This window comes from Leifsonia sp. Leaf264 (assembly GCF_001422325.1).
GTDB lineage: Bacteria > Actinomycetota > Actinomycetes > Actinomycetales > Microbacteriaceae > Orlajensenia.
In genome coordinates, this window is sequence record NZ_LMMR01000011.1 from 55,131 (window position 1) to 95,768 (window position 40,638).

At 69.3% G+C, this 40,638-nt stretch carries 39 protein-coding genes and 1 tRNA gene (1 of these 40 cut by a window edge); 20 read left to right on the forward strand and 20 right to left on the reverse strand.

Features of this window, described 5'->3' with window-relative positions; all coding sequences use genetic code 11:
- Window positions 1-553 carry the 3' portion of a glycoside hydrolase family 3 N-terminal domain-containing protein gene (locus ASF30_RS21920; RefSeq protein WP_055911755.1) on the forward strand. The gene continues 617 nt to the left of window position 1, outside the view, so the window shows 553 of its 1,170 coding nt (coding positions 618-1,170); the start codon falls outside the window, past its left edge; its stop codon occupies window positions 551-553.
- On the opposite strand, the gene ASF30_RS21925 is transcribed toward ASF30_RS21920, so the two are convergent.
- From ASF30_RS21925 to ASF30_RS21935, 3 genes are read right to left on the reverse strand one after another with little or no spacing between them, the layout of a single operon-like run.
- Window positions 518-1,198 (reverse strand): TMEM175 family protein, encoded by a 681-nt coding sequence (locus ASF30_RS21925; RefSeq protein WP_055911758.1) that lies wholly within the window; start codon window positions 1,196-1,198, stop codon window positions 518-520. The two genes, ASF30_RS21920 and ASF30_RS21925, sit on opposite strands and share 36 nt — an antisense overlap.
- Window positions 1,195-2,247, reverse strand: a complete 1,053-nt coding sequence (locus ASF30_RS21930) for an FUSC family protein (RefSeq protein WP_055911760.1) — start codon at window positions 2,245-2,247, stop codon at window positions 1,195-1,197. Before ASF30_RS21930 ends, ASF30_RS21925 begins: the two co-directional genes overlap by 4 nt.
- Before the next feature lie 9 nt (window positions 2,248-2,256).
- Window positions 2,257-3,381, reverse strand: a complete 1,125-nt coding sequence (locus ASF30_RS21935) for a winged helix DNA-binding domain-containing protein (protein ID WP_055911763.1) — start codon at window positions 3,379-3,381, stop codon at window positions 2,257-2,259.
- A gap of 120 nt (window positions 3,382-3,501) precedes the next feature.
- On the opposite strand from ASF30_RS21935, the gene ASF30_RS21940 reads away from it, so the two are divergent.
- Window positions 3,502-5,100, forward strand: a complete 1,599-nt coding sequence (locus ASF30_RS21940) for an ABC-F family ATP-binding cassette domain-containing protein (protein WP_055911767.1) — start codon at window positions 3,502-3,504, stop codon at window positions 5,098-5,100.
- 142 nt (window positions 5,101-5,242) lie between these two features.
- Here the strand turns inward: ASF30_RS21940 and ASF30_RS21945 are convergent, their stop codons facing one another.
- The 3 genes from ASF30_RS21945 to ASF30_RS21955 are packed head-to-tail and all read right to left on the reverse strand — an operon-like array spanning window position 5,243 to window position 6,617.
- Window positions 5,243-6,097: an SURF1 family cytochrome oxidase biogenesis protein gene (locus ASF30_RS21945; protein ID WP_055911770.1), complete on the reverse strand. Its 855-nt coding sequence runs from the start codon at window positions 6,095-6,097 to the stop codon at window positions 5,243-5,245.
- Entirely contained in the window at window positions 6,094-6,318 is a 225-nt protein-coding gene (locus tag ASF30_RS21950; RefSeq protein WP_055911772.1) for a hypothetical protein, read from the reverse strand. Before ASF30_RS21950 ends, ASF30_RS21945 begins: the two co-directional genes overlap by 4 nt.
- Window positions 6,315-6,617 carry a DUF3099 domain-containing protein gene (locus tag ASF30_RS21955; RefSeq protein WP_082468271.1) on the reverse strand — a complete coding sequence of 101 codons (303 nt, stop codon included), beginning with the start codon at window positions 6,615-6,617 and terminating at the stop codon, window positions 6,315-6,317. Before ASF30_RS21955 ends, ASF30_RS21950 begins: the two co-directional genes overlap by 4 nt.
- Window positions 6,618-6,729: 112 nt before the next feature.
- Here ASF30_RS21955 and ASF30_RS21960 point away from each other — a divergent pair, with 112 nt between their 5' ends.
- Window positions 6,730-7,440: a beta-ketoacyl-ACP reductase gene (locus tag ASF30_RS21960; protein ID WP_055911775.1), complete on the forward strand. Its 711-nt coding sequence runs from the start codon at window positions 6,730-6,732 to the stop codon at window positions 7,438-7,440.
- A gap of 114 nt (window positions 7,441-7,554) precedes the next feature.
- Here ASF30_RS21960 and serB read toward each other — a convergent pair whose 3' ends face one another.
- Together serB and ASF30_RS21970 are read right to left on the reverse strand one after the other, a co-directional pair.
- Window positions 7,555-8,220, reverse strand: a complete 666-nt coding sequence (gene serB, locus ASF30_RS21965; RefSeq protein WP_055911777.1) for a phosphoserine phosphatase SerB — start codon at window positions 8,218-8,220, stop codon at window positions 7,555-7,557.
- Window positions 8,217-9,461: a glucose-1-phosphate adenylyltransferase gene (locus ASF30_RS21970; RefSeq protein WP_055911780.1), complete on the reverse strand. Its 1,245-nt coding sequence runs from the start codon at window positions 9,459-9,461 to the stop codon at window positions 8,217-8,219. The genes serB and ASF30_RS21970 overlap by 4 nt, the downstream gene beginning before the upstream one ends.
- A 96-nt stretch (window positions 9,462-9,557) precedes the next feature.
- Between ASF30_RS21970 and glgA the strand changes: the two genes are divergently transcribed.
- The 3 genes from glgA to ASF30_RS21985 all read left to right on the forward strand — a co-directional run bounded on the left by glgA (window position 9,558) and on the right by ASF30_RS21985 (window position 11,961).
- Window positions 9,558-10,742 (forward strand): glycogen synthase, encoded by a 1,185-nt coding sequence (gene glgA / locus ASF30_RS21975; RefSeq protein WP_055911782.1) that lies wholly within the window; start codon window positions 9,558-9,560, stop codon window positions 10,740-10,742.
- Between the two features lie 35 nt (window positions 10,743-10,777).
- Window positions 10,778-11,560, forward strand: coding sequence for an ABC transporter ATP-binding protein (locus ASF30_RS21980; protein WP_055911784.1), 783 nt, complete (start codon window positions 10,778-10,780; stop codon window positions 11,558-11,560).
- A gap of 149 nt (window positions 11,561-11,709) precedes the next feature.
- Window positions 11,710-11,961 (forward strand): type B 50S ribosomal protein L31, encoded by a 252-nt coding sequence (locus ASF30_RS21985; RefSeq protein WP_055911786.1) that lies wholly within the window; start codon window positions 11,710-11,712, stop codon window positions 11,959-11,961.
- Between the two features lie 118 nt (window positions 11,962-12,079).
- Here ASF30_RS21985 and ASF30_RS21990 read toward each other — a convergent pair whose 3' ends face one another.
- Both ASF30_RS21990 and ASF30_RS23550 read right to left on the reverse strand, forming a co-directional pair.
- Window positions 12,080-12,325 (reverse strand): three-helix bundle dimerization domain-containing protein, encoded by a 246-nt coding sequence (locus tag ASF30_RS21990; RefSeq protein ID WP_055911787.1) that lies wholly within the window; start codon window positions 12,323-12,325, stop codon window positions 12,080-12,082.
- Window positions 12,326-12,385: 60 nt separating this feature from the next.
- On the reverse strand, window positions 12,386-13,903 hold the full coding sequence (locus tag ASF30_RS23550; protein ID WP_082468272.1) for an NAD(P)H-binding protein: 1,518 nt from the start codon (window positions 13,901-13,903) through the stop codon (window positions 12,386-12,388).
- Window positions 13,904-13,974: 71 nt separating this feature from the next.
- Here ASF30_RS23550 and ASF30_RS22000 point away from each other — a divergent pair, with 71 nt between their 5' ends.
- Both ASF30_RS22000 and ASF30_RS22005 read left to right on the forward strand, forming a co-directional pair.
- The gene (locus tag ASF30_RS22000; RefSeq protein ID WP_055911790.1) at window positions 13,975-14,919 is read left to right on the forward strand and encodes an alpha/beta fold hydrolase; all 945 of its coding nucleotides are present in this window, start codon (window positions 13,975-13,977) and stop codon (window positions 14,917-14,919) included.
- Window positions 14,916-16,022 (forward strand): glycosyltransferase family 4 protein, encoded by a 1,107-nt coding sequence (locus tag ASF30_RS22005; RefSeq protein ID WP_055911793.1) that lies wholly within the window; start codon window positions 14,916-14,918, stop codon window positions 16,020-16,022. The genes ASF30_RS22000 and ASF30_RS22005 overlap by 4 nt, the downstream gene beginning before the upstream one ends.
- A 4-nt stretch (window positions 16,023-16,026) precedes the next feature.
- On the opposite strand, the gene ASF30_RS22010 is transcribed toward ASF30_RS22005, so the two are convergent.
- Window positions 16,027-16,875, reverse strand: a complete 849-nt coding sequence (locus ASF30_RS22010) for an NAD-dependent protein deacetylase (protein ID WP_055911796.1) — start codon at window positions 16,873-16,875, stop codon at window positions 16,027-16,029.
- Between the two features lie 95 nt (window positions 16,876-16,970).
- On the opposite strand from ASF30_RS22010, the gene ASF30_RS22015 reads away from it, so the two are divergent.
- Together ASF30_RS22015 and ASF30_RS22020 are read left to right on the forward strand one after the other, a co-directional pair.
- Window positions 16,971-17,804: a TrmH family RNA methyltransferase gene (locus ASF30_RS22015; RefSeq protein ID WP_055911799.1), complete on the forward strand. Its 834-nt coding sequence runs from the start codon at window positions 16,971-16,973 to the stop codon at window positions 17,802-17,804.
- Between the two features lie 4 nt (window positions 17,805-17,808).
- On the forward strand, window positions 17,809-19,044 hold the full coding sequence (locus ASF30_RS22020) for a D-alanyl-D-alanine carboxypeptidase family protein (protein ID WP_055911802.1): 1,236 nt from the start codon (window positions 17,809-17,811) through the stop codon (window positions 19,042-19,044).
- Between the two features lie 38 nt (window positions 19,045-19,082).
- Here the strand turns inward: ASF30_RS22020 and ASF30_RS22025 are convergent, their stop codons facing one another.
- The gene (locus ASF30_RS22025; protein WP_055911805.1) at window positions 19,083-19,898 is read right to left on the reverse strand and encodes an SGNH/GDSL hydrolase family protein; all 816 of its coding nucleotides are present in this window, start codon (window positions 19,896-19,898) and stop codon (window positions 19,083-19,085) included.
- A 153-nt stretch (window positions 19,899-20,051) separates the two neighbouring features.
- Here ASF30_RS22025 and ASF30_RS22030 point away from each other — a divergent pair, with 153 nt between their 5' ends.
- Window positions 20,052-21,860, forward strand: coding sequence for a DEAD/DEAH box helicase (locus ASF30_RS22030; protein WP_055911808.1), 1,809 nt, complete (start codon window positions 20,052-20,054; stop codon window positions 21,858-21,860).
- A 319-nt stretch (window positions 21,861-22,179) separates the two neighbouring features.
- Here ASF30_RS22030 and ASF30_RS22035 read toward each other — a convergent pair whose 3' ends face one another.
- Window positions 22,180-22,548 (reverse strand): VOC family protein, encoded by a 369-nt coding sequence (locus tag ASF30_RS22035; RefSeq protein WP_055911811.1) that lies wholly within the window; start codon window positions 22,546-22,548, stop codon window positions 22,180-22,182.
- 63 nt (window positions 22,549-22,611) lie between these two features.
- On the opposite strand from ASF30_RS22035, the gene ASF30_RS22040 reads away from it, so the two are divergent.
- Both ASF30_RS22040 and ASF30_RS22045 read left to right on the forward strand, forming a co-directional pair.
- Window positions 22,612-23,073: a MarR family winged helix-turn-helix transcriptional regulator gene (locus ASF30_RS22040; RefSeq protein WP_055911814.1), complete on the forward strand. Its 462-nt coding sequence runs from the start codon at window positions 22,612-22,614 to the stop codon at window positions 23,071-23,073.
- Between the two features lie 86 nt (window positions 23,074-23,159).
- On the forward strand, window positions 23,160-23,600 hold the full coding sequence (locus ASF30_RS22045; RefSeq protein WP_055911817.1) for a GNAT family N-acetyltransferase: 441 nt from the start codon (window positions 23,160-23,162) through the stop codon (window positions 23,598-23,600).
- Window positions 23,601-23,657: 57 nt separating this feature from the next.
- Here the strand turns inward: ASF30_RS22045 and ASF30_RS22050 are convergent, their stop codons facing one another.
- Together ASF30_RS22050 and ASF30_RS22055 are read right to left on the reverse strand one after the other, a co-directional pair.
- Window positions 23,658-24,260: a dihydrofolate reductase family protein gene (locus ASF30_RS22050; protein ID WP_055911820.1), complete on the reverse strand. Its 603-nt coding sequence runs from the start codon at window positions 24,258-24,260 to the stop codon at window positions 23,658-23,660.
- Between the two features lie 110 nt (window positions 24,261-24,370).
- On the reverse strand, window positions 24,371-24,697 hold the full coding sequence (locus ASF30_RS22055; protein ID WP_055911823.1) for a DUF732 domain-containing protein: 327 nt from the start codon (window positions 24,695-24,697) through the stop codon (window positions 24,371-24,373).
- A 296-nt stretch (window positions 24,698-24,993) separates the two neighbouring features.
- On the opposite strand from ASF30_RS22055, the gene ASF30_RS22060 reads away from it, so the two are divergent.
- On the forward strand, window positions 24,994-25,473 hold the full coding sequence (locus tag ASF30_RS22060) for an Lrp/AsnC family transcriptional regulator (protein WP_055911826.1): 480 nt from the start codon (window positions 24,994-24,996) through the stop codon (window positions 25,471-25,473).
- Complete coding sequence (locus ASF30_RS22065; RefSeq protein WP_055911829.1) at window positions 25,470-26,576, forward strand: VIT1/CCC1 transporter family protein; 1,107 nt, start codon at window positions 25,470-25,472, stop codon at window positions 26,574-26,576. Before ASF30_RS22060 ends, ASF30_RS22065 begins: the two co-directional genes overlap by 4 nt.
- 131 nt (window positions 26,577-26,707) lie before the next feature.
- Here ASF30_RS22065 and ASF30_RS22070 read toward each other — a convergent pair whose 3' ends face one another.
- From ASF30_RS22070 to ASF30_RS22085, 4 genes are read right to left on the reverse strand one after another with little or no spacing between them, the layout of a single operon-like run.
- Window positions 26,708-27,556 (reverse strand): DUF3097 domain-containing protein, encoded by an 849-nt coding sequence (locus ASF30_RS22070; protein WP_055911832.1) that lies wholly within the window; start codon window positions 27,554-27,556, stop codon window positions 26,708-26,710.
- Between the two features lie 9 nt (window positions 27,557-27,565).
- Window positions 27,566-30,970 (reverse strand): error-prone DNA polymerase, encoded by a 3,405-nt coding sequence (locus ASF30_RS22075; RefSeq protein WP_055911834.1) that lies wholly within the window; start codon window positions 30,968-30,970, stop codon window positions 27,566-27,568.
- A 13-nt stretch (window positions 30,971-30,983) separates the two neighbouring features.
- A complete protein-coding gene (locus tag ASF30_RS22080) occupies window positions 30,984-32,582 on the reverse strand; it encodes a DNA polymerase Y family protein (protein ID WP_055911837.1) in 1,599 nt (532 codons plus the stop codon).
- Window positions 32,582-33,331, reverse strand: coding sequence for a hypothetical protein (locus tag ASF30_RS22085; RefSeq protein WP_157497577.1), 750 nt, complete (start codon window positions 33,329-33,331; stop codon window positions 32,582-32,584). Before ASF30_RS22085 ends, ASF30_RS22080 begins: the two co-directional genes overlap by 1 nt.
- Window positions 33,332-33,589: 258 nt before the next feature.
- On the opposite strand from ASF30_RS22085, the gene ASF30_RS22090 reads away from it, so the two are divergent.
- From ASF30_RS22090 to ASF30_RS22100, 3 genes are all read left to right on the forward strand, one after another.
- Complete coding sequence (locus ASF30_RS22090) at window positions 33,590-35,266, forward strand: peroxidase family protein (RefSeq protein ID WP_055911893.1); 1,677 nt, start codon at window positions 33,590-33,592, stop codon at window positions 35,264-35,266.
- A gap of 87 nt (window positions 35,267-35,353) precedes the next feature.
- Window positions 35,354-37,144, forward strand: a complete 1,791-nt coding sequence (locus ASF30_RS22095) for a glycoside hydrolase family 15 protein (protein WP_055911842.1) — start codon at window positions 35,354-35,356, stop codon at window positions 37,142-37,144.
- 65 nt (window positions 37,145-37,209) lie between these two features.
- Entirely contained in the window at window positions 37,210-37,926 is a 717-nt protein-coding gene (locus tag ASF30_RS22100) for an SOS response-associated peptidase (RefSeq protein WP_055911845.1), read from the forward strand.
- Between the two features lie 140 nt (window positions 37,927-38,066).
- Here the strand turns inward: ASF30_RS22100 and ASF30_RS22105 are convergent.
- Window positions 38,067-38,151 (reverse strand) — tRNA-Leu (locus ASF30_RS22105).
- A 111-nt stretch (window positions 38,152-38,262) separates the two neighbouring features.
- Here ASF30_RS22105 and ASF30_RS22110 point away from each other — a divergent pair.
- Together ASF30_RS22110 and ASF30_RS22115 are read left to right on the forward strand one after the other, a co-directional pair.
- Window positions 38,263-39,609 carry a M20/M25/M40 family metallo-hydrolase gene (locus ASF30_RS22110; protein WP_055911848.1) on the forward strand — a complete coding sequence of 449 codons (1,347 nt, stop codon included), beginning with the start codon at window positions 38,263-38,265 and terminating at the stop codon, window positions 39,607-39,609.
- A gap of 16 nt (window positions 39,610-39,625) precedes the next feature.
- The gene (locus tag ASF30_RS22115) at window positions 39,626-40,480 is read left to right on the forward strand and encodes an undecaprenyl-diphosphate phosphatase (RefSeq protein WP_055911851.1); all 855 of its coding nucleotides are present in this window, start codon (window positions 39,626-39,628) and stop codon (window positions 40,478-40,480) included.
- Window positions 40,481-40,638: the final 158 nt, after the last annotated feature.

Genomic DNA, 40,638 nt, shown 5'->3' on the forward strand with positions numbered 1-40,638 from the left:
CGCCGCGGCCGTGGCCGGCGAGCACGGCCGGGTGCTCAGCACGCTCAAGCACTTCCCAGGTCACGGTGCCGCGCCCGGCGACTCGCACACCTCCATCCCGACGACGGCCGAGACCCTCGTCGACTGGCGGGCGACGGATGCAGCGCCCTTCGCCGCGGGCATCGCCGCCGGAGCCGAGCTGGTGATGTTCGGCCACCTCGCCTACACGGCGGTCGATGACGCTCCAGCCTCCCTGTCGCCGGCGTGGCACGGGATCCTGCGCGACCAGCTCGGCTTCGACGGCATCTCGATCACCGATGACATGGGCATGCTCGAAGACTCCGGGGTGCCGGCCTATGCCGACAGCAGCGAGAACGCCGTGCAGGCCATTGCGGCCGGCAACACGATGCTGCTGTACGTGCCGTCGCCGGACCCGTCGGGTGCCGGGTTCGACCCTGATGCGGTGGTGGCCGACGTCGCCGCGGCCGTGCGCGCTGGCCGCATTCCGGCCGCGACGGTCGATCGAGCGGCGCTCGCGCTACTCCGGGCGAGGATCGGTCTCGCCGCCGACTGACGGCGAGGATGCGTCGTCGGCCTGCGGATCCGGCGCACCACCGATCAGGCGCGACAGAACGGGGTCGAAGGCGTAGGCGATGAACGCCCAGGAGCCAATGAGCGGTGCGGCGAGCACCACGAGGGCGCCGAGGATGACGGCGCTGAGCGCGTTGCGGCGGCTGCGCGCAGTCTCGTCGGGGGTCAGCCCATCGACCAGGCCGGCGCCGGGACGGGTGGCCCGAATCCAGAGCAGGTAGCCGAACAGGACGACCCAGAAGAAGTTGAGCGGGAGCAGGCTCTGTCCGAGGGTGAGATCGCCGAACCGGCTGTCGAGGCTGGTCGTGAACGGTATGAGAACGACGCCGAACAGGCGCACGGTGTTCAGCACCAGCATCGAGCCGTCCACCTTGATGATGTACTCGAATTGGCGCACGTGGATGCTCCACAACAGGCACAGCAGGAAGAAGCTGATGGCGAAGCTCAGGATGGCGGGCCACATGTCGACGAGCCCCTGCCAGAGTTCGGCATCCGTCGTCGCCCGTGAGAGGTCGTTCACCGTCAGGTCGAGCACGAGGAGGGTGGCCGCGATGGCGAACACCCCGTCGGTGAAGGCCTCGAGGCGTCGAGTGGAGACTGTGGCCGCGGCGGGGCGTGAGCGTTTCATTCGGTACCGACGATCTCTTCGTGCACCCGGCGCAGGTCTTCCATGAGGGAGCCGATGAGCACCCAGTGCTCGGCATGCGGTGTGAGGATGCGCAGGGGCGCTGTGAGCAGGGGCAGGCCCTCGGTCATCGTCTCGGGCTCGGGCCGGGTGTCATCGACAGGGTGCACGAGCAGCCGCAGGTCGTGGGCCGCCCGTTCGAGCTCGTCGACGATGGGTTCGACTGTCGGCTCGGTCGGCAGGGTGGCGTCGTAGTGGTCGTGCACGGCGCGTGTCATGTTCAGCGAGCGAGTAACGAGCGGCCCCATGCGCGTGAACAGGGCCTCTTCGGCGTCGAGCTTCGCCCGATAGCGCTGCTGGCGTGGGTTGAACGCGAGCGACTCGTCGGCGGCGGTCAACGCCTCCTGCGCCTTGGCCTGAATCGGACGCAGGAGGCGGGCCGTGATCAGGATCTCCTGCAGCTGGGCGTCGGTCTTGGCGGTGCGCAGCGCGTCGGCGAGGCGGTCGAAGGTGGCGGCGATCTCGACGCCGAGAGCCGTCACGGCGTTCTGAGCCGGCGCCAGCAGAACCGGCGGTACGACGAGGATGTTGACGATGACGCCGATGGCCGCGCCGATGAGGGTCTCGATGATGCGGGCAAGAGCGTAGTCGGGAGTCGTCGAGCCGATCGTCAGCACCAGCATCACGCTGATCGGGATCTGGTTGGCCGAACCCGGAGTGAGGCGCAGCGCCCAGCCCACGAAGATCGCCAGCACTATGGCGGCGAGCACCACGAAGCTGTGCTGGCCGAAGACGATCCCGATGCCGAAGGCGATGATCACGCCGGCGATCACGCCGAAGCTGCGCTCGACGGCGCGGCCGACGGACTGGTTGACGCTCGGCTGCACGACGAGGAGGGCTGCGATGGCCGCGAAGACGGGCAGGGTGCCCGGCAGCACCAGCTCGGCGATGAACCAGGCGAGCACCGTGGCGACAGCGGACTTCGTCACCTGGAGCAACGGGATGCGCGCGCTCGATCGGAGTCGGGACGTGAAGCGTGCGGGGCCGGTCACTCTCTCAGGCTACTGCGACCGAACGTGCGACTGGCCGAGGAAGGCGGCGTACGCGGCCGTGGAACGCTCGATGGCCTTCATCCGGCTCGCCGACGGCGGGCGCCCGTCGAAGGGCCGCACCTCGACACCGACACCCGCCCGGCTGGAGCGGCGACGCCAGGTGCCGATCACCCGTCCGGCCGCGACCACGGTCGGCTGGAAGACGCCGTTCCGGCCCGGGACGACGGCGTCCTCGTTCGCGGGATCGATGATCGGGCCGCGGTCGGTGTAGCCGAGGTAGTACTCGTCGAAGCCCGGGAGGAGGTGAACCGATGCCGTGAACGCCCGCCTGCCGGCATCGGCTGTGGTCGCAGTAGCGGCCGTGGTCTCGGCATCGGCCGTCGACCAGAGGCCGGCGTCGGCGTCGAACGGCACGACCCGGCCGTCGGTCCGTGCGATCTCGAGGCCGCGCCGCGAGTCCGTGAGAGTCAGCTTGCTCCAGCCGGCGAAATCCCGCACCGTCGCCGGACCGCGGCCCCGCAGGTAGCGCGTGACGAACTCGGCGAGTGCCTCGTCTCGCTCGAGGGTGCGAGACTCGCGGATCCAGCGCTCGGTGGGCACCAGCCTCTGCACGCCGTCGCGGACCGGCCCCCAGGCCCAGTACCCGGTCTGCGCGAGGTGGGCGATGAGGTGGTAGCCGCGTTGTCCCGTCGGATCGATGCCGTTCTCGACCAGCAGGGTCATGAACTCGTCGCGGGCGAGGTCGTCGGCGCTCGCAAGGGCGTCGTCGCAGATCGCCTGGACGCGATCCAGCATGGCCTCATCGATGCCGAGCTGGGCCCGGCGCGTCGTCGCCTGCGCGAGCATGCGCGGCCCCGTGAGCGCGAGCATCCAGCCGAGGTCGACCGCCGGCACCGTGAACAGAGTGCCGCGCATGGTCCAGGCGCGCACGAGCTCGCCGCGGTCGAAGGCGTCGAGCACGGCGGCATCCGTCACTCCGGAACGGATGCCGATGGCCCAGCGGGCCGCGGCGAAGTCCTGCGCCTGGATGGCCAGCATGCGCTCGAGAACGTGCAGGGGCGTGTCGGTGCCACCGATGCCGTGAGCGCCGAGCCTCAGTCTGAGCAGCTCGCGTTGCTGGGAATCCGCCGCCATAGTGCCTCAGTATCGCGCAACCCACCGACGGCGGAACAGGCGGCCGGCCGGCAGCGTTTAGACTGAGTGGCTGCGCCTCTCGCGCGACTTCCCCACTTTCTGCTACCGAAGGGTTCCCCCGTGCTCGCCGTACACGACCTCGAGATCCGCGTGGGGGCGCGCGTGCTGATGCAGGACGTGAACTTCCGGGTCTCCGACGGAGACAAGATCGGTCTGGTGGGTCGCAATGGAGCGGGCAAGACGACACTGACGAAGACTCTCGCCGGGGAGACCCTTCCCACCGGCGGTCGCATCGACCGCAGTGGCGAGATCGGCTACCTGCCGCAGGACCCGCGCTCGGGCGACCCCGAGGAGCTCGCGCGCACGCGCATCCTGAACGCCCGCGGCCTCGGCTCGCTGGTGCAGGGCATGCACGAGGCGACCCTGGCCATGGCCAGCGACGATCCGGCGGTCAGTGAGGCCGGCATGAAGAAGTACGGCACCCTGACCGACCAGTTCCAGGCCCTCGGCGGCTATGCGGCCGAGGCGGAGGCCGCGTCGATCGCGTCGAACCTCAACCTGCCCGATCGCATCCTCGAGCAGCCGCTGAAGACGCTCTCGGGTGGTCAGCGTCGCCGCATCGAGCTGGCCCGCATCCTGTTCTCGGATGCCGGCACCATGATCCTCGACGAGCCGACGAACCACCTCGACGCCGACTCCATCGTGTGGCTGCGCGACTTCCTGAAGAACTACAAGGGCGGCTTCATCGTGATCACCCACGATGTCGAGCTCGTGGGGGAGACCGTGAACCGCGTCTTCTACCTCGACGCCAACCGCACCGTCATCGACATCTACAACATGGGCTGGAAGCACTACCAGCGCCAGCGTGCCGCCGACGAGGAGCGCCGCAAGAAGGAGCGCTCCAACGCCGAGAAGAAGGCCGGCGTGCTGCAGATGCAGGCGGCCAAGTTCGGCGCCAAGGCGTCGAAGGCGGCAGCGGCCCACCAGATGGTCGCCCGCGCCGAGAAGCTGCTCTCGGGACTCGAGGAGGTGCGTGCGGTCGACCGCGTCGCCAAGCTGCGCTTCCCGACGCCCGCCCCCTGCGGTCGCACGCCCCTGCAGGCCTCCGACCTGTCGAAGAGCTACGGTTCGCTCGAGATCTTCACGGCGGTCGACCTCGCGATCGACCGCGGCTCCAAGGTGGTCATCATCGGCCTGAACGGTGCCGGGAAGACGACCCTGCTGCGCATCCTCGGCGGAGTCGACCAGCCGGACACCGGCCAGGTCGAGCCCGGCCACGGACTGCGCGTCGGCTACTTCGCCCAGGAGCACGAGACCATCGACGTGAAGGCCACTGTTCTCCAGAACATGGTGTCGTCGTCGCCGAGCCTGACCGAGACCGAGGCCCGCAAGGTGCTCGGCTCGTTCCTGTTCACCGGCGATGACTCCCACAAGCTCGCCGGCGTGCTCTCGGGCGGCGAGAAGACCCGTCTCGCCCTCGCGATGATCGTCGTCTCCGGCGCCAACGTGCTGCTGCTGGACGAGCCCACGAACAACCTCGACCCCGCCAGCCGCGCCGAGATCCTCGACGCCCTCGCGCACTTCGAGGGTGCCGTCGTGCTGGTCTCGCACGACCCCGGAGCCGTCGAGGCGCTCAACCCCGAGCGCGTGCTCATCCTGCCCGACGGCGTCGAGGACCACTGGAACGCCGAGTACGCCGACCTGATCGCGCTGGCGTAAGGACCGTTCGGTCACTCCCGCTCGCGGAGCTCCGCGCAGCGGAGGGACCGGGCGTCTGCTCTCCTCGGCTTCGCAGCAGCAGCACCAGCAGCCGCCGCAGCCGCCGCAGCCGCTGCGCGTCTGTGGCTCTGCCAGCGGCGGGTCAGCGACCCGGCGTGTGCTGCGCGTCGAGGATCTCGTCCTCGATCGCGCCGTCGGTCTTGGCCTTCTTCGCTCGACGACGCTCGCGCTCGAGGGCGCGCTCGCGTTCCTCGGGGTCGTCGGCGTTCAGCATCCGGTACTCGTTGCGCACGGCCCAGCCGAAGCCGATGAAGCCCAGGAGGGCGAAGACGAACCACTGGAACGCGTACGACAGGTGCGGACCCTCGTCGAGGGCCGGCTTCTCGGCGGCGGCGGGACGGGTGGCCGTAGCCGGCGTCTCCGAGTCCATGAGGCCGTACGCGCCCGTGTACGTCGACTCTCCGACGATCTCGGCCATGTCGTTGAGTTCGATGGTGGCGACCTCGTTTCCGGATGCGCTGCGACCGGCGATGTGCGGCTCACCGGCCTTCAGCCGCGCCACGACGGTCACCTCGCCCGACGGTGCTTCGGGGATCTCATCGGGGGCATCCTGACGCGATCCCGTCGGCAGCCAGCCGCGGTCGACGATGAAGACCGTTCCGTCCGCAAGCTGCAGCGGGGTCAGCACCTCGAAGCCCGGACTCTGGTCGCGCGGTCGGTTGCGGGCGAGCCGCTGGTCATCCGTGAGGTAGACCCCGGTCATCGTGACGGGCAGGTACTTCTGCGAGTCCTCGAAGGAGTCGAGCTGCGGGAGGGCGTCGGCGAGCGGAACCGGGTCGGCGTTCCAGTTGGTCTCGATGCGGTCGATCTCGGCCAGCGCCTCACCGCGGCGGGCGATCTGCCAGAAGCCCAGCGAGACGCAGACGAGCGCGAAGACGATGATGAGGGCGAGGTAACCGATCCATCGTCTGCTGAAGGCGAAGGACCATCCGGTCACGCGTCGGCTCCGATCTCGATGGCGCTGACGGCGACGGGGAAGTCTCGTGCAGCGAGGAACTCGCGCAGGTAGTCGACGTGCTCGTCGCAGGCGAGCCACGTCTTGCCGCGCTCACCGGTGTGAATGCGGGGGTTGCGCCAGTCGATGCGCCACGACGCCGTCGAGTCGCATCCGGCCCGAGAGCACGCGTGCACGTCGGGTGCACCGCCGATTCCGATCACTCGTCTTCTCCGGATCGTGGGGTGGTGTCGTCGTCACGTCGCGTGACGCGCTCGATGCTGCCCGGGCGCAGCACTGTGCGCGAGCCGGGGTTCGTCTTCACGTTCGCGATGACGACGGCGATGTAGGGGAGCACGATGGCCCCGGTGGCGAAGACCCACAGCCACGGTCCGCGGGCGAACAGCATGGCGAGCACGCAGAGCACGCGGATCGACATCGTGATCGAGTACTTGATGACTCGTGCGCGACGTTCCGCATCCGGAGAGGCCGGAAGGCTGGTGATCGAGGAGGGCTGTTTCATTCCTGGCCGAACCGCGGCGACCCGAGTGTCTCCGCTGCATCCAGCCTACGCGGGCTCGAGAGCGCTTTCGTCCTAGGCTGGGGGAGTTGTCAGCGAGAGAAGGAACCATTCCATGAGCACTCCCCGAACCGTCCTCGTCACCGGTGGAAACCGCGGCATCGGCTACGCCATCGCCGAGGAGTTCGTGCGCCAGGGCCACCGCGTGGCCGTGACGGCGCGTTCCGGCGCCGGCCCCGATGGCACTCTCACCGTGCAGGCCGACGTCACGGACTCGGCATCCGTCGATGCGGCGTTCACGACCATCGAAGCCGAGCTCGGCCCCGTCGAGATCGTCGTGGCCAATGCCGGCATCACTCGCGACACGCTCCTCATGCGCATGAGCGACGAGGACTTCGAGACCGTCATCGACACGAACCTCACCGGCTCGTTCCGCGTGGTCAAGCGCGCTTCGAAGGGCATGCTCAAGGCGCGCTACGGCCGCATCGTGTTGATCTCGAGCGTCGTCGGCCTGTACGGCGGCCCCGGCCAGGCGAACTACTCCGCCTCGAAGGCCGGTCTCGTCGGCTTCGCCCGATCGATCACGCGCGAACTCGGCGCCCGCGGCATCACGGCGAACGTCGTCGCTCCGGGCTTCATCGAGACCGACATGACCGCAGAGCTTCCCGAGGCGACCCAGGCCGACTACAAGAAGTCCATCCCGGCCGGACGCTTCGCCACCCCGAACGAGGTCGCCAAGGTCGTCGCGTGGGTCGCGAGCGACGATGCCGGCTACATCTCCGGGGCCGTGATCCCCGTTGACGGCGGCCTCGGCATGGGGCACTAGCGATCGTTCGCTGAGGCCCGTGCGCTGAGGCCCGCGCACAGCGCGCGGTCGAAGCGCGTTCGTCAGCGTCGCTTCGGCCGCGGACGCCGTCCGGGCCTCGGCGAGCAGGGCGGATCAGCCGCGCAGCCCCAGCAGCGGAAGCACCTGGGACAGGTCGGGCACGTCGACCGCGACGCTCGCCCGCTCGCGCACCAGCGGCTTGGCGTTGAAGGCCACGGAGAGTGCGGCGATGTCCATCATCGCGAGGTCGTTCGCCCCGTCGCCGATGGCCACTGTGCGGTGCATCGGCACATCGTGAGCTGATGCCCACTCCGCCAGGGCCGCCGCCTTCGCGCCGGCGTCGATGATCGGGCCGACGAGGCCGCCCGTGAGGCGTCCATCGACGACCTCCAGCCGGTTCGCGCGCCACTCGTCGATCCCGAAGGAGGCGCCGATGGGGTCGAGCAGTTCGTGGAATCCACCGGAGACCACGCCGACGACGCCACCGGCCGCATGGACCCCGGCGATGAGCTCGTGAACCCCGTCGGTCGGACGGATCCTGGCGCTCACGTCGGCGAACACGCCCTCGGGCAGCCCGGCCAGAGTCGCGACGCGCTCCCGCAGGCTCTCGGCGAAGTCGAGCTCGCCGCGCATCGCGCGCTCGGTCACCTCGGCGACGAGGGCGCGTGAGCCCGCGGCATCGGCGAGGAGCTCGATGACCTCGTCCTGGATGAGGGTGGAGTCGGCATCGAGCACGACGAGCAGGCGCGCGGCAGCGGCGCGCGGTGCGGCATCCGTCATTCCGCAGTGACCCGCGTTCCCTTGCCGACGACGGTGATGCCGGAGTCCGTCACGGCGAAGCCGCGCGCGACGTCCTTGTCGTGGTCGACCCCGATCTGGGCGCCGGCCTCGACGACCACGCCCTTGTCGAGCACGGCGCGGATGACCTGGGCGTCGGACTCGATGTGAGCCCGCTCGAAGATGATCGAGTCGACCACCTTGGCGCCCGAACCGATGGTCGACCACGGGCCGAGCACGCTGCGCTCGATGTGGGCGCCCGAGATGACGGAGCCGAGCGAGACGATCGAGTCGATCATCGTTCCGAGCGAACCGCGGGCGTCGCGCACGAACTTCGCGGGCGGCGCGTTCAGCTGCTGGGTGAAGATCGGCCAGGCCTCGTTGTAGAGGTTGAAGACCGGCAGCGCCGAGATGAGGTCCTGGTGGGCCTCGAAGAAGGAGTCGATCGTTCCCACGTCGCGCCAGTAATAGCGGTCGCGATCGGTCGATCCCGGCACGTCGTTGCGCATCAGGTCGTAGACGCCGGCCGTGCCGCGCGCCACGAAGTCGGGGATGATGTCGCCGCCCATGTCGTGGCTGGAGTTCGTGCGCTCACCGTCGCGCAGCACGGCGTCGATGAGGGCATCCGTGTTGAACACGTAGTTGCCCATGGACGCGAGGACCTCGTGAGGGGCATCCGCAAGCCCGATGGGGTCGCTCGGCTTCTCCCGGAACGCGGCGACGCGGGTGGCGTCGGTCTCGTCGACCTCGATCACGCCGAACTGGTTGGCGAGCTCGATGGGCTGACGGATGGCGGCGACGGTCGCCTCCGCACCGGAATCGATGTGCGCCTGCACCATCTGCGAGAAGTCCATGCGGTAGACGTGATCAGCGCCGACGACGACGATGATGTCGGGCTTCTCGTCGTGGATGAGGTTGAGGCTCTGCAGGATGGCGTCGGCCGAGCCGCTGAACCAGCGCTTGCCGAGGCGCTGCTGGGCGGGCACCGAGGCGATGTAGGAGTTGAGCATGCCCGACAGGCGCCAGGTCTGCGACACGTGGCGGTCGAGGCTGTGCGACTTGTACTGGGTGAGGACGACGATCTGCGTGAGCCCCGAATTGATGAGATTCGAGAGGGCGAAGTCCACGAGTCTGTAGTGCCCTCCGAAGGGAACTGCGGGCTTCGCCCGGTCCTCCGTGAGGGGCATGAGCCGCTTGCCTTCTCCGCCGGCCAGCACGATGCCGAAGATCTTCGATGACTTCATGGCTCAACAGTAGTGCGGCGCAGCAGGTCGCGGCATGCCCTTGCCGATGCGCGGCGACATCTGTATCAAGACCGGCTGATGCCCTAGCGTTGCAGCATGCGCGTCGACCTGCTCACCCGTGAATATCCGCCGGAAGTCTATGGGGGAGCGGGGGTGCACGTCGCCGAACTGGTGAGGGCGCTCCGCGGCGACACCGAGGTGCTGGTGCGCTGCTTCGGTGCTCCCCGCGATGAGGTCGGAGCGTTCGCGTACGGCGTCCCCGCAGAGCTGAGCGCGGCCAACCCGGCGATCACCACGCTGGGCACCGACCTGGCGATGGCCCAGGATGCCGCGGGCGCCAACCTGGTGCACTCGCACACCTGGTACGCGAACGCGGCCGGGCACATCGCGAAGCTGCTGCACGGCATCCCGCACGTGGTCACGGCGCACAGCCTCGAGCCGCTGCGTCCGTGGAAGGCCGAGCAGCTCGGCGGCGGCTACGCGGTCTCGAGCTGGGTCGAGCGCACGGCGTTCGAGGCTGCGGATGCCGTCATCGCCGTGAGCGGCGGCATGCGTCGCGACATCCTGCGGTCGTATCCCGCCATCGATCCCGACCGCGTGCACGTGGTCTACAACGGCATCGACCTCGAGCGCTGGAAGCCGGTTCACGACGAGGCGACAGTGCGCGCCCTCGGCATCGATCCCGACCGCCCGTCGGTCGTCTTCGTCGGACGCATCACGCGGCAGAAGGGGCTTCCCTACCTGCTCCGGGCGGCACGGATGCTTCCCCCCGAGGTGCAGCTGGTGCTGTGCGCCGGTGCCCCCGACACGCAGGCGATCATGGACGAGGTCAGCGGACTCGTGCGCGAGTTGCAGCAGGAGCGCACTGGTGTCGTCTGGATCGACAGGCTGCTGCCGCAGCCCGAGCTCTCGGCCGTGCTGACGGCCGGCACCACCTTCGTCTGCCCGTCGGTGTACGAGCCCCTCGGCATCGTCAACCTCGAGGCCATGGCCTGCGGGCTGCCCGTCGTCGGAACCGCCACCGGCGGCATCCCCGAGGTGGTCGACGACGGCGTCACCGGCCGACTGGTGCCCATCGAACAGCTCGAGGACGGCACCGGGACCCCCATCGATCCCGAGCGCTTCGTGGCCGACCTCGCCGAGGCTCTCATCGCCGTCGTCAGTGATCCCGAGGCGGCCGCCCGCATGGGCGCGGCCGGACGCGATCGCGCCGAGCGCGAGTTCGGCTGGGACCGCATCGCCGCGAGCACGCGAGAGATCTACGACAGCCTCGTCAGCTGAGCGGAACGCCCCGCTCCGACGGATAGCATGGCTGTATGCCGAACGTTGTGCAGCTGTCAGACGTCTCCGTCATCCGTGACGGAAAGCCCATCCTCGATTCGGTGACCTGGTCCATCGACGACGATCAGCGCTGGGTCATCCTCGGCCCGAACGGAGCCGGTAAGACCACGCTCCTGCAGATCATCGCCGCCATGCTGCACCCGACGAGCGGGACCGCCGAGATCCTCGAGGAGCGACTCGGCTCCGTCGACGTCTTCGAGCTGCGCCCGATGATCGGCTTCGCCTCCACGGCTATGGCCCGCAAGCTCCCGAAGAACGAGACCGTCCTCGACGTCGTCATGACGGCGGCGTACTCGGTGACCGGCCGCTGGAACGAGGAGTACGAGGAGATCGACTCCCGCCGCGCCCAGCGCGTCCTGGCCGAGTGGAAGCTCGACCACCTCGCCGATCGCACCTTCGGCACCCTCAGCGACGGCGAGCAGAAGCGCGTGCAGATCGCCCGGTCCGTGATGACGGATCCCGAGCTCCTGCTGCTCGACGAGCCGGCAGCGAGCCTCGACCTCGGCGCCCGCGAGGAACTGCTGCAGCTTCTCGGCGGGTACGCCCGCGAGGCCACGTCGCCGGCCTTCGTCATGGTCACCCATCACGTCGAGGAGATCCCCGTCGGCTTCACTCACGTGCTGCTCATCGCCGATGGCAGGGTGACGGCATCCGGGCCCCTCTCCGAGGCCCTGACCTCGGAGAACCTCACCGAGACCTTCGGCCTGCCGATCGAGGTCACCGAGACCGACGGCCGTTACGCGGCGCGAGCGGTCTGACACCCAGGCGTGGAGTCAGCCGACTGGGCGATCTCTGCTAGACTCGGTAGCTGGCCCTCGAGGCCTGAGCTTTTCGCCGCCCGCGGCGTTCCCGTGGTTTCCACGATCTCAACACAATTCCGTTCCATTCGAAACACAAGGACTCTTCAATGAAGACTGACATTCACCCCAAGTACGAAGCGGTCGTCTTCCGCGACCTCGCGTCGGGCAAGTCGTTCCTCACCCGGTCGACGGTCGGCAGCGCCAAGACCATCGAGTGGGAAGACGGCAACACGTACCCCGTCATCGACGTCGAGATCTCCTCGGAGTCGCACCCGTTCTACACGGGCAAGCAGCGCATCATGGACTCGGCCGGACGCGTCGAGAAGTTCAACCAGCGCTTCAAGAACTTCGGCAAGTAAGCTCCAGCTTCAGCCCGGACAGGAAGGCCCTCGCCATCGGCGGGGGCCTTCCTCTGTTGACGGATGCGGCAACTCGACTGTTGACGGATGCGGCAACTCGACGGAGGTGGGTCTCGGCTCAGGGCTCCAGGCCCGGCGGCACGTTGAGGGTGCCGTCCGAGGCGTTGCCGAACTCGGTGCGGATGCGGTCGCGGGCCTCGTGCTCGACGAGCACGGGCACGAAGTCGCGGATCGGATTGCCATCCAGATTGTGGTGCTCCTCGTCGACGACGTGTTCGACCACTGACGGATCGACGTCGGGGAAGCGTTCCTCGAGGCGTTCGACGACCTTCTCGACCGCTGCGTTCTCTTCGTCGGCGTCCATTGCAGCAGTCAACGCCCGCGGCCGGGCACGTGCAAGCGAACAGCAGGTGAACTACTCGCCTCAGCGCACCGGCCAGGCGCCCGAGGTCGTGAACTCCGGGTCCTTCGTGCGGCGCATGTAGCTCTGGAAGCTCTCGGCCTGCTGGTGGCACCAGTCGACCTGGCGTGCGTGGAGTTCCTCGGCCGTGATCGTCAAGGCGTGCGGGTAGCGGCGGGCGATGGCCTGCGCGACGTGACCGGCCGCGATGGCGTCTGCGCCGGCGTCGTGCGCGTTGTCGAGGACGACGCCGTAGTGCTCGGCGGCGGCCGTGAGGGTGCGCTTGCCCTTGCGGTAGGTGTCGACCGCCTTGTCGATGACGAGCGGATCGACGACGGGGCTGGGGGAGACGAGTCCGGGGATGCCGTAGCGCCGCGCCTCGCGGTCGAGCACGGAGAGGTCGTACGCCGCGTTGTAGGCGACGAGCGGGATGCCGTCGGCGAGGCGGCCGCGGATCGCCGCGACGATCTCGGCGATGGCGTCGGCAGCCACGCGTCCGTTGATGCGCGCGTACTCGGTGGTGATGCCGTGGATCTCGGCGGCTCCGTCGGGGATGATGATGCCCGGATCGACGAGCCAGTCCGTGCGCTCGACCACGACGCCGTCGGCATCGAGCACGGCCAGGGTGGCCGTGACGATGCGGGTGGTCTCGACGTCGATGCCCGTGGTCTCGAGGTCGAAGACGGCCAGCGTGGAGGCCCAGGTCGCGGTGGTTGTGGTGGTCACAGGGTCAGAGTATGCAGGGCCGCCGACATCGCCGGTGAGCCACTCCGCGAAGGTCTCGGTTCCGTTCGCGAGCTCGGGAGCGAGGTTGAGGCCGGTGCGGAAGAAGCCCAGGATCGCCCCGACCGCCGGCACCGGGATGATCGGTCCGCGGCCGCCATGGGCCGATCGCCGCAACGAGGCGATGACGCGCGACGTCAGCACCTCGGGGCCGGCGACGGTGTGCAGGCGCTCGCGCCCCGACGGGACCAGCGCCTCGTCGACCAGCCGGGCCGCGACATCGCGCACGGCGATGGGCTGGAACGTCGTGCCGGTGAGCTCGGTGGTCCAGCCGAACGGCGCGAGGCCGAACAGCTGGTCGACGAAGTCGTGGAACTGGGTGGCCCGCACGATCGAGACATCGAGCCGGGAATCGCGGTACGCGTGCTCCTGCGCCGTCTTCGCCGCGTAGTAGCCGGAGACCCCACGATCGACGGCGATGATCGAGAGAAGCACGAGGCGACGGATGCGGGAGACCCGGGCAGCGGCCGCAACGACGCGCGGTCCTCGGCGCAGCGTGTCCTGCGCCGCGCCGGTGACGCCGTCTGTCGCGTCGATGATCGCATCGGCACCGCTGAAAGCCGCGATGAGTCCGACCCCTGAGACGACGTCGGCCGTGACGTATTCCACACCGGGAATGGAGGCATCCGTCGCCACGGTCCCGCGACTCACGGCCCGGACGCGCACACCCCGGGCCCTGCCTTCCGCAACGACGGCGCGGCCCGCGCGCCCGGTTCCTCCGAGCACGACGATCAGCGGAATGTGCGGCTCGGGAATCATGAGCAGAGTCTAGGTCGGCACGCTCAGCCGTCGTCCAGCCCGCACCGGGAGCGCGGCCTAAACTGGGGGAGATGTCAGCCTCTTCGCCCTACGCCGCGCAGCTCGAGCGCATTCCCGTCGTCGAACGCACGCTCCAGGTGCTCGGATCCGAGACCCGCTACTGGGAGTACGGCGACGCTGCAGGGGATGCTGCGAGCGACGAGACCATCGTGCTGGTCCACGGTTTCCGCGGCGACCACCACGGCCTCGAGCCTGTCGTCGCCCAGCTTCCGGGACGGCACATCATCTCGCCCGACCTGCCGGGGTTCGGCTCGTCGGCTCCATTGCGCAGCGCCCACGACATCGACGGCTACGCGGCCTGGCTGGCCGCCTTCATCGCCGGACTGAACCTCACCGGACGCGTCGTCCTTCTCGGCCACTCCTTCGGCTCCATCATCTCCTCGGCTGCCCTCGCGGGCGGGCTCGCCGTCGACGACGTGATCCTGGTGAACCCGATCGCCGCCCCCGCGTTGCGCGGCCCCCGCGGCGTCATGACGCGGCTCGCCGTGTTCTACTACCAGGCGTCGGCCGCCCTGCCCGAGAAGGTCGGGTTCGCGCTGCTGCGCAACCGCGCGATCGTGCGCATCATGAGCGTGACGATGGTCAAGACCCACGATGCCGAGCTGCGTCGTTTCGTGCACGACCAGCACGACCAGTACTTCTCCGCGTTCAGCGACCGCGACGTGGTGCTCGAGGCGTTCCGCGCCTCCGTCAGCCACGATGTCAGCGAGTACGCCGCGGCCATCCCGACGCGCACGCTGCTGATCGCCGCGGACAAGGACGACATCACCTCGGTCTCCGCCCAGCACGACGTGCAGAAGTTGTTCCCGGATGCCGCCCTCCACGTCATCCCCGACGTCGGCCACCTGATCCACTACGAGACCCCCAAGGAGGCCGCCGAGCAGATCGAGGCCTTCCTGGCCGTGCCTGCAGACGCGCCCGGAGGCTCGGACTCGACGACGCCGGCTGCATCGTGAAGGTCGTCTTCGACGCCCGCTACACGCGGGTCGACCATCACGACGGCATCAGCCGTTACACGGCGAACCTCGTGGCTGAACTCGCGAAGCTGCATCCGGTGACCATGCTCATCAGCGATCATCGCCAGCTCGCGATGCTGCCCGATCTGCCGTGGCAGCTGGTCTCGTCACCGACGAGCGCGACCGAGCCCCTGGTGGCGCGCGCCGTCAACAAGCTGCGACCCGACGTGGTGTTCACGCCCATGCAGACCATGGGGTCGTGGGGGCGTCGCTACGCGCTGCTGCTCACGGTGCACGACCTCATCTACTACCGCAACCGCACGCCCCCGCGCGACCTCGCCGCACCCATCAGGTTGCTCTGGCGGCTCTACCACCTCGCCTGGTGGCCGCAGCGGATGCTGCTCAACCGTGCTGACGGCGTGGTGACGGTGTCGAACACGACGGCGGCCCTCATCGCCGAGCACGACCTCACGCGCAAGCCCGTCACCGTCGTCTCCAACGCCGCGGCGCCCCTGTCAGCGCCGGGTGCCGAAGGCGAGGACGACGCCGCGCTCACGCAGCGCGAGGCACCCGCAGTGCGCCGCCTGGTGTACATGGGCTCGTACATGCCCTACAAGAACGTCGACACCCTCGTGCGCGGCGTGGCTGCCCTGCCCGGCACCGAGCTGCACCTGATGAGCCGGGTGAGCGATGTCGAGCGCACGCGGCTGCAGAGGCTCGCCCCGTCGGCGCTGCTCGTCTTCCATGACGGCGCGACCGATGCCGAGTACGCCGAGACCCTGCGTTCGGCAACGGCCCTCGTGACGGCCTCGCGTGACGAGGGCTTCGGTATCCCGCTCGTCGAGGCCATGAGCGTCGGCACGCCCGTGGTCGTGAGCGACATCCCGATCTTCCGCGAGATCGGCGGTGACGCGGCGCTCTACTTCGACGTCGATGACGCGAAGGCCCTCGCCGCAGCCGTGAAGCGGCTCGACGACCCCGCCGAGTGGCAGCGCCTGTCGGCGCTCGGCCTCGAACGGGCGGCGACGTTCACCTGGGCGGCATCCGCTCGCACCCTGCTCGGGGTTCTCGAGGAGACGGTGGCCAGGCGCCGCCACCGCTGACGCCTCAGGCTGCGAGCTGCTCGGCGATCGACTGGAGTACCTCGGTGGTACCGGCGTCGATCTTCACGGCTGCCCGTCCGTCGCCCTTGGTGATGCCGCGGTTCACGACGATGATCGGCGTGCGCTGTCGGCGCGCCTGCTCCACCAGGCGGATGCCCGAGTTCACCACGAGAGACGATCCGGCGACCATCAGCACGTCGGATGCCGTGAGCATGGCCTGCGCCTCGCGGAACCTCTCGCGCGGCACGAACTCGCCGAAGAACACGACGTCGGGCTTGAGCATGCCGCCGCACACAGTGCACTCGGGCACGATGAACGCGTCGATCTCCGTGACGTCGGCGTCGCCGTCGGGGGCGAGTCTGGCCGCCTCGTCCTCGGTGAGCCAGGGATTCGCATCCGCCAGCCGCTGGGCGATGTCGGCGCGGGCGAAGAACTGCCCGCAGTGCAGGCAGACCACGCTGTCCATCGAGCCGTGCAGCGGCACGACCCGGGTCGATCCGGCGCGGGTGTGCAGGCCGTCGACGTTCTGGGTGACGATGCCGCTGACTGCTCCGGATGCCTCGAGCCCGGCCAGCAGTCGATGGCCGGCGTTCGGGCCGGCCTGCGCGAATCGCCGCCAGCCGAGGTGGCTGCCTGCCCAATAGCGACGGCGGTAGCGATCGTCGGCGAGGAACTGCTGGAACGTCATGGGATTGCGGACAGGGGCGCCGGCTCCGCGGTAGTCGGGGATGCCGGAGTCGGTCGAGACGCCTGCGCCGGTGAGCACCAGTGTCGAGCGCCCGCGCATCAGGTCGACTGCAGCGCTCACCCCCACGCGCTGTTCGTCGCTCAGTTCCAGTACCGTCTCGGTCACAACTCTCCTCTGCCGGTATGACGAGTCTAGGCACTTCAGTTTTCCGATTTGTTTCGGCGGGCTGCGACGATGGGGGTACCGAACGAGGGGAACCCGTGCACGTCATCCGCATCACCGACCTCGAGGCCGACGGCCTCGCCGACTACGCGCGTCTCACCGACGTCGCCCTGCGGAAGGTCACCGAGCCCGAGGGCGGTCTCTACATCGCCGAGTCGACCAAGGTCATCACCCGGGCTCTCGCCGCCGGTCACGTGCCGCGCTCGGTGCTTCTGCAGGAGAAGTGGCTGGCCGACGTCGAGCCGCTGCTGGTGGACTTCCCCGACGTTCCCGTCTTCGTGGGCGATGCGGCACTGCTCGAGAAGCTCACGGGCTACCACCTGCATCGCGGCGCCCTGGCCGCCATGCACAGGCCGGAGAACCCCTCCGTCGCCGACCTCCTGAAGGACGCGCGCCGTGTCGTCATCCTCGAGGACATCGTCGATCACACCAACGTCGGGGCCATCTTCAGGTCGTCGGCGGGGTTGGGCGTCGATGCCGTGCTCGTGACGCCACGCTGTGCCGATCCGTTGTACCGACGGAGTGTTCGGGTCAGCATGGGCACGGTGCTGCAGGTGCCGTGGGCGCGTCTTCCCGAATGGGACGAGGCGGCGACCATCCTCCATGACGCCGGCTTCGAGATCGCGGCCCTCGCCCTCGCCGACGACGCCGTCAGCCTGCCCGACTACGCGGTCGACCCGCCCGCGCGCATAGCGCTGGTCTTCGGCAGCGAGGGCGACGGACTCAGCCGCACGGCTCTCGCCGCCGCCGACACCGTGGTCACCATCCCGATGCTGCACGGTGTCGATTCCCTCAACGTCGCATCCGCCAGCGCCGTCGTCGCGTACGCCCTGCGCGTCGACCGGGAGCACAGGTCGGCCGACCTAGACTGATCCGATGCCCCTCTCCCGACGCCAGGTCTATCGACGTCGCAGAATCGTCGTGTTCAGCGCTCTCGCCATCGTTCTCGCCGCTGTCATTTACAGCACCACCACCCTGACGGCCGCGGTTCCCGCGACAGCGGCATCCGTCACCCAGCCCACGATCGCGGCCCAGCCTGCCGCCCAGCTGACGTGGCCCGACTTCGGCAGCGGTGCTGTCGGAGCCGTCGGCTTCGACGGACTGCTCGGATCGCACGGCGACCCTGACGCCGCGGTGCCCATCGCGAGCATCACCAAGGTGATCACGGCGCTCGTCGTGCTCGACGCCAAGCCCATCGCAGCCGGCGAGGAGGGTCCGACGATCACCTACACGGATGCCGATGTCGACATCTACTACGAGCAGGTGGCGGAGAACGCCTCGGTGGCCCCGGTCTCGGCGGGCCTCGAGCTGAGCGAGAAGCAATCGCTGACGGTCATGCTCCTGCCGTCGGCGGGCAACTACAGCCAGTCGCTGGCCATCTGGGCCTTCGGATCGGTGGACGCGTACCTGGATGCCGCCCAGAAGTGGGTCGCCGACCACGGCCTCACGAACACCACCGTGGCAGACACCAGCGGTCTCTCCGACGACAGCGCGAGCAGCCCGACAGATCTCATCGCCCTGGCCAAGATCGCCGTGGCCGATCCGACGGTCACCTCGATCGTGTCGCAGAAGAGCGCCGACATCCCGGGCGTCGGAGTCGTGCAGAACACCAACAAGATGCTGGGCAGTCACGGTGTCGACGGCATCAAGACCGGGACCAACGACAACTCGGGTGCCACGCTCCTGTTCTCGGCGAAGTACACCGTCGGATCGCAGACCGTGACAGTGGTCGGAGCCATGCTCGGCGGCGCCTCGATGGGCGACCACGACGTGCTCGACGCGGCCGTCGGCACCCTTCTCGACGGCGTGGCCGCCGGATTCCACGAGGTGCCGTTGACGACGGCCGGGGCGCCATCAGCCACCTACGCCTCGCCCTGGGGCGACACGGCGACGGCGGTCAGTGCGAAAGACGCCACAGCGCTCACCTGGTCCGACACCGCCGTGAGCGGCGTGGCCGAGGCGAAGACTGTGCGCAAGGCCGATGATGGCGACACCGTCGGAGCCCTCACCTTCACCGTCGGCGCCCAGACCATCGAGGTGCCCCTCGTTCTGCAGGGTTCGATCGACGATCCCGGAGCCGGCTGGCGACTGACCCACCCGGGCGAGCTGTAGCCGGAACCGAGCAGTTCCGGGGGAGCGGCGCCAGCCGATCAGCTGACGGAGTCCGGGTCCAGAACCTCGTAGGGAACAGCATCCGGACGCTTCGGCAGCACGTGGTCGCCTGACGACTGGTGGCGGATGCGGCGCAGGACCCACGGCACGAGGTACTCGCGTGCCCACTGGATGTCCTCGCCGCGCGCCTGGCGCCAGGTCGCGGCGGGGAGCGGTTCTGGCCTCATCGGCTCGAGAGAGTTCTCGACGTTGAGCGAGGACAGAACGAGACGTGCCACCTCGTGGTGGCCGAGCGGGTTGAGGTGCAGTCTGTCGGGCGCCCACATGCGGGTGTCCTGGATGGGGGTGAAGCCCCACTGGTCGGCGACGACGCAGTCGAACTTCGCGGCGATGGTGCGGATGTTCTCGTTGTAGATCGCCACCTTGCCGCGGATGCCGCGGAACACGGGGGAGAAGCCGACATCCGTCGCCGTGAAGATCACGACGGTGGCGCGGTCGCTGGTGAGGCGCTCGATGATCTTCTCGAAGGTCGCCGACACGAGGTCGGGGTCGGATCCGGGCCTGATGACGTCGTTGCCGCCGGCCGAGATCGTGATGAGGTCGGGGTGTAATGCCAGCGCCGGCTCGACCTGCTCATCGAGGATCTGCTGGATGAGCTTGCCGCGCACCGCGAGATTGCCGTACGCGAAGTCGTCCGAGCCCTGGGCGAGCACCTCGGCGACACGATCGGCCCAGCCGCGATGCCCACCGGGACGGCTGGGCTCCGGGTCGCCGATGCCCTCGGTGAAGGAGTCGCCGATGGCCACGTAGCGCGACCACGGATGCTGAGGCTCTGAATTCGTTTCTCTCGTCATGGCGTTTCCATTCTGCACACTTCGATCACCATCACGCACCTGTTGCTTCGCGTGCGCGTGATCCTGGCTGACACGCCCGGACGCCACTGCCGGTACGCCCGGAGATCCGCGGGACGGCTCCGGGTGTCGGCGGACTCGGGTAGATTTGGGCCAGTGAGTACACCGCTGCCGGAAGGCCCCATCCCGGGAACCGCAGCGGCAGAGCACCTCTCCCCGGCGTTCCCCGATCGCGCGGCGTGGGGAACAGCGACCAAGCTGCGTGCCTGGCAGGCGGAGGCCCTCGATGCCTACTTCGAGAAGCAGCCGCGCGACTTCCTCGCCGCCGCGACACCCGGGGCGGGCAAGACCACGTTCGCGCTCCGTCTCGCCGCCGAACTGCGCGGTCGCGGTGTCATCGACCGCATCACCGTCGTCGCACCGACCGAGCACCTGAAGAAGCAGTGGGCGGATGCCGCAGCGAGAGCCGGCATCCGACTCGATCCGTACTTCCGCAATGCGCACGGCAGCTACGGCCGGCACTTCCACGGCGTCGCCGTCACCTATGCGCAGGTCGCGGCTCGGGCGGCCCTGCACCGGGAACTGACGCAGTCCGGACGCACGCTGGTGATCCTCGACGAGGTGCACCACGGCGGCGACGCTCTCAGCTGGGGTGACGCCATCCGTGAGGCGTTCGAGCCGGCGACGCGTCGTCTCTCCCTCACCGGAACGCCGTTCCGTTCGGACACGGCACCGATTCCGTTCGTGGACTACGCCCCCGACGAGCACGGCATCCGCACCTCGCAGACCGACTACAACTACGGCTACGGGCGGGCCCTCGCCGACGGCGTCGTGCGCCCGGTCATGTTCATGGTCTACGCCGGGTCGATGAAGTGGCGCACCAGGGCCGGTGACGAGATGGAGGCGAGGCTCGGCGAGGGCAACACCAAGGACATCACCTCGCAGGCCTGGCGCACGGCGCTGGAACCGAAGGGCGAGTGGATCCCGGCCGTGCTCCGCGCTGCCGATCGCCGCCTCACCGAGGTTCGCCACACGATCCCGGATGCCGGGGGACTGGTCATCGCGACCGACCAGACCATGGCGCGGGCCTACGCCGCGATCCTGCAGGACATCACCGGCCAGCCGCCCACCGTGGTGCTCTCCGACGAGAAGGAGGCCAGCGACAGGATCGAGCAGTTCGCCGGGAACACCAGCCGCTGGCTCGTGGCCGTGCGCATGGTCTCCGAGGGTGTCGACGTGCCGCGTCTGGCCGTCGGCGTCTACGCGACCAGTTCGTCGACCCCGCTGTTCTTCGCCCAGGCGATCGGGCGCTTCGTTCGGGCCCGCCGTCGCGGAGAGACCGCATCCGTGTTCCTGCCGAACGTGCCGATTCTCATGGCACTCGCAGCGGCCCTCGAGCTCGAACGCGACCACGCCCTCGACCGTCGACGTGACGAGGCCGAGGGCGACATGTACAACCCCGAGGACGCGATGGTCGCTGCCGCGAACCGCGAGGAGCGCGCCTCCGAGGCCCTCACCGACGAGTTCAGCTTCGAGGCGCTGGCGGCCAGCGCCGACTTCGACCGGGTGCTGTTCGACGGTCACGAGTACGGCACCCTCGCCGAGCCCGGCAGCCTCGAGGAACTCGACTTCATCGGCATCCCCGGTCTTCTTGAGCCCGAGCAGGTGTCTGACCTGCTGCGCACCCGTCAGGCGCGACAGGCCCGCCGCGCGAACGAACGTCGCCGCAGCGCACCGGAGGACGCCGAGCCCGAGGACGTGCCGTTATACCGCACGATCAAGGAGCAGCGCACGCTGCTCTCCAGCCTCGTGGGTATGTGGTCGAAGCTCTCGGGCGAGCCGCACGCGATGATCCACACTGAACTGCGGCGGCTGTGCGGCGGTCCCGCCGTGCCGCAGGCCAGTGTCACCCAGCTGCAGGCACGTATCGAACTGCTGCGCAAGAGGCTCGGCCGCTCGCACTGACCGGTGTGCGACGAGCCCGACATCGACCTGGCCCGACGGATCACCGACCTCGGCTCCGAGCTCGGCCTCGACTCTCGGCGCTCCGTGATGACCGCTCCGGCGTGGACGGCCCTCCTGACCGGTGATGCGACGTCGCAGGGCCGCGGTTCTCCCAGGACGGGATCCGGGAGGGCACCGGGCGTGTGCCCGATCTGTGGTTCGGAGACGCCGGGGAGGCCGTCTCCTCGAACCAGCGGTTCCACCTCGAGGTGATCGCCGATCAGGACGGCAACACCGGCGTGATCTGCGTCGCCGCCTGAGGATCTGCCGCGGCCGCGGCTCAGGAGCGGTCGTGGAGCGTGATGTTGTAGCCGTCGAGGTCGGCGAACGTGAAGGTGCGACCGAACGGGCCGTCTATGGGAGCCGAGACGATGGTGTGCCCGTCGGTTGCGAGGGCATCGTGAATGGCCTGCACGTCCGTGGCGTTAAGCCAGATCGCGGCGCCGATCCCGGGCTGGGGGACCGAGGACAGATCGGTGCCCGGCACGATGTCCCGGAGGGCGAACGCGACCGGCGTCGTCTCGAAGACGACGGCATGGGGTGGTCCGGACTGGGAACGGACGAGACCGAGGTACTGCTCGTAGAACGCCCGGGAGGCGTCGAGGTCGCGTGTCTGGAGCGAGATGAAGTCGGGTCCGGTGACGGGCATGGGTGGAACTCCTTGTCGGCGTGTCAGTTTTATGACACACCACCACTATGTCAGAATACTGACATGAGTCACGTCGACGATGGAATCGAGCTCGAGACCTCCCTGGGCTACCTGCTCAAAGAGGCCTCCAGCGCATTGCGGATGGCCATGGAGGCCGTGCTGCGGCCACTCGGCATGACGGTGACGCATTACTCCTGTCTCGAACTGCTCTCTCAACGCCCGGGCCTGTCGAATTCCGAACTCGCGCGCGGAGCCTTCGTGACGCGACAGTCGATGAACGTGCTGCTGCAGACGCTGGAGCGCGAGGGTCTCGTGACCCGCCCGGCCGAGGCTCCGGTCGGGAAGGTCCTGCCCACCCGGCTCACGTCGCGGGGTCGGCAGAGTCTAGAGAAGGCATCCGTCGCCGTCCGATCCGTGGAGCTCCGGATGCTGCAGGGCATGTCGCCGCAGGAGCAGACCGCGGCGTTCGTCGTCCTCCAACACATGGTCCGGTCCCTCCGGGCCGGGGACGACAGCGGGGCGTAGGGGCCCCGGGTCGGCACCGGCGAAGCAGTCCAGTTGCTTCGGATTGGCTGTCGCGGGCAGCGCCTGACGACTGATTGCATCGATTCATGCACGATGACCTGCTCTTCTCCTCCGACCCTGTTCGCATAGACGTCGATCGCGTTCATCAGTGGCTCTCCGACGAGTCGTACTGGGCCCGCGGCCGCACGCGAGAGGCGCATGAGGTGGCGATGGCCGGATCACGGAACTACGGCGTCTTCGATGCCTCGACCGGTGCCCAGCTCGGTTACGCACGCGCGATCACGGATGGCGCGACGTTCGCCTGGATCGCAGATGTCTTCGTCGACTCTGCGGCGCGAGGCAGGGGAGTCGGCGTGCACCTCATGAAGGGGATCATGGCGGACCTCGAGCCGCTCGGATTGAAGCGCACGGCTCTCTTCACGGCCGACGCCCACGGACTCTACGAGAAGTTCGGTTTCCACCGGATCACGGATGCGGAGTCGTGGATGATGCGCTGGGGTGCGGGTTACGGGCCCACCGCGGTCTGACCTCGGTGGTCGGTGTCATCGTCGACGCCGCGCCGCAGCAGGGTCAGGCCGCAGGGCTCAGCTCACGCGGCGATAGCGGATGTGGGTCGCCAGGGACGAGTGCAGCAGCTCCACGGGCTCGAACCCGAAGTCGACGCCCTCGAAGATCCGCTCGCCGGAACCGAGCAGCACGGGGGCGACGTCCAGCGTGAGCTCATCGATGACCCCGGCGGTCAGGGCCTGCCTCACCGTGGCAGCACCGCCAGCGATGTCGATGCCGCGGTCACCGGCAGCCTCGACGGCGAGGGCGTACGCGGCGTCGAAGCCATCGGTGACGAAGTGGAACGACGTGCCGCCCTGCATCTCGATCGGCTCGTGCGGGTGATGCGTGAGAACGAAGACCGGCGCGTGGTACGGGGGCTCGTCTCCCCACCAGCCGCGCCAGTCCGGGTCCCACTCGCCGCGGTCCGGCGAGAACATGTTGCGCCCCATCACGTAGGCGCCGCGGGGCCGCATCAGCCAACCGGCTGCGATCTCGTCGGCCTCGTTCGCACGCTCGTCGCCCATATGCCACCGGTGGAGCTCGATCCCGCGCGTCCCGAGCCCCTGCGCGAGGCTCTGGTCGGGCCCGGCGACGAACCCGTCGAGCGAGATCGACATGTGGCAGGTGGTGTCCGACATCCGTGCCCCTTTCGCACGCGATCGCCTGGCGCGATCACTCGTCCGCAATCTACCCGAGGGTCATCGCGCGGTGACGGAGAACGGCGGCCCGCCAGCCGGATCCCGGGCACTCACCCCGCTGCGACGGGCAGGTCGTCCACGAAGTCGGGACAGTAGGCCGACACCGCTGCCGTCACGGCGAGCGCCGAGGTCGCGTCCGACAGGCCGCTGCCCTTCATCGCCATCAGGCTGAGCTTGTAGCCGTCGTCGGGCCCGATGTCGAACAGTGCGCAGAGACTGGAGGCCTCCTTGTCGAGCTCGGCGTGGCTCTGCCCTGCCAGTCCCGGCGTGGAGAGGGCGAACGCGTAGAACGACCCGTGGTCGGATGGCGCGTCCGGTGCGGCACTGCAGCCCGCCAACAGGAGGACGGCGGCCACGACGGGGGCGATGCGTTTCATGAACCCGACAGTAGGCCGTGGACGCGTTCCGCCGTGAGCGCGACTCTCCGCGCTCTGCGCGTTCTCCGCACTGCGCGCGGTGGAACACGCGGACGGCGCCACCAGATCGCCGCCGACGAGCATTCGGCGACCGCCGGCACTTCCGGGCGCTGCTCGCGGGTTCGATTCCCAGCGGTATCGCTTCCCTGGTTACAGCTCTGTTTCGGTCTGCTCGGAGGACTGGGATCGGCGTCGCAGATGATTCCATCACGCTTAGGGTTGATGCAGTATCTTCACCGCGCGAAAGGCAGTTCGACATGGATTCGAAGAAAACCGACCTCGATCGCATCGATCGTGGCCTGTTGCGAGCCCTGTCGGTGAACGCGCGCGCGTCGGGATCGATGCTCGCGGCCGAGGTGGGAGTGGCCGAGTCGACAGTATCGTTGCGGCTGCGGCGCCTGCAGGCCCTCGGGCACATCCGCGGCTACCACGCGAACATCGACCTCGCCACGTTGGGCGCGTCGCTGCAGGCGCTCATCGCCGTGCGGCTGGCCAAGCACGCCCGCGACGAGATCGACGCCTTCAGGGCGGCAGCGCCGCACCTGCCCGGGGTCATCAGCCTGTACCACATGGCCGGCGCCGACGACTATCTGCTGCATGTCGCCGCCCATGACGCCAACGAGCTGCGCGACTTCGTGCTGACCCACCTCACCGGCCACCCGGCCGTCGCCCACACCGAGACCAACCTCATCTTCGAGCACGCCGACGGCGACGGCTGGCAGGAGCTCCTCAAGTGACGACCCCCGACAACCCGACTGCGGCCGCATCGGAGCGCAGCAAGCGGGACCTCAGGCGCTGGCGGCAGTATCTCGCCAACGAGCGTGCCGAGGCCGCTGTCTACCGTGAACTGGCCCAGCGCCGAACCGGCGAGGAGCGCGCCATCCTGCTGGCCCTCGCCGACGCCGAGGGCCGTCACGAGGCGCACTGGGCCGATCTGCTGGGCACGGATGCCGGTAGGCCCGTCGCGGCCGACGTGCGTACGCGCCTGCTGGCCGTGCTCGCCCGCCGCTTCGGCTCGGTGTTCGTGCTCGCCCTCGCGCAGCGCGCGGAGTCGCGTTCCCCGTACGACTCCGACCCGCACGCCACCGCGGCCATGGCGGCCGACGAGCGCATCCACGGCGAGGTCGTGCGCGGTCTCGCCGCACGCGGGCGCAAGCGCCTCTCCGGCACCTTCCGCGCCGCCGTGTTCGGCGCCAACGACGGCCTCGTCAGCAACCTCGCACTCGTCCTCGGCATCGCGGCGACGGGAGTCTCGACGGGCTTCGTTCTGTTCAGCGGCATCGCGGGACTCCTCGCCGGAGCCCTGTCGATGGGCGCCGGCGAGTACGTGTCGGTCCGATCGCAACGCGAACTGCTCGAGGCCTCGACGCCGGACCCCGAGGCGCAAGGCGTGCTGCCCGACCTCGACGTCGACGCGAACGAGCTCGCCCTGGTCTACCGCGCCCGCGGGATGACCGAGGAACGCGCCATCGTGCACGCCACCCAGGTGCTCGCGGCCATCCGTGCCTCGGAGGCGGCGCCGGCGACTGGCCCGATCGGCACCCCCGACGACTACGAGTCCGTCGGCACCGGTCTGGCCGCCGCGGCGTCGAGCTTCTGCTTCTTCGCTTCCGGAGCTCTGATCCCGATCCTGCCGTTCATGTTCGGCATGCAGGGACTACCGGCCATCATCGTCTCCTCGGTGCTCGTCGGCATAGCGCTGCTGATCACCGGAGCCGTCGTCGGCTTGCTCTCCGGGGCTCCGCCCCTGAAGCGCGCGCTGCGCCAGCTCGCGATCGGCTTCGGAGCCGCCGCCGTCACCTACGTGCTCGGACTGGCGTTCGGCGGCAGCGTCGGCTGAGCGCCACTCGCCCGCGGAGCGGCAGGAGCGAAGCGACTGCCGCAAAGCGCGTTGCGTTGCGCCGGACCTCCGTCTCGACGCGCTCGCTTCGCTCACGTGCCTCTGCGAGCGGGGATGGCGACGACCATGCGCTACTGCTGCGTCGGCGCCGTCACGAAGTCGATGAGCTGCTCCACGCGCCCGAGCAGTGCCGGCTCGAGGTCGGCGTAGCTGCGCACCTGCCCGAGGATGCGCTGCCAGGCCCGCGCGATGTCGGCCTGCTCGTCGTGCGGCCAGCCGAGCGCCTGGCAGATGCCGTGCTTCCACTCGATCGACCGCGGGATCTCCGGCCAGGCCTCGAGGCCGACGCGGGCCGGTTTCACGGCAGCCCAGATGTCGATGTACGGATGCCCCACCACGAGCACGTTCCGCCCGTGCCGGCCGCGCATCACGGCCTCCGCGATGCGGCTCTCCTTGGAGCCGGCGACGAGATGGTCGACGAGAACGCCGATGCGGCGGTCCGGCGTCGGCGAGAAGTCGTTCACGATGGCGTCGAGGTCGTCGACGCCCTCGAGGTACTCGACGACGACGCCCTCCACGCGCAGGTCGGCGCCCCAGACCTTCTCGACGAGTTCGGCGTCGTGGCGCCCCTCGACGAAGATGCGGCTCGGTAGGGCGACGCGTGCCGGCGTGTTCGCGACGGCGAAGGAGCCCGATGCCGTCCGCATCCGCCCGGCCGGCTGCTTCGCCTTGGGCGCCGTCAGGACGACGGGTTCGCCGTCGAGCAGGAACCCCGGGCCGAGGGGGAACAGTCGATGCTTGCCGAAACGGTCCTCGAGGGTCACGATGCCCTTCTCGAGCCCGACGACGGCGCCGCAGAAGCCCGTGGCCGCCTCCTCGATCACGAGGTCGCGCACGGCCTCCTGCTCGGGGATGACCTTGCGTCCCGCCGCCCGCCAGTCACCGGCGAGAACATCCTGGCTGTATCGATCTGGAGTCACCGTTCGACGCTAACGGAAGTCGCGCGAGCGGCCGTGCACCGCGACGGCGAGTGGCTCGAACTTGTCGGCCACCAGGTTGATCACGCCCTCCTCGCTGCGCTCCAGGATGCCGCGCACGACCATGGCCGGGGCTTCGCGGGCTATGCGCCGGTACCGGGTCCAGACGCCGACACCGGCGATCACGTTGAGGGTGCCGGTCTCGTCCTCGAGGTTCATGAAGGTGATGCCGCCGGCCGTCGCCGGCCGCTGGCGATGCGTGACCACACCGCCCACCTCGATCCGCCGTCCCGACTCCGCCGCCCTGAGGGTGTCGATGGCGCGGGCGCCCCGGGCCGAGAGCACGTCGCGCACATGCCGGATGGGGTGGTCGTCGGGGGAGATGCCCGTCGCCCACAGGTCGTAGACCACCTGCTCGACCTCGCTCAGCATGGGCAGCAGCGGGGGCTGCACCACCACGACCGAGCCCTCGAGGAAACTGGCGCGATCCTGGGCGGCATCCCCGGCACTCCACAGCGCCTCGCGACGCTCCAGCCCGAGCCCGCTGAAGGCACCGGCGGCGGCGAGGGCCTCGAGCTGCTCGGTGTTCAGCCCGATGCGGCGCGACAGCTCGGCCATGCTGCGGTACGGCCCGTAGGTCTCCCGCTCGGCCACGATGCGCTCGGCCAACGCGAGGCCGATGCCTCCCACCTCGGCGAGCCCGAGGCGCACGGCGAAGGCTCCGTCGCGGCGGTGCGCCGCGGACTCGTCGGGGCCGCCGCGGTCGAACGTGCCGACCGGTGGCTGCGCCGCCGCGATGCAGGAGTCGCGGCCGGTCGGGCCGGCATCGGTTCCCGGAGTGAGCGGCTCCAGCACGGCGTTCGCCCCCGAGAGCAGGATGTCGGGCCGGCGCACCTCGACGCCGTGCCGCCTGGCATCGGCCGTCAGGGTCTGCGGCGAGTAGAAGCCCATGGGCTGGGCGCGCAGCAGTGCGGCGAGGAAGGCCGCCGGGTAGTGCAGCTTGAACCAGGAGCTGGCGTAGACCAGCAGCCCGAAGCTGATGGAGTGGCTCTCGGCGAAGCCGAAGTTCGCGAAGGCCTCGATCTTCGCGTAGATGACATCGGCCGTCTCCTCGTCGATCCCGTTCTCGGCCATGCCGGCGTAGAGCGTGGCCTTCAGGGTCGAGATCTTCTCGATGCCGCGCTTGGACCCCATGGCGCGCCGCAGCCTGTCGGCGTCCTCGGCCGTGCAGCCTCCGACGGCCATCGCCATCTGCATGAGCTGCTCCTGGAACAGCGGAACGCCGAGGGTGCGCTCGAGCACCGGCTTCAGCTTCGGATGCAGGTAGGTCACCTCCTCCTCGCCGGTTCGACGCCTGATGTACGGATGCACGGCACCGCCCTGCACCGGACCGGGACGGATGAGCGCGATCTCCACCACGAGGTCGTAGAAGTTGCGCGGCAGCAACCGGGGGAGCGTGCCCATCTGGGCGCGGCTCTCCACCTGGAACACCCCGATGGAGTCGGCGCGGCAGAGCATGTCGTAGACGGCCGGCTCCTCCTTGGGGATCGTGGCCAGCGTCCACTCCTCGCCGATCACGTCGCGGGCGATGTCGAAGGTGTACTGCAGGGCGGCGAGCATGCCGAGGCCGAGCAGGTCGAACTTCACCAGCCCCATCCAGGCGCAGTCGTCCTTGTCCCACTGCAGCACGGTGCGGTTCTCCTTGCGGGCGTGCTCGATGGGGCAGACCTCGCCGACAGGCCGATCGGTGAGCACCATGCCGCCCGAGTGGATGCCGAGGTGCCGCGGGAAGGTCAGCACCTGGCCGGCGAGCTCGATGACCGAGTCGGGGATGTCGTGGTCGCCGCTCGAGATCTCGGCGCCCCACCGCTCCACCTGCTTCGACCAGGCGTCCTGCTGGCCGCCGCTGAACCCCAGCGCCTTCGCCATGTCGCGCACCGCCGCCTTGGGGCGGTAGCTGATCACGTTGGCGACCTGGGCCGCGTTCAGCCGGCCGTACTTGCGGTAGACGTACTGGATCACCTCCTCGCGCCTGTCTGAATCGAAGTCGACGTCGATGTCGGGCTCCTCCTCGCGCAGGCTCGAGAGGAACCTCTCGAACGGCAGCCCGTAGAAGATCGAGTCGACCGCGGTGATGTCGAGGGTGAAGCACACGGCAGAGTTCGCGGCCGACCCCCGCCCCTGGCACAGGATGCCGAGCCGACGCGCCTCCTGCACGATGTCGTGCACGATGAGGAAGTAGCCGGGGAAGTCCTTCATCTCGATCACGTCGAGTTCCTTCTCGAGCCTGTCGCGCACGCTCGCCGGGATGCCCGGGTACTTCTCGGCGGCCCCTCGCCAGACCAGCTCGCGCAGCCAGCTCATGGGCGTGTGGCCCTCCGGCACCTCCTGCTTCGGCAGCCGCGGGCGGGCACTGCGCAACGTGAAGGCCAGCTCGTCGGCGTACTGCACGGTGCGCTCCACGGCGCCGGGGAACCTGGCGAAGCGCACGGCCATCTCGGCGCCGCTGCGCAGGTGCGCGCCATCCGCCGCGGGCAACCAGCCGTCCATCTCGTCGAGGCTGAGCCTGGCGCGCACGGCGGCGAGGGCACTCGCCAGCCGGTGCTCCGACGGGGTCGCGTAGTGCACGGCATTCGTCGCCACCACGGGCAGGCCGGCGGATGCCGCGAGTCGGGCGAGCTCGTCGTTGATGGAGCTGTCCTCGGGGTGGCCGTGGTCGAACACCTCCACCGCCACGTTCTCGTTGCCGAACAGCGCGACCAGCCTGTCGAGCTCTGCTGCAGCGGCCTCCGGACCGCTCGCGGCGAGAGCTTGGCGCACCAGGCCCTTGCGGCATCCTGTGAGCACCAGCCAGTGGCCATCGGCCTGTTCGGCCAACTGCTCGAGGTCGTACGTCGGACGACCTTTCTCGGCTCCGGCGAGCTGGGCCGTCGTGATGGCTGCGGCGAGCCTGTGGTAGCCCTCCTCGCGTCGTGCGAGCACCAGCAGATGGCTGCCCTCGGGGTCGGCGATTCCGTTCTGCGGCATGGTGAGGTCGAGCGAGAGCTCGGCTCCGAAGATGGTCTTGACCTCGGGATGGCTCTCGGCGGTCTCGGCGAGGCGCACCACGCCGTAGAGGCCGTCGTGGTCGGTGATGCCGATGCCGACGAGACCGAGCCTCTTGGCTTCCTCGAGCAACTGCTCGGGCGGGCTCGCGCCGTCGAGGAAGCTGAAGGTGGAGTGCACGTGCAGTTCGGCGTACGGCACGATCGGCCCGGTGCTCGCGGGCTCGAGCTCACGCGGCCGGTACGGCTGGCGCTTGTGCGACCACGCCGGACTGTCGCCGCCGTCGCCCGAGGCCGGCGCCCCGGGCCGACGGCTGGCCGAGAGGGTGCGCTCGAGCTCCGACCACGGGATCGGGGGATTGTTGAAGCCCATCAGCCGGCCCCCATCAGTCGTACCTCGCCTCGGCCTGCCAGCGGCCGCCGTCGAGCATCACGAGCCAGGCGTCTCCGGCCTCGTCGACGATCTGCATCCTGTGCACGCGGCGGCTGGCCGCGGCATCCCACCAGCGCTCGACGACGGGCCAGGGTCCGGCCCACGCCTCGACCCGATGCAGATCGCCTGGCCGCGCCGTCGCCGAGAACGCGTACGGAGTGCCGGTGAGCATGCCGCGCTCGTCGACGTCGACAGGGGCGCCGGCCTCGGTCAGCACGCTCACCGGATGCAGCTCGCGGAACACCGTGGCCGGTGCGAGTTCGGGCAGGCTGCCGGGCCAGGGCCGCGCGGCCGAGCGCACGCGCTCCTCGGGAGCGCGGTCGCCCCACGGCACCAGGATCTGCCGTTCGGCCAGCAGCCGGCCGCCGCCGACCACGGCCGTGACGACGCCCTCGTGGCCGAGCATGCTCTGCACCCGCGTGAGCCCGTGATGCACCCGTTCGTCGGGACCGGAGCCCCAGAGGCCCTCCTCGTGATTCCCGGTCCCGTCGACCCTCTCTGGCCGCACCCGCACGCTCGCGATCCCCGAACGCAGTCCGCTGTCGACGGCGCCGCCGCCCTGCAGTTGCCAGCGCACCCTGTCGACCACGTCCGATGCACTGAACCACCGCGGATGCATCCAGCTGCGCTCGGACAACTCACCGGACTCGGCACGCACCTCGATGCGCACGCCGGTGCAGACCAGCTTCGCCTGCGTCAGCGTGTCGATGAAGGCGTCGAGTGCCGCCCGCACGCCGAAGGTCACCTGGTCGATGCGGTCGAGGGCGGGCTCGAACTCGATGAAGGCGTCGAAGTCCCGCGGAGGGGTGCGCGCGACGACCATCCTGCCGTCGTAGCCGCCGGCGATGGCGTGCGCGTGGGCGCCGGCGGCTCCGAAACGGCGTTGCACGTCGACGGCGGGGAGCGCGGCGAAGTCGCCGAGCCTGTGCACGCCGAGGCGGCGCAGCAGCACGGCGAGCCTGTCGTCGACGAGGATGCCGACGGGGAAGTCGGCGAGGAAGGCGGCTGTGCCGCCGGCGTCGACGAGCCGCATCCGCTCGGGGCCGCTGTGACGTGCCGCCTGCTCGGCAGCGAAGGGGCCGTCCGCAACCCCCACCCTGGCGTCGACGAGGCCGACGTCGGTGAGGGTCGCCAGCAGCGCTGCGGCCGTGCGCTCCTCGCCGCCGTAGTAGCGTGCCGGACCGCGGGCCCTGATGGCCGCCGTGCCCGGGCGGATGAGCTGCACGCCCGGAGTGGCCTGCTCGAGTCTGGCCAGCACGGGCTCGAACGCCCGGGCATCGTGCAGCGGATCGTAGGGCAGCACGGTGAGACCCATGCAGCGCGCCTGCGCCTCGCGCACCTTGAGTCCGCGCATCACGCCGTCGCGGCGGGCTGCCGCCGAGCAGGCGTAGACCACCCCGTGCTCGATGAGTGCCACGGGCTCATCGGCTGCGATGCCGTCGGCGCGCATGGCTGCGACCACGGGCCAGTCCGGCAACCACACCACGATGGTGCGACCGAGGGCCGAGCCTGTTCCGGATGCGGCCGATGCCGGCGTCGATACCGCGCCCATCACGCCGTCACAGCCTGCAACAGCGGAGCAGCATCGCGGCGGAGCGGAGCCGCTTCCTGGTCGACGGTGCCGAATCGCTGGCGAGAGTCGGGCAGCCAGAGGCGCACGCTGCGCGGCCTGTCGTAGCCGAGACGCCCGACGGCGGTGACGGTGGCCTCCCGGGCGCCGAGGTGGCCGTGACCCGCGCCGATGCCGGTCCAGGAGCTGCGGCTGATGCTGAGTCGAGCCTCGGCCTGCGGCCACGGCCCGAGCACCACGAGGGCAGCGCCGCGCTGGCGCAGCCTGGCACCGAGCCTGGCCACGTCGGTGTCGCTCGCGCGAGCCGGCGGGCGCAGCACCACGACCGTGAGCACGTCCACGAGAGCCGCCGTGGCCGTGAGCCAGTGCTCCCCGGGATCCGGAACGAGCACGAGTCGCTCCAGGTCGATCCCGAACCGTGCTGCAGCCTCGGCTCCGAAGTCGGGAACGCCGACGACACCGCACCACGCCCCACTGGCAGAGGGTCCGGCCAGCAGGGCCATCGCGAGGGTCAGCGAGCCGTCGATCGAGTAGGCGGAGCCCTGCCTCAGCGCGCCGCTCGGCAGCACGGCCGCCATGGCGGCCGAGGTGGGCAGTGCCGGGCTCTCGAGCGTGGTCGCCTGCATGCCCCGGATGCGGGCCTGGAGCTCCTGCACGCGTGAGCGGGCATCCGCCGCCTGATCGATGTCAGGGGCGGAGGCGACACTGGGGGAGAGCGGAACAGCGGCCACGAGCATCCTTCTAGTTTCGAACACATCTTCGAACTAGTCAATCGGCACCCACCGACATTCCTGCCCCATCGGGCAGAACCGACAGGGATGCCCCCGACGTCCCCTCCCACCGTGCGGCGTATGGTCGCCGTCATCACGACACCGCACCACAGTGTCATCCGGCCAGCGGCCGCCCACCCGACAACCCAGCCGCGAACCTTCGCACCACGCCGTCCATCGACGAGGCATCCCGGGCTCGCCATCTTCGAAGGACCCGTCATGACAAACCTGCTGAGATCGACCGCCAACCCCGCCGGCGGGCACGGAGGCGGGGTGCGCGGCGACAACATGCCCCGCCGCTCCTCGCTCTTCGAAGGCCGTTTCGGCCGGATGTTCCGCGAGCTGCCTCCGGCAGCCTGGCCGGCGACGGCCCTCCGAGCACTCGGAGAGGCCATGACGGCCGAGCCTGAACGAGACCCGCTCGATCCGACCAAACCCTTCGCCGCGCCCGAGACCGACGACATCGTCCAGGATCCCGAGGAGAACCCCGGTCTCCCGGCCGGCTACACCTACTTCGGCCAGTTCGTCGACCACGACATCACCTTCGACCCGGCATCCGTGATGCAGAAGATCAACGACCCCGATGCCCTCGTCGACTTCCGCACCCCGCGACTCGACCTCGACTCGATGTACGGGCGTGGACCCGACGACCAGCCCTACCTGTTCGACGGCAAGAAGTTCCGCCTCGGACGCGACCTGACCGAGCTCAACGTGCCCAGCCCGCGCAAGGACCTTCCGCGCTACATCGACGTGCAGGATCCGGAGGCCCCGCATCGGGCCCTCATCGGCGACAAGCGCAACGACGAGAACGTCATCGTCGCCCAGCTGCACGCCTCGATGCTGCAGTTCCACAACAAGCTGGTCGACGAGTATCCGTCCGCCAGCTTCGCCGACGTGCAGCAGCAGGTGCGCTGGCACTACCAGTGGCTCGTGATCAACGACTTCCTGGTGCGCATCTGCGGCAAGGATCTCATCGACGACATCCTGCCCGGGCGGGGCGAGGCGCTGCCGACGCAGCAACAGAAGCCCAAGCTGGGTTTCTACCACCACAAGAACGCACCATTCATGCCGATCGAGTTCTCGGTGGCCGCCTACAGGTTCGGGCACTCGATGGTCCGCCCGATCTACAGGTTGAACACCCGTCTCGACGGCGGCGACGACGTGCGTGCGGCAACCGCCGACGAGCGTCGGCGCGGGCTCGACGGCCGCTTCTTCATCTTCGCCGGGGTGCAGCGCCGGGGGCTCAACGGCTTCGACTCCTTCCCATCGCCGTGGGCGATCGACTGGAGCCTCTACTTCGACCGCACCGGACAGGTGCCCGTCGGTGGCAAGAAGCGCGTGCAGCCCTCCTACAAGTTCGACACGTCCTTGGTGAACCCGCTCGGCTTCCTGCCCGAGTTCTCCAAGCGTGGCGTCGACGAGCCGCCGCTCACCATCGACCACCTGCAGGCGGCACCGGCGCGCCCGACGCGCGATCCGGCCAACCTCGCCGTGCGCAACCTGCTGCGCGGCATGGCGCTGGAACTGCCCAGCGGGCAGGCCGTCGCCGACGCCATGGGCATCCCGCGCATCCCCGATGAGCGTCTCTGGGTGGGCAAGGCCGCGGCCGACGAGGAGCGCAAGCCTCTCACCGAGATCCACGAGAGCTTCGCCAACAACGCTCCGCTCTGGTACTACATCCTCGCCGAGTCGCAGGAGGACTGGACAGCGGACGGTGACGACACAGCGACGATGCACCTCGGGCCCGTCGGCGGGCGCATCGTGGCCGAGACGCTGATCGGCATGATCGCGGGCGACGGTGCCTCCTACCTGGCGCAGAGCCCCAACTGGGAGCCGACGGTGCACGGACGCCGGCTCGCCACAGTCGGCGATCTGCTCGCCTTCGCCGACGAGTAGCCGCCTCGCCGAGGCCCGGATGCAGTCCGCGGCCGATGAACACAGGGGCACCGTGCTGTTCGCAGCCGGTGCCCCTATCCTGTGCCCATGGCCAGCCGACCCATCGAGGACTACGCGCTCCTCAGCAACTGCCGCACCACAGCCCTCGTCAGCTCGGACGGCAGCATCGACTGGTTGTGCCTTCCCCGGTACGACTCGCCGTCCACCTTCGGGGCCCTCCTCGGCACCGAGGAGAACGGCGCGTGGTCGCTGCGGCCGACGGATGCCGCCGCCACCGTCACGCGCGCCTACGACGGAGACACCTTCATCCTCGTGACCACGTGGACGACGGAGACGGGGGAGGTCGAGGTCATCGACCTCATCGCTCGCGGGGTCGGACGCGTCGACGTGCTGCGCGAGGTGCGCGGCATCGCTGGCACTGTCGAGATGCAGATGGAGTTGCGCATCCGTTTCGGGTATTCGACGGCGCTCCCGTGGGTGCGCCGCATCGAGGACGGCGACGGAGGTCAGGCGCTGCTGGCCATCGCCGGGCCGGACGCCGTCATCATCCGGGGGCGACCGCGGCTGGAAGCCGTCGACAACGCCCACCACGCGAGCTTCACCGTCGCAGCCGGGGAGCAGGTGCCCATCTCGCTCACCTGGTACCCCTCGCACCGCAACACGCCGGAACGCCGCGACCACGCCGAGGCCGTGGCCGAGACCCGGGCCTGGTGGGTGGACTGGGCGAGCCGCTGGGAGCACAGGGGGCCGTACCGCGATGCCGTGGAGCGCTCGCTGCTCGTGCTGCGCGCGCTCACCCACGAGGGGACCGGCGGAATCGTGGCGGCGGCCACGACGTCGCTGCCCGAGCAGCCGGGTGGCCCGCGCAACTGGGACTACCGCTACGTCTGGCTGCGGGATGCCGCCCTCACGCTGCAGGCCCTCGGCGACCACGGCTACAACGAGGAGGTCGCGCACTGGCGAGCGTGGCTGCTGCGGGCGATAGCCGGCGACCCCGGAGACGTGCAGATCATGTACGGCCTCGCCGGGGAGCGCTTCCTGCCCGAGCGCGAACTCGACAGCTTTCCGGGCTACGCCGAATCCCTGCCCGTACGGGTGGGCAACGGCGCGGTCGACCAGTACCAGGCCGACGTCATCGGCGAGGTCATGGTCGCCCTCCACGTCGCCCGGAAGGGCGGTCACGGCGACCTCGAGAACGCGTGGCCCCTGCAACGCGCGCTGCTCGGCTTCCTCGAGGCGAACTGGCAGCGACCCGACCAGGGCATCTGGGAGATCCGGGGTGAGGCGAGGTTCTTCACCCACTCCAGGGTCATGCTCTGGGCGGCGTTCGACCGCGGAGTCGCCGCCGTCGAGCAGTTCGGAGCCGACGGTCCCGTCGAGTCCTGGCGGAGCCTGCGCGACACCCTGCGCGCCGAGATCGACGAGAAGGGCGTCGACCCCGATCGCGGCTGCTTCGTGCAGCACTACGGATCGCCGGAGGTCGATGCCTCGCTGTTGATCCTGCCGCAGGTCGGCTTCTGTGCAGCAGACGACCCACGGATGCTGGCGACCGTCGCGGCGATCGAGAGCGACCTGCTCGACCACGGCCTCGCCCAGCGGTATCGCACCGAGGCCGGGGTCGACGGGTTGCCACCGGGGGAGAACCCGTTCCTCGCGTGCTCGTTCTGGTTGGCGCACCAGTACGCCGAATCCGGGCGACTGGGCGACGCCATCGCCCTCATGGACCGTCTCGTCGCCCTCGCGAACGACGTCGGCCTGCTCGCCGAGGAGGTCGACCCACTCACGGGGCGCCACTGGGGCAACACCCCGCAAGCCCTCTCGCACCTCGCCCTCGTGCGGGCGGCCGATGCTATCGGGAGGGCCGAGGCGCGCCTCTGAGGTTCTCGGGACGACCTCGCGCGGGTCGCGCCGCCGGTGTCGGATGCCGCGGCTAGCCTGAACCCATGTGCGGTCGCTTCGTCATCTCCGACACCCAGCCCGATCTCGTGGCCCTGTTCGACATCGAGATCATCGGCGAGAACCTGCCGGAGCCGAACTGGAACATCCGTCCCACCGATCAGGTGCCGATCGTGCTGGAGTCGACCAAGGGCGGTCCCGCCGTGCGACGGCTCGAGTCGGCGCGCTGGTCGCTGGTGCCGTCGTTCGCGAAGGAGCTCGCCTCGCCGTACCCGACGTTCAACGCTCGCTCGGAGGACGTGACCGAGAAGGCGAGCTTCGCGGCATCCGTCGCCACGAGACGAGCTCTCATCCCCGCCGACGGTTATTACGAGTGGCACACCGACGGCACGGCCAAGACGCCGTACTTCGTGCATCCGCCCGAGGGAGAGCGCATCGCGTTCGCCGGGCTGTATTCGTGGTGGCGCGACCCGGCCAAGCCCGAGACCGATCGGTCACGCTGGGTGCTGTCGGCCACGATCCTCACGATGGAGGCCGTCGCCCCGCTCGATGCACTGCATCCGCGCACCCCCGTCGTTCTGCCCGACTGGATGTGGGACACCTGGCTCGACCCCGACGAGGAGGCCGACCAGGAGTTCGTGGATGCCGCCGTCGAGGCTGCGCGGCCCACTGCCGCGACGCTCGAGTTCCACGAGGTGGCCCCGGTTCGTGAGAACGGACCGAGCCTGATCGACCCGGCGCTGATCCCGGTTGGTTCGCTCTAGACACCAGCAGGGCGTCTCCGACCCGCCGGGTGACCGGTCATCCGGCGCAGCGACCCGTCGCGCAATCAGACGAAATGTTTCCTCGGGAAACGACGAAGGCCCCGGTCATCGACCGGGGCCTCCACTGTCTCAACACAGTGTGCGCGAAGGGGGACTTGAACCCCCACGCCCTATACGGGCACTAGCACCTCAAGCTAGCGCGTCTACCAATTCCGCCATCCGCGCGTGTTGTTTGCGAGCCATGGTTTCCCCGGCCCGAGGTAAGACATTAGCACGTTTCGAGAGGGTGCTTTTACACGTGGGCACCACGGCGAGGGGGCAGGTAACGTGACCGGCATGCCTGAAACTTCCTCCGCCACGCGCTCGCACGACGACACGCCCGAGAGCGTCGAGGAGCTCGAGAGCACTGCCGCGATCGCCCGCGACCTCATCCGCTTCGACACCACGAACTACGGGGAGGGACGTTCGAACGGTGAGGCGGATGCAGCGGCCTACGTGTCCGCGTACCTGGAGCGCCTCGGGCTCGAACCGCAGACCTTCGAGGCGGCCCCGGGACGCGCGAGCGTCATCGCCCGCGTCGTGGGACGCGACAGCAGCAAGCCCGCCCTCGTTCTGCACGGCCACCTCGACGTCGTGCCCGCCGATCCCGAGAACTGGACCGTCGACCCCTTCGCCGGCGTCATCAAGGACGGCATGCTCTGGGGACGTGGCGCCGTCGACATGAAGGACATGGACGCCATGATCCTGGGCGCTCTCGACGACATCCTCTCGGCGGGCGGGAAGCCTGAACGAGACACCATCGTCGCCTTCTTCGCCGATGAGGAGAACGGCGGCGTGTACGGCGCGCACTGGCTCGTCGACAACCACCCGGAGCTCTTCGCCGGGGCGGGGGAGGCCATCAGCGAAGTCGGTGGCTACTCGACCATGGTCGGCGACCAGCGCGCCTATCTGCTGCAGACCGGCGAGAAGGCCCTGATGTGGATCAAGCTGATCGCCAGGGGGCCGGCGGCACACGGTTCGCGGCTGGTGGGGCAGAACGCCGTCACCCGCGTCGCCGAGGCCGTCGCCGCGATCGGGCGCCTCGAGTGGCCGATCCGCCTCACCGACACCACCGAGCAGCTCCTCGCCGAAGTCGCCCGCATCCTCGATGTCGAACCGACGGATCTCGGGCCCGACGGCCTCGCCCTGGCCACGGGATCGGCATCCGGATTCATCCAGGCGACCCTCCGCACGACCTCGAACCCGACCATGCTGAGCGCCGGGTACAAGCACAACGTCATCCCCGACCGTGCCGAGGCCGCGATCGACATCCGCACCCTCCCCGGAGACGAGGAGCAGGTGCTCGCCGTCATCCGCGAGGTCATCGGCGACGACATCGAGATCGTGGTGACCCACCGCGACATCGGACTGGAGAATCCGTTCAGCGGTGCCCTCGTCGAGAGGGTCGCCGCGCTGATCGCGGAGCACGACCCCGAGGCCGTCGTGCTGCCGTACCTGCTGTCCGGTGGCACCGACAACAAGGCTCTCTCGAAGCTCGGCATCAGAGGCTACGGCTTCGCTCCGTTGCGCCTGCCGGCCGAGCTCGACTTCCCGGCGATGTTCCACGGCGTCGACGAGCGCGTGCCGTTGGACGCATTAGTCTTCGGTAGAGCGGTTCTCCGCGACCTTCTGTTGAGCTACTGAACCAGAGAGCAGCCCATTGGATCTCATCAACGCGATCATCCTCGGCCTCGTCCAAGGACTGACGGAATTCCTCCCGATCTCCTCGAGTGCGCACCTCCTGATCGTGGGTCAGTTCCTCGGGACGGGTGAGGACCCCGGTGCCCGGTTTACCGCCATCACGCAGATCGGCACCGAGCTCGCCGTCGTCATCTTCTTCTGGCGCGACATCGTGCGCATCGTCACGCAATGGGTGAAGTCCCTGGTCGGAAAGGCCCCACGCAACGACCCCGATGCCCGCATGGGCTGGCTCATCATCATCGGCTCGATCCCGATCGTGGTTCTCGGCCTGCTGTTCCAGGACCAGATCGAGACCGTGCTGCGCAACCTGTGGATCACGGCGATCATGCTCATCGTCTTCGGCATCCTGCTCGGAATCGCGGATGCCGTCGGGGCGAAGCGTCGGCGCCTCAAGGACCTCACGTACCCGCACGGCATCCTGTACGGCCTCGCTCAGGCCCTCGCCCTCATCCCGGGTGTGTCTCGTTCGGGTGGCACCATCACGATGGGCCTGTTCCTCGGCTACGAGCGCAAGGCCGCGTCGCGCTACGCGTTCCTGCTCGCGATTCCGGCCGTGCTCGGCAGCGGCTTCTACCAGGTCTACAAGTCGATCGCCGATCCGTGCCTCGAGGGCATGACCACCTGCACGCCCGAGGTGTTCGGACCGTTCGAGACCCTGGTCGCCACCGTGATCGCCTTCGCCGTCGGCCTCGTGGTGATCGCCTTCTTCATGAGCTACATCTCGCGCCGCAGCTTCCTGCCGTTCGTGATCTACCGTCTCGTGCTCGGTGTCGCCGTGCTGATCATGCTCTCGACGGGCGTGCTGGTTCCGTAGCTCGCGGCGCAGTCCGGATGTTGCGGCGCTCCCACGCCATTTCCGGGTGTTCCGCGCCAGGTGAATTCATACAGTCGTTGCAACGTGAGGGGTTGCGATGAGTGTGAGGTACTCGAGCCAGGTGCGGGCGTCGTTCATCGAGGCTGTCTGTGCGGGGT

Bases quoted from the DNA above. Each gene is read 5' to 3' on its own strand.
- ASF30_RS21925 (WP_055911758.1), bottom strand. From the start codon at position 1,198: ATGAAACGCTCACGCCCCGCCGCGGCCACAGTCTCCACTCGACGCCTC.
- ASF30_RS21935 (WP_055911763.1), bottom strand. From the start codon at position 3,381: ATGGCGGCGGATTCCCAGCAACGCGAGCTGCTCAGACTGAGGCTCGGC.
- ASF30_RS21955 (WP_082468271.1), bottom strand. From the start codon at position 6,617: ATGAAACAGCCCTCCTCGATCACCAGCCTTCCGGCCTCTCCGGATGCG.
- ASF30_RS21960 (WP_055911775.1), top strand. From the start codon at position 6,730: ATGAGCACTCCCCGAACCGTCCTCGTCACCGGTGGAAACCGCGGCATC.
- serB (WP_055911777.1), bottom strand. From the start codon at position 8,220: ATGACGGATGCCGCACCGCGCGCCGCTGCCGCGCGCCTGCTCGTCGTG.
- ASF30_RS21970 (WP_055911780.1), bottom strand. From the start codon at position 9,461: ATGAAGTCATCGAAGATCTTCGGCATCGTGCTGGCCGGCGGAGAAGGC.
- glgA (WP_055911782.1), top strand. From the start codon at position 9,558: ATGCGCGTCGACCTGCTCACCCGTGAATATCCGCCGGAAGTCTATGGG.
- ASF30_RS21980 (WP_055911784.1), top strand. From the start codon at position 10,778: ATGCCGAACGTTGTGCAGCTGTCAGACGTCTCCGTCATCCGTGACGGA.
- ASF30_RS21985 (WP_055911786.1), top strand. From the start codon at position 11,710: ATGAAGACTGACATTCACCCCAAGTACGAAGCGGTCGTCTTCCGCGAC.
- ASF30_RS21990 (WP_055911787.1), bottom strand. From the start codon at position 12,325: ATGGACGCCGACGAAGAGAACGCAGCGGTCGAGAAGGTCGTCGAACGC.
- ASF30_RS23550 (WP_082468272.1), bottom strand. From the start codon at position 13,903: ATGATTCCCGAGCCGCACATTCCGCTGATCGTCGTGCTCGGAGGAACC.
- ASF30_RS22000 (WP_055911790.1), top strand. From the start codon at position 13,975: ATGTCAGCCTCTTCGCCCTACGCCGCGCAGCTCGAGCGCATTCCCGTC.
- ASF30_RS22020 (WP_055911802.1), top strand. From the start codon at position 17,809: ATGCCCCTCTCCCGACGCCAGGTCTATCGACGTCGCAGAATCGTCGTG.
- ASF30_RS22025 (WP_055911805.1), bottom strand. From the start codon at position 19,898: ATGACGAGAGAAACGAATTCAGAGCCTCAGCATCCGTGGTCGCGCTAC.
- ASF30_RS22035 (WP_055911811.1), bottom strand. From the start codon at position 22,548: ATGCCCGTCACCGGACCCGACTTCATCTCGCTCCAGACACGCGACCTC.
- ASF30_RS22040 (WP_055911814.1), top strand. From the start codon at position 22,612: ATGAGTCACGTCGACGATGGAATCGAGCTCGAGACCTCCCTGGGCTAC.
- ASF30_RS22045 (WP_055911817.1), top strand. From the start codon at position 23,160: ATGCACGATGACCTGCTCTTCTCCTCCGACCCTGTTCGCATAGACGTC.
- ASF30_RS22050 (WP_055911820.1), bottom strand. From the start codon at position 24,260: ATGTCGGACACCACCTGCCACATGTCGATCTCGCTCGACGGGTTCGTC.
- ASF30_RS22055 (WP_055911823.1), bottom strand. From the start codon at position 24,697: ATGAAACGCATCGCCCCCGTCGTGGCCGCCGTCCTCCTGTTGGCGGGC.
- ASF30_RS22060 (WP_055911826.1), top strand. From the start codon at position 24,994: ATGGATTCGAAGAAAACCGACCTCGATCGCATCGATCGTGGCCTGTTG.
- ASF30_RS22075 (WP_055911834.1), bottom strand. From the start codon at position 30,970: ATGGGCTTCAACAATCCCCCGATCCCGTGGTCGGAGCTCGAGCGCACC.
- ASF30_RS22080 (WP_055911837.1), bottom strand. From the start codon at position 32,582: ATGGGCGCGGTATCGACGCCGGCATCGGCCGCATCCGGAACAGGCTCG.
- ASF30_RS22090 (WP_055911893.1), top strand. From the start codon at position 33,590: ATGACAAACCTGCTGAGATCGACCGCCAACCCCGCCGGCGGGCACGGA.
- ASF30_RS22095 (WP_055911842.1), top strand. From the start codon at position 35,354: ATGGCCAGCCGACCCATCGAGGACTACGCGCTCCTCAGCAACTGCCGC.
- ASF30_RS22100 (WP_055911845.1), top strand. From the start codon at position 37,210: ATGTGCGGTCGCTTCGTCATCTCCGACACCCAGCCCGATCTCGTGGCC.
- ASF30_RS22110 (WP_055911848.1), top strand. From the start codon at position 38,263: ATGCCTGAAACTTCCTCCGCCACGCGCTCGCACGACGACACGCCCGAG.